The 57,671-nt window shown below is 48.7% G+C and carries 47 protein-coding genes (1 of these 47 running past the window's edge); 40 read left to right on the top strand and 7 right to left on the bottom strand.

Annotation, left to right across the window (positions count from 1 at the left end; all coding sequences use genetic code 11):
• The 3 genes from sprA to pta form a co-directional block, all read left to right on the top strand.
• Positions 1-5,825, top strand: the 3' portion of a protein-coding gene (gene sprA, locus LAT75_RS03020) for a cell surface protein SprA (protein ID WP_291481146.1). Its footprint begins 1,693 nt before the window's first position; 5,825 of the gene's 7,518 nt are visible here — the last part of the coding sequence; the start codon falls outside the window, past its left edge; it ends in the stop codon at positions 5,823-5,825.
• A gap of 6 nt (positions 5,826-5,831) precedes the next feature.
• A complete protein-coding gene (locus LAT75_RS03015) occupies positions 5,832-6,695 on the top strand; it encodes a DMT family transporter (RefSeq protein WP_291481145.1) in 864 nt (287 codons plus the stop codon).
• 86 nt (positions 6,696-6,781) lie between these two features.
• The gene (gene pta / locus LAT75_RS03010) at positions 6,782-7,780 is read left to right on the top strand and encodes a phosphate acetyltransferase (RefSeq protein ID WP_291481144.1); all 999 of its coding nucleotides are present in this window, start codon (positions 6,782-6,784) and stop codon (positions 7,778-7,780) included.
• A gap of 117 nt (positions 7,781-7,897) precedes the next feature.
• Here pta and LAT75_RS03005 read toward each other — a convergent pair whose 3' ends face one another.
• Positions 7,898-9,265 carry an alpha-amylase family glycosyl hydrolase gene (locus LAT75_RS03005; RefSeq protein WP_291481143.1) on the bottom strand — a complete coding sequence of 456 codons (1,368 nt, stop codon included), beginning with the start codon at positions 9,263-9,265 and terminating at the stop codon, positions 7,898-7,900.
• Between the two features lie 491 nt (positions 9,266-9,756).
• On the opposite strand from LAT75_RS03005, the gene LAT75_RS03000 reads away from it, so the two are divergent.
• The 13 genes from LAT75_RS03000 (at position 9,757) to nadD (ending at position 22,450) form a co-directional block, all read left to right on the top strand.
• On the top strand, positions 9,757-11,550 hold the full coding sequence (locus LAT75_RS03000; protein ID WP_291481142.1) for a PAS domain-containing sensor histidine kinase: 1,794 nt from the start codon (positions 9,757-9,759) through the stop codon (positions 11,548-11,550).
• 243 nt (positions 11,551-11,793) lie between these two features.
• Positions 11,794-13,245 carry a Fe-S cluster assembly protein SufB gene (sufB, locus tag LAT75_RS02995; RefSeq protein ID WP_291481141.1) on the top strand — a complete coding sequence of 484 codons (1,452 nt, stop codon included), beginning with the start codon at positions 11,794-11,796 and terminating at the stop codon, positions 13,243-13,245.
• A gap of 94 nt (positions 13,246-13,339) precedes the next feature.
• The gene (gene sufC, locus LAT75_RS02990) at positions 13,340-14,113 is read left to right on the top strand and encodes a Fe-S cluster assembly ATPase SufC (protein WP_291481140.1); all 774 of its coding nucleotides are present in this window, start codon (positions 13,340-13,342) and stop codon (positions 14,111-14,113) included.
• The gene (gene sufD / locus LAT75_RS02985) at positions 14,110-15,441 is read left to right on the top strand and encodes a Fe-S cluster assembly protein SufD (RefSeq protein WP_291481139.1); all 1,332 of its coding nucleotides are present in this window, start codon (positions 14,110-14,112) and stop codon (positions 15,439-15,441) included. The genes sufC and sufD overlap by 4 nt, the downstream gene beginning before the upstream one ends.
• 33 nt (positions 15,442-15,474) lie before the next feature.
• Positions 15,475-16,737, top strand: a complete 1,263-nt coding sequence (locus tag LAT75_RS02980; RefSeq protein ID WP_291481138.1) for a cysteine desulfurase — start codon at positions 15,475-15,477, stop codon at positions 16,735-16,737.
• Positions 16,724-17,182: a Fe-S cluster assembly sulfur transfer protein SufU gene (sufU, locus tag LAT75_RS02975; protein WP_291481137.1), complete on the top strand. Its 459-nt coding sequence runs from the start codon at positions 16,724-16,726 to the stop codon at positions 17,180-17,182. The genes LAT75_RS02980 and sufU overlap by 14 nt, the downstream gene beginning before the upstream one ends.
• Before the next feature lie 34 nt (positions 17,183-17,216).
• Positions 17,217-17,765 carry a NifU family protein gene (locus LAT75_RS02970; protein ID WP_291481136.1) on the top strand — a complete coding sequence of 183 codons (549 nt, stop codon included), beginning with the start codon at positions 17,217-17,219 and terminating at the stop codon, positions 17,763-17,765.
• 49 nt (positions 17,766-17,814) lie between these two features.
• Positions 17,815-18,153, top strand: a complete 339-nt coding sequence (locus LAT75_RS02965; protein WP_291481135.1) for an iron-sulfur cluster assembly accessory protein — start codon at positions 17,815-17,817, stop codon at positions 18,151-18,153.
• Positions 18,154-18,165: 12 nt separating this feature from the next.
• Positions 18,166-18,693, top strand: a complete 528-nt coding sequence (locus tag LAT75_RS02960; protein ID WP_291481134.1) for a DUF2480 family protein — start codon at positions 18,166-18,168, stop codon at positions 18,691-18,693.
• Between the two features lie 92 nt (positions 18,694-18,785).
• Positions 18,786-19,793 carry a type 2 isopentenyl-diphosphate Delta-isomerase gene (fni, locus tag LAT75_RS02955; RefSeq protein WP_291481133.1) on the top strand — a complete coding sequence of 336 codons (1,008 nt, stop codon included), beginning with the start codon at positions 18,786-18,788 and terminating at the stop codon, positions 19,791-19,793.
• 98 nt (positions 19,794-19,891) lie between these two features.
• Positions 19,892-20,878, top strand: a complete 987-nt coding sequence (locus LAT75_RS02950; protein ID WP_291481132.1) for a polyprenyl synthetase family protein — start codon at positions 19,892-19,894, stop codon at positions 20,876-20,878.
• A gap of 47 nt (positions 20,879-20,925) precedes the next feature.
• Positions 20,926-21,765, top strand: a complete 840-nt coding sequence (gene bamD / locus LAT75_RS02945; RefSeq protein ID WP_291481131.1) for an outer membrane protein assembly factor BamD — start codon at positions 20,926-20,928, stop codon at positions 21,763-21,765.
• 79 nt (positions 21,766-21,844) lie between these two features.
• Positions 21,845-22,450, top strand: a complete 606-nt coding sequence (gene nadD / locus LAT75_RS02940) for a nicotinate (nicotinamide) nucleotide adenylyltransferase (RefSeq protein WP_291481130.1) — start codon at positions 21,845-21,847, stop codon at positions 22,448-22,450.
• On the opposite strand, the gene tadA is transcribed toward nadD, so the two are convergent.
• Positions 22,445-22,939, bottom strand: a complete 495-nt coding sequence (gene tadA, locus LAT75_RS02935) for a tRNA adenosine(34) deaminase TadA (RefSeq protein ID WP_291481129.1) — start codon at positions 22,937-22,939, stop codon at positions 22,445-22,447. The genes nadD and tadA overlap by 6 nt on opposite strands.
• Before the next feature lie 110 nt (positions 22,940-23,049).
• On the opposite strand from tadA, the gene LAT75_RS02930 reads away from it, so the two are divergent.
• The 7 genes from LAT75_RS02930 to LAT75_RS02900 all read left to right on the top strand — a co-directional run bounded on the left by LAT75_RS02930 (position 23,050) and on the right by LAT75_RS02900 (position 28,594).
• The gene (locus LAT75_RS02930; protein WP_291481128.1) at positions 23,050-23,592 is read left to right on the top strand and encodes an adenine phosphoribosyltransferase; all 543 of its coding nucleotides are present in this window, start codon (positions 23,050-23,052) and stop codon (positions 23,590-23,592) included.
• Between the two features lie 98 nt (positions 23,593-23,690).
• Positions 23,691-24,146 (top strand): hypothetical protein, encoded by a 456-nt coding sequence (locus tag LAT75_RS02925; RefSeq protein ID WP_291481127.1) that lies wholly within the window; start codon positions 23,691-23,693, stop codon positions 24,144-24,146.
• 68 nt (positions 24,147-24,214) lie between these two features.
• The gene (locus LAT75_RS02920) at positions 24,215-25,465 is read left to right on the top strand and encodes a hypothetical protein (protein WP_291481126.1); all 1,251 of its coding nucleotides are present in this window, start codon (positions 24,215-24,217) and stop codon (positions 25,463-25,465) included.
• A gap of 237 nt (positions 25,466-25,702) precedes the next feature.
• Entirely contained in the window at positions 25,703-26,212 is a 510-nt protein-coding gene (locus LAT75_RS02915; protein WP_291481125.1) for a hypothetical protein, read from the top strand.
• A 225-nt stretch (positions 26,213-26,437) separates the two neighbouring features.
• On the top strand, positions 26,438-27,166 hold the full coding sequence (locus LAT75_RS02910) for a hypothetical protein (protein ID WP_291481124.1): 729 nt from the start codon (positions 26,438-26,440) through the stop codon (positions 27,164-27,166).
• Between the two features lie 33 nt (positions 27,167-27,199).
• On the top strand, positions 27,200-27,886 hold the full coding sequence (locus LAT75_RS02905; RefSeq protein ID WP_291481123.1) for a response regulator transcription factor: 687 nt from the start codon (positions 27,200-27,202) through the stop codon (positions 27,884-27,886).
• 12 nt (positions 27,887-27,898) lie between these two features.
• Positions 27,899-28,594 (top strand): RNA methyltransferase, encoded by a 696-nt coding sequence (locus LAT75_RS02900; RefSeq protein ID WP_291481122.1) that lies wholly within the window; start codon positions 27,899-27,901, stop codon positions 28,592-28,594.
• 112 nt (positions 28,595-28,706) lie between these two features.
• Here LAT75_RS02900 and LAT75_RS02895 read toward each other — a convergent pair whose 3' ends face one another.
• Together LAT75_RS02895 and LAT75_RS02890 are read right to left on the bottom strand one after the other, a co-directional pair.
• A complete protein-coding gene (locus LAT75_RS02895; RefSeq protein ID WP_291481121.1) occupies positions 28,707-29,681 on the bottom strand; it encodes a M23 family metallopeptidase in 975 nt (324 codons plus the stop codon).
• 129 nt (positions 29,682-29,810) lie between these two features.
• Positions 29,811-31,193, bottom strand: a complete 1,383-nt coding sequence (locus tag LAT75_RS02890; protein WP_291481120.1) for a TlpA disulfide reductase family protein — start codon at positions 31,191-31,193, stop codon at positions 29,811-29,813.
• A gap of 366 nt (positions 31,194-31,559) precedes the next feature.
• Here LAT75_RS02890 and tsaB point away from each other — a divergent pair, with 366 nt between their 5' ends.
• From tsaB to dprA, 4 genes are all read left to right on the top strand, one after another.
• Positions 31,560-32,240, top strand: coding sequence for a tRNA (adenosine(37)-N6)-threonylcarbamoyltransferase complex dimerization subunit type 1 TsaB (gene tsaB / locus LAT75_RS02885; protein WP_291481119.1), 681 nt, complete (start codon positions 31,560-31,562; stop codon positions 32,238-32,240).
• Positions 32,241-32,364: 124 nt separating this feature from the next.
• Complete coding sequence (gene accD, locus LAT75_RS02880; RefSeq protein ID WP_291481118.1) at positions 32,365-33,228, top strand: acetyl-CoA carboxylase, carboxyltransferase subunit beta; 864 nt, start codon at positions 32,365-32,367, stop codon at positions 33,226-33,228.
• Positions 33,229-33,344: 116 nt separating this feature from the next.
• Positions 33,345-34,331: a GTPase ObgE gene (gene obgE, locus LAT75_RS02875; protein WP_291481117.1), complete on the top strand. Its 987-nt coding sequence runs from the start codon at positions 33,345-33,347 to the stop codon at positions 34,329-34,331.
• Positions 34,324-35,514 (top strand): DNA-processing protein DprA, encoded by a 1,191-nt coding sequence (gene dprA, locus LAT75_RS02870; protein ID WP_291481116.1) that lies wholly within the window; start codon positions 34,324-34,326, stop codon positions 35,512-35,514. The genes obgE and dprA overlap by 8 nt, the downstream gene beginning before the upstream one ends.
• Positions 35,515-35,552: 38 nt before the next feature.
• Here dprA and LAT75_RS02865 read toward each other — a convergent pair whose 3' ends face one another.
• Together LAT75_RS02865 and LAT75_RS02860 are read right to left on the bottom strand one after the other, a co-directional pair.
• The gene (locus LAT75_RS02865) at positions 35,553-36,077 is read right to left on the bottom strand and encodes an ATP-binding protein (RefSeq protein ID WP_291481115.1); all 525 of its coding nucleotides are present in this window, start codon (positions 36,075-36,077) and stop codon (positions 35,553-35,555) included.
• A 20-nt stretch (positions 36,078-36,097) separates the two neighbouring features.
• Positions 36,098-37,405, bottom strand: coding sequence for a Glu/Leu/Phe/Val dehydrogenase (locus LAT75_RS02860; RefSeq protein ID WP_291481114.1), 1,308 nt, complete (start codon positions 37,403-37,405; stop codon positions 36,098-36,100).
• 468 nt (positions 37,406-37,873) lie between these two features.
• On the opposite strand from LAT75_RS02860, the gene LAT75_RS02855 reads away from it, so the two are divergent.
• The 7 genes from LAT75_RS02855 to LAT75_RS02825 all read left to right on the top strand — a co-directional run bounded on the left by LAT75_RS02855 (position 37,874) and on the right by LAT75_RS02825 (position 48,113).
• Complete coding sequence (locus tag LAT75_RS02855) at positions 37,874-38,680, top strand: NlpC/P60 family protein (protein ID WP_291481113.1); 807 nt, start codon at positions 37,874-37,876, stop codon at positions 38,678-38,680.
• A gap of 22 nt (positions 38,681-38,702) precedes the next feature.
• Complete coding sequence (locus LAT75_RS02850) at positions 38,703-39,203, top strand: HNH endonuclease (protein WP_291481112.1); 501 nt, start codon at positions 38,703-38,705, stop codon at positions 39,201-39,203.
• A gap of 142 nt (positions 39,204-39,345) precedes the next feature.
• Positions 39,346-42,078: a DNA mismatch repair protein MutS gene (mutS, locus tag LAT75_RS02845; RefSeq protein ID WP_291481111.1), complete on the top strand. Its 2,733-nt coding sequence runs from the start codon at positions 39,346-39,348 to the stop codon at positions 42,076-42,078.
• 132 nt (positions 42,079-42,210) lie between these two features.
• On the top strand, positions 42,211-43,485 hold the full coding sequence (gene serS / locus LAT75_RS02840) for a serine--tRNA ligase (RefSeq protein ID WP_291481110.1): 1,275 nt from the start codon (positions 42,211-42,213) through the stop codon (positions 43,483-43,485).
• Between the two features lie 53 nt (positions 43,486-43,538).
• Positions 43,539-44,807, top strand: a complete 1,269-nt coding sequence (locus tag LAT75_RS02835) for an aspartate aminotransferase family protein (protein WP_291481109.1) — start codon at positions 43,539-43,541, stop codon at positions 44,805-44,807.
• 40 nt (positions 44,808-44,847) lie between these two features.
• The gene (locus LAT75_RS02830; protein ID WP_291481108.1) at positions 44,848-47,088 is read left to right on the top strand and encodes a S9 family peptidase; all 2,241 of its coding nucleotides are present in this window, start codon (positions 44,848-44,850) and stop codon (positions 47,086-47,088) included.
• Entirely contained in the window at positions 47,085-48,113 is a 1,029-nt protein-coding gene (locus LAT75_RS02825) for a Ppx/GppA family phosphatase (RefSeq protein ID WP_291481107.1), read from the top strand. The genes LAT75_RS02830 and LAT75_RS02825 overlap by 4 nt, the downstream gene beginning before the upstream one ends.
• A gap of 36 nt (positions 48,114-48,149) precedes the next feature.
• Here LAT75_RS02825 and LAT75_RS02820 read toward each other — a convergent pair whose 3' ends face one another.
• A complete protein-coding gene (locus tag LAT75_RS02820; protein WP_291481106.1) occupies positions 48,150-49,376 on the bottom strand; it encodes an MFS transporter in 1,227 nt (408 codons plus the stop codon).
• Between the two features lie 369 nt (positions 49,377-49,745).
• Between LAT75_RS02820 and LAT75_RS02815 the strand changes: the two genes are divergently transcribed.
• The 6 genes from LAT75_RS02815 (at position 49,746) to LAT75_RS02790 (ending at position 57,485) form a co-directional block, all read left to right on the top strand.
• A complete protein-coding gene (locus LAT75_RS02815) occupies positions 49,746-50,498 on the top strand; it encodes a hypothetical protein (protein ID WP_291481105.1) in 753 nt (250 codons plus the stop codon).
• Positions 50,498-51,568, top strand: coding sequence for a HAMP domain-containing sensor histidine kinase (locus tag LAT75_RS02810; RefSeq protein WP_291481104.1), 1,071 nt, complete (start codon positions 50,498-50,500; stop codon positions 51,566-51,568). The genes LAT75_RS02815 and LAT75_RS02810 overlap by 1 nt, the downstream gene beginning before the upstream one ends.
• A gap of 160 nt (positions 51,569-51,728) precedes the next feature.
• The gene (locus tag LAT75_RS02805) at positions 51,729-52,979 is read left to right on the top strand and encodes a hypothetical protein (protein ID WP_291481103.1); all 1,251 of its coding nucleotides are present in this window, start codon (positions 51,729-51,731) and stop codon (positions 52,977-52,979) included.
• Between the two features lie 294 nt (positions 52,980-53,273).
• Entirely contained in the window at positions 53,274-55,349 is a 2,076-nt protein-coding gene (locus tag LAT75_RS02800) for an N-6 DNA methylase (protein ID WP_291481102.1), read from the top strand.
• Positions 55,350-55,354: 5 nt separating this feature from the next.
• Entirely contained in the window at positions 55,355-56,233 is an 879-nt protein-coding gene (locus tag LAT75_RS02795; protein WP_291481101.1) for an ORF6N domain-containing protein, read from the top strand.
• Positions 56,234-56,324: 91 nt separating this feature from the next.
• Complete coding sequence (locus LAT75_RS02790) at positions 56,325-57,485, top strand: restriction endonuclease subunit S (protein ID WP_291481100.1); 1,161 nt, start codon at positions 56,325-56,327, stop codon at positions 57,483-57,485.
• Positions 57,486-57,671: the final 186 nt, after the last annotated feature.

Here is a 57,671-nt window from a genome sequence, read left to right as displayed (position 1 = left end):
CACGAGACAACCTCGAGCTCGATATTTTCTTCACCGGGGGCACCACCGATCAGGTAAACATTCCCGGCCTGAACACCGTGCTTCTGCAGGATCTGGGTCTCGACCGCGTAGATGCGCAGGGTAACCCGACCCCTGACAACCGGGTTGACTTCAACACCCTCACACTCGATCCGCGCGCCGGCCGCGTCATTTTCCCGTACCTTGAGCCTTTTGGGCAGCGCATTGTGGATATCATCAACGCCTCAAACCTCCCCCCCGATGAGAAGGAGCAGGCGATTCAGCGGTTTGCGTTTACCGAGCTTTACACAACCCGACCCAACAATGCGGGTCAAAATTCCCGAAATGCCATCTACCGTCTGAAAGGTCTGGCAAGAGGCGGCGTTTCTGACAGCTTTATGCTGGGCTTTGGTCTTATTCCCGGTTCGGTTCGGGTACGGGCCAACGGCATTGAACTCACCGAAGGCGTAGATTATGAGGTGGATTACATCCTCGGGAATATCGTAATTACGAACCGTACCTACCTGTCGGCCGGGCAAAATATTGAGGTTGAGTACGAAAGCAATCAGCTGCTGCAGATTCAGCAGACAACCTTTACCGGGGTGCGCGCGCAGTACAACTTCACCGACAACATCCGGCTTGGCGGTACCTTTTTCCGCCTGAATGAGCGCCCGATTCAGGATAAGATTCCGGTAGGGGATGAGCCCATCAACAACACCATTATCGGTTTTGACGCTAACGCCCGTTTCGACGCTCCCTGGCTCACCCGCGCGCTCAACGCGCTGCCGCTGCTGCAAACAAGAGCGCCATCATCTATAGATATCACCGGCGAATGGGCGCAGCTCCGGCCCGGCGTGGCGCAAACAAGTGCGGTACAGCGGGCAATCAACCGCGGTGAGCTTTTCCCGGATGAAGAAAACGGCCTTGCTTTTATCGACGACTTCGAGGGCTCCCGCTCGACCATCAGCTTTCTCAATCCCGGCCGCTGGTTTTTGGCTTCATCACCCTACGCGTTGCCGGCCCTCGACCCGGACATGACCAACGCCTCTCAGGCAACTTCCGTGAGAGCAATCCGGTCGGATTACCGCTCGCAGTTTTCCTGGTACATGATTCCCTCTACGATTTCAAGAGGCGGCCTTTCTTTCCCCGAAAGTGCAGAGGTTTTGGTGGAGGATGTTTTCCCGAACCGGCAGATCAGCACGCAGGATCAGCGCACGCTGCAAACGCTCGATATCTTTTTTAATCCACGTGACCGCGGTCCGTACAACTACAATCCGGAGCTGCGCGACCTGATTGATAACCGCCCGGAAGAAACCTGGGGCGGCTTTACCGCGGTGCTTCCCGGAGGCCTCGGTGACTTCACCCAGCAAAACATCGAATACCTTGAGTTTTGGGTGCAGCCGGTACTGCCCGACGGCCGGCCGCCTTCTTCCTTCAACCCCGACGATTACGACGGTACCCTTTTCTTCGATATCGGATCCGTGAGTGAAGACGTGATCCCTAACAACACCCTCAACACCGAAGACGGCCTGTATGAGCGGGAAAACAACCTTCGGATTGATTCCGAGGGTCGTTCGTACGTGCTGAATTCTCCGGTGGAATTTAACGGACAGTTTTCGGTTGCGAACATCAACCGTGAGGATGTTGGCCTCGACGGCATTCCGAGTTCAGGAAACAACGGGCTTAACGAGCAAAGCCTGTTTGCTGATTTTATCGCGGCTATGGAGCAGGCTTTCAGCGATCAGCCGGACCGCTTGCAGGCCATCCGCAACGACCCGAGCAACGACGAGTTTGTGTACTACGACAATGCCGATGTGCGCGGGCTTCCGCTGCATGAGCGTTTTTACCGCATGTACGGCTATCTTGAGGGCAACTCCATCAGCGAGGGCACGCAGCGGGCGGTAACCAACCGGCCTGATTCCGAGGGTCTTATCAATCCGGCGGTGGTGAATACCGAAAACTCCTTTTTTCAGTTTGAATTCCGGCTGAATCCGGCTGACTCAACCTCGCTCGCAGTTGGTCAGAACTACGTGGTTGATCGTCAGGACGGCCCGGGGCTCGTGGCGCCCTGGTATCAGGTTCGTATTCCGCTGCGCGATTTTGTGCGGGAAGTGGGCAACATTCAGGATTTGCAGCGGGTAACGCACATCCGCATGTGGATGAGCGGCTACCGCGAGCCCTTCACCCTGCGCTTCGCTACATTTGAATTTGTGGGTAACCTCTGGCGCAAAGCGAACATCGGAAATGTGGATGATGAGACTACCATTTTTGACATTTCGACCATCAACTTTGAGGAAAATGCCTCGCGCACGCCGGTGCCCTACCGCATTCCGCCGGGCGCTATCCGTTCTACCATACGTGGGCAGCAGGAAACCATTGTGGATAACGAGCAGTCGCTGGTACTGGAAGTACAGAACCTGAAGTCGCAGGATATCAGGATGATAAGCCGGGTGTACCCCGGTAACCTCAGCCTTGTGAACTACTCCAACATGCGGATGTTTGTGCACGGAGAAGGTTACGAAAACCGCAGTGATGTGGAGCTTGTACTGCGAATTGGCAGCAACCTGGAGAACAACTACTACGAGTACCGTCAGCCCGTAACGCCCACCGATACAACTTTTGCTTTCAATCCTGTTGGTGGAGGCTCAGGCCGGGAAGCGGCCCTGCTGGAAGACGCCCTTCGCGTGTGGATTCCCGAGGAAAACAGCATGAATATTGTGCTCGGTACCTTCAACGAACTCAAGCAGCTCCGGAATATTGACGGTATCGATCCCGATACGAAATATGAGCGCGGGGATATTCTGCGCGATGCGGTCCCCGGAGCGGTTGTGGCTATTGTAGGAAATCCCTCGCTCGACCGCATAACAGAAATCGGGATCGGAATCCGGAATCCGCACGAAAGCGGCATTGATACCGAAGGCCGCCCGCGTGTAAGGGGGGATGCTAATGTGGGAACGGCACAGCAACAGCAAAACCGCAGCAACGGTGCCGGGGTACCAAACCTGGATGCACAGATCTGGGTGAATGAGCTGCGCGTTTCGGGCTTCGACAACCGCAGAGCCTGGGCAGGAAACCTTTCCGCACGCATTCAGATGGCCGATTTTGCGACCTTCAATGCCACGATGAGTCACCGACAGGATGGCTTCGGTGCAATCGATTCACGTATGGTTGACCGCAGCAAGAGCGATGAAACAAGCTACAACCTCAGCACAACCGTGAACCTGCACCGCTTTATCCCTGAGGCCTACGGGTGGAACATCCCCGTAAACCTGAGTACCCGTAACACTGTCTCTACACCGCGCTTCCTGCCAAGAGAGGGCGACATCCGCTTCTCAGACTTCCGCCGGGCTATCGAAAATGATGTGGCTGATCCGGCAGAGCGCGACCGCATAATCAGTGACCGGCTTGCTGAAATTCAGACCCGCAGCGAAAGCTATTCCGTGAACGTAACCGGCCTCACCAAAAACAACTCGCGCTCATTTCTGCTGCGCAACCTCGTTGATCCCATCACGCTCAGCTATAACTACACAACCTCTGAAGCGAGCAACCCGAACAACGCTTTCGATAACCGCTGGAACTACAGCACAAGCCTCAACTATAACCTGCGTTTCCGCTCGGTTGAGACCCTGCGCCCGCTCTGGTTTCTGGAGGATGTGCCGGTAGCCAACCTGATTTCGGGCTTCCGCCTTGCTTACCTGCCGCGCAGCATATCAACCACCAACACGCTCGACCGCCGCTACTCCGAGCTGCAGCGGCGCTCCTTCGACGGGCAGGATCCCTTCTCACTTCAGCAGCAGCATCAGTTCACCTACGTGAATACGTTTGCTATCGATTACGACATCACTCCGCCCATTAGCCTGCGCATGAACACCCGTACGGAATTTAATTTTGATGACATCTCCCGGGTGTTTTCCGAGCAGGACTCCCTCATTTACAACATTCGGCCAAGCTTCGATGTTATCAGCGATGCCCTTTTCAATTCTGATGTTGATGTACGGCGGGAGTCGTACACTGAGAATTACACGGCAAGCTGGCGGCCGCGCTTTACACAGGTAAGATCGCTCAGCTGGATGACGTATCAGGCCAACTATCGCGGTGGCTTTCAGTGGCGGAACTCACCGCAGGGCTCAGGTCTGGGTTCAACGGTGGGCAACACCTACGGCTTTGATCAGACTTTCGGCATTCGTCTGCAGGATTTGCTGCGGCGCATCCCGTTTTATGATGCGGCCGTGCGGGCTAACGAAGCCGAGTTCAGGCAGCGGGAAACCGAAGCGCGGCAGCGGCGGGAACGGCGCGAGCGCGAACGTGATCTCCGGCGGCATGAGCGCGCAGTGGAGCGTGCTCTTGAGCGCGGCGAAGATCCCCCGGAAATGCCGGCTAACCTCCGCAGGGCCGCCGGCCGGCAGCAGCAGCAGCCACAACAGGCGCAGGGCCGCGATTTTTCCGAAAACCTGACCTACCGCATCCGGCAGATTCTGCTTGCAACCGTGAGCATGCAAAACCTGGATGTAACCTACAACACAACCCGGACGGCGAGTCAGTCGGGGTATGCCGGCGGTCCAACCATTCTGGGTGCTTTCCGTGAGCCCGGCGACGGCGACTTCTCGCCCGGTTTCGGGTACCGCCTGGGTTTCACCAATCAGCTTCCGCTGGCTCAGCTGGTACGCCCGGAGGATGAGACACAGGTGTTCAGTCTGTCAAGCAACCTGAATGAAAACAACGAACTGCGCGTGCGTACCCGTGTAACGCCCTTCCGTGATTTCAACATCGACCTCGACTGGAACATCCGCTGGCGGGAAAATCAGAGCAACTCCCTCACCGTGAGAATCGACTCGGTAGCCACGCAGTTTAACCTCAGCGGAGAGGTGGAAACCTCGGTCTGGACCTTTGGCGGCGGCTACGGATCGCTGTTCCGCCGTCAGCTACAGGTCGGTTTCGATAACCTGCCGGAAAGCGGCAACATCATCGCGCGCCCGGAAGACGGCGGGCCAACCCTGCTCAATCCGAACACGGTTGGGCGCGATTTCCGGGCAGCCTACCTCAGCGGGCTGGGCGGCACCGTCGATACCCGCGACTATATGCCCTTCCCGATGCCTACATGGCGCATCAACTGGGGCGGATGGGAGCGGCGCATCGGTTTCATGCGCACCTACATTAACCGCATGACCCTTACGCACAACTACAGCTCAACCTACCGGCTGCAGTGGCGCTTTCTGCCCGATGAGGGGAACCCGGTAAACCGTCCCGTTGGGGACTTTCAGGCCGCTGACTTCCGCGATGAGTTCGAGCCCAACTCCATCAACCTCACCCGTGCCTTCCAGCCGCTGATCGGGGTGAACCTGACCTTCACCAGTGGTATCCGGAGTACGATTAACTACAACCGCTCGCGCAATACCAGCCTCAGCCTCACCAACTACAACGTGGTTGAAAACGAATCGCAGGGGCTTTCGGTCTCCATGGGCTACAGCGCGCGCGGCTTCCGATTGCCGTTTATGCGGCGGTTCCAAAACACGCTCGACCTCAACCTGAACGTGAGCTACAATGAGGACATCCGCAAAACCTACGTGCTCAACAGCGACCTTTCGGATGTATTCCGCGGGCCTGCCGGGGAGATCGTCCGGGATGTAAACTTCTATGAGCCGGCAGAGCCGACCGAGCGAGGTGATGCCCGCCTCACCATAACCCCGAGTATTGGCTACACCTTCTCACAGACCATCCGTGCGAACTTTGAATACCGCTATAACCAGCTGATTCCCCGCTCGAGTGGTGTTTTCCCGCGTACCGATCAGGACATTATGTTCAACATCGTGGTCACCATCCGCTCCTGATCAACTATGGGAATTCTGCTGATTCTGATGAGCGTGAGCTGCTCCGTGCTGCTGGCCAACCTGCTCAAGTACGGCGAAGCCAACCGCCTTGCCATCCTGAACGTGCTTACGATCAACTACGTGGTTGCCTTTGGCAGCGCGCTGCTGCTCAACTTCCGCAGCGGGCTCCCGCTGCTGCCGGATTTCCCCCTGTGGTTCTGGCTGTTCTGCGCGTTCATCGGCTTCATCTTCATCGCAAACTTCTTCCTGTTCAGCCGCTCGGTGCATCAGAACGGCTTAGGCGTGAGCATAGCCGCCATGCGGATGTCGCTGCTCGTACCCGTTCTGCTCTCCGTGGGTTTTTACGGGGAAGACCTCACACCGGCCAAAGCGGCCGGTATCCTGCTCGTTTTCGCGGCGCTGTACCTGCTCATTTCCGGCCGGGTGAAGCTCTCCTTCACACAAATCGGCAGCGCGGGACTGCTGCTGCTCATCTTCCTGTTTTCAGGTACAGCGGATGCTTCCCTCAAAATCTTCGAAGAAGAAATGAGCGCCGTGGCGAGTGAGGCCCACCTGATGAGCGCCATCTTCTTTTTCTCCCTGATGATCGGTATTGGCGTCTCCCTTCAGAAAGGCGACCTGCAGCGGCTCAGCCGCCGGGAAGTGATGCTTGGTGCAGGTGTGGGTATCCCCAACCTGTTTTCATCGGTTTTCCTGATTCAGGCCTTCGCATATTTCGATGCAAGCGTGGTGTATGCCGTTGTGAACATGCTCGTAGTTGCGGGCGGGGCCCTTGCGGGATACTTTTACTGGAAAGACGACATCAGCCGGAAAGAACTCACGGGCATTGCCCTCGCCATAGTAGCTATTCTGCTGCTGGTTGTATTTTGAGGGATGTGTTTTTTTCGGGGGATGACCTTCTGCGCCTGATCTTATTTTTTAATTAGCAAAAAGTTCAACTGATAATATTCGAAACTATGACTGACCTACAGCAAAAACCGCTCACCGATATTCTTGAAAAAGCCTCGGCTCTTAAAAAAAGGATTGCTTTGCCGGAAGCCACCGATCCGCGCGTGCTCAAAGCCGCGGCTGAGCTTCACGGCCGGCAGATCTGTGTGCCGGTGCTCACCGGCGATGCTGATGAAATCTCAAAGGCGGCCAAAGCGCACGGCATAACCCTCAGCTCCGGCATCGAAATCGCTGAGCCTGGCAGTAGCGACCACACAGCGGCATTTGCCTCGAAACTTTATGAAGCCCGCAAACACAAGGGCCTCACCGAAGAAGCCGCGGCAGAACTCGCGGGTCAGCCGCTTTGGTTTGCAAACTTTATGCTTGATGCGGGCCTCACCAACGGCACCCTTGCCGGCTCGGTTCACACAACGGGCGACGTAATTCGCTCGGCCCTGCAAACCGTGGGCGTGCGCGAAAAAGGAGGGATGCTCTCCAGCTGTTTTCTGATGATTTTGCAGGACGGCAGCCGCGTGACCTACGCCGACTGCGGCGTGATTCCCTACCCCGATGAGCCGACCCTCGCCGGCATTGCGGTTGATGCCGCCCTTTCCCACCAAAAACTTACCGGCGAAGAGCCGAAGGTGGCGATGCTTTCTTTTTCAACCAAAGGCAGTGCGCGGCATGAGCGTGTGGCGCTTGTAACCGAAGCAACCCGGCTCGCCAAAGACCGCCGGCCGGACCTGCTAATCGACGGCGAGCTGCAGTTCGATGCCGCCTTCGTGGCTGATATCGGCCTGCGCAAGGCCCCCGAATCCCCGCTGAAAGGCGCGGCCAACGTTTTCATCTTCCCCAACCTTGATGCCGGGAACATTGCCTACAAAATCACCGAGCGGGTGGGCGGTGCGGTCGCGCTGGGTCCCATTCTTCAGGGCCTTGCCAAGCCGGTAAACGACCTCTCCCGTGGCTGTTCGGTAAACGATATCGTGCTGATGTCGGCCGTTACAGCTCTGCTCTCCGAAGCCTGAGTTTTCAGACTTACAAACTGTCCGGAACTGATTGAGGGCACAGGTCGCATCACCTGAAAGAAAACAAAAAAAGCCCGCAGTTACGCACTGCGGGCTTTTTTGCTAAAGGGGGCGCTTTTAGTTGGTACTCACAAAAACGCGGTAGCCCCAGGCCGGCAGGCTGAAGAAGGTGGCAAAAGTTTCTTCCTGCCCAAACAGCTCAACATAATTACCAAAAGGGATCTTTCCTGTAATCTCAAAAACCTGCTCCTGATCAGAGAAGTTTATGACAGCAAGAACGTGATTGTCATCGCGGCTTCTTGAGAAGGCGTAAATTGCTTCATCAGCAGAAGTGCTCATACGAAGCATCGGTCCGCCGGCTGTGCCGTTCTGCAGGGCGGGATGCTCACGCTTCAGGTGGAAGAGCGTGGAGTAGAAATCCACAAAAGGGCTGTCGAAATCCCAGTCGATGGGGTCTTTTTCGAAAAACTCGAGCATACGGTTAAAGCCGGTTTCCTGACCGTTGTAGATCAGCGGCATGCCTTCCATCAGGCTCATCATTACAGCAAAGGCCTCAACCCCATCACCCATTCGGTCGAACTCAGTGCCTGCCCATGAGTTTTCATCGTGGTTGGTAATGAAGTTCATCATAAAAGTATCTTCCGGGAAATCGCGGCGGAAATCTGCAATCAGCTGATCTATTTCACTCAGCTCGCCCTCGCCGCGCGCGATGCGGTTCCACAGGTGGTGCATTTCCCACCAGTAGCCCATATCGAAGGCGGGGTGCAGCTCAGGGGTGTGGGCTTCGGCCAGCATAAAAACCGGCTTAATGCTGTCGAGCTCGCGGCGGGCGCGAACCCAGAACTCAGTTGGTACGAGATAAGCAACATCTGCCCGGTAGCCGTCGATGTTGAATTCTTCAACCCAGTAGCGCAGGGCGGAGATCATGTAATCGTGTACATCCGGGTTGTTGAAATTGAGCTGAATCACGTCGCTCCAGTCGGTTCCGTAAGGCGGCATGAAATTGCCTTCTTCATCGCGCTCGAAGAACTCCGGGTTGGTTTCGGTGAGCGGGTTGTCCCAGGCGGTGTGGTTGGCTACCCAATCGAGGATCACGCGCATTTCGAGTTCATGTGCGGTTTCTACCAGCGAGCGGAAATCTTCTTTGGTCCCGAATTCGGGATTCACATCGAAATAGTCCTTCACAGAGTAATAACTGCCGAGCGTACCTTTGCGCTCCACTTCTCCGATGGGATGTACGGGCATCAGCCATAAAATATCGATGCCAAGCTCCTTGAGCCGCGGCAGCTGTTCTTCCACTTTTGCGAAGGTGCCTTCTTCGGAAAACTGCCTCACGTTCACTTCATAAATGGTAGCACTGCGGCTCCACTCAACGGGTGTGAATGCGGGATCCTGGTAGGATTGCCGTTCTTCAGTGCTGCAGGCAAAGCTGAACAGAAAAAGGCCTGTAAATAAAAATAAGGGTAAAAACTTTGAGTAAGACATATTGAAGGTTTCTTAATTTAGTATATCATTTTAAGTAAAGCTCAGTAGCTGCTGATTGCGGCTTGCTGAAATATACTGATCCGGAATACCGCTTAAAATGGGGTATAATTGTGAAAATTTGATTTATAAAACAGTATATTGAGATTCGAAATAAATGTTAGCAATATACCCTTATATATATTCAACTTGCACCTTTGAATAAAGTTTCGGCATGGAAGTGCGGTCTAACCTGTAATAGCTAAAACTTTTCCTTGATTTCTTTACTACAAATTCAACTTCCGGCCTGTATCGGCTCGTTCAATCAGATCGCAGCAGAAAGTAACTGCCAATTTGATGAGTTGAGGTATGCTCTTTGCGCAGAAGAACTGCAGCAGCTGGAAATCGGGCTTAAGTTTTGTTTGCTTACCAGGGTAACGCAGTTCATTGAATTACAGAAAAGCAGGTATGAAATCAGCGGAATACCCTTAATCTCTGGAGCTGAGGCACAAATTTTGTTTGTCGTAAAGGAGCTTGAGGAAAGCGAATTAGGTGTTAAGGGGAATTATTCAGGCCTAAACGCCTTATGGTGCATTGATGAAAACGCCAGGATTCTCTTTAGAAACGGCATCGCTGCCGGTATTGAGCATGAACTTCCCGGTGGTCCGGATTATATCTCAGAGGTTTTCAGAAATACAGCGGATGCGGCAGCTCCAGGCTGTGATTCCGGTGCCCCGGCTTTAGTTGCAGGTTTTGAAATACGACCGACAGAACAGCCGGGAATTTTTGTCGCTCAGCTTGATGTAAAGGAAAAACCTCCGGCGAAACCGGAATTCGTTAATGATGAGCTGCTCAGAATACTAACTGAAATCGATGTGGGGATTTTTGTTACAGGTCAGGATGGAGATATTATTTTCGTGAATAAGGCCTTTGCCCGGTTCTTTGGTTATGAGGGCTTTACGGAATTGAGTGAGGAAGTCGCGAGTATTACGCAGCTTTATAAAAAGCCGAATGAGCGCGGTACCCTCCTAAAATTAATTAAAGACAAAGGCCAGGTTGATTCAGTTGACGGGCTGTTTAAACATCGTGACGGCAGCACCATTCGTCTGACCGGTATTGTTAAACGCGAGCTCAGAGAATCAGACGGACGTATATTTCTGCATGGTGCGGTACTTGCATCTGCGCCTCAGGCAGCAACTGATCGGATTATTACCCCATATATATCTTTATTTGAGAGCTTGCCCGACGGAGTTGCGGTTGCTGATCTGAGCGGCAAAATTGTTTATGTGAACCGTTCTTTTTCGAAAATGTTCGGGCCTGATATAAAGCCGTCGGGCATAAAATTATCAGACTCACTACTTGCGTATAACCAAAGCAGCGAAAACCAGCTTAAGGCGTTTAGCGATGATATTTTCAGGATAACCAGAGAGAAGGGAAGTCACAGCGGCAGGTACTATCATATTACCAAAACAGTGCGCAGGGTAGTGGTAGCTGTGAGCTGCTCACAGGTTAAATCAATTATTGGCATTTCCAGTGGTTTCGTAATGCTTGCCCGCGACATCACGAAAAAAGCAGAGGAACAGCGGCATTTGATGCTTGCTAAACAGCGCGCTGATGATGCTAACAAGCTGAAAGAATCTGTGCTCTCCAATCTGAGCCACGAAACCCGGACACCGCTAACCAGCATCATCGGGTTTTCATCAATCTTATGTGAATATCTTGGGGAAGCCGACCAGGAGATCAGTGATTTTGCCCAAAACATTATGCGATCGGCAGAGCAGTTGCTTAAAGTGATCAATAATATGTTGCTGCTCGCAGAGCAGGAACTGAATAAATCTAAATATCCCTTGTCGAAAGTGAATGTTTCAACGCTTATGCATGAGGTTTTGCCTGAAATAGAACAGGATACGATGAATTCAGGCCTTGAATTCCGGCACAATATTATGGATGACCTTTATGCTGAAACAAACCATACGGCTGTTGTTCAGATTTTGCAGATGCTTGGCGCAAATGCAGTTAAGTTTACGGAAAAAGGCTATGTGGCTGTTAGGGCAGGAAGGGTAAACGGCGCCTTCATCTACATTGAAATAGAAGATACCGGAGTTGGGATTGCAAGCGGAATGCTGGAGCAGATTTTTGACCCCTTCATTCAGGAAAGTTTCGGAACTACGCGGCATTTTCCGGGTGCAGGCCTTGGGCTGTCGGTTTGCAAAAAACTATCTGCTATCATAAATGCAGATATACTGGTGCAGAGCAAAAAAGGAATCGGCTCCGTGTTTCGGCTACTGATACCGGTAAAAGCACAATAAAAGGGTAAATTGTTGGAACGGAACGGCTTTGCTATGCCGTTATGGTGCGCTGAAATGTCTTAATCTTATTTAGACCGATTAGACATAATGACGTTATTTTTGTATATTTAAACCTATTAAAAATAATCGAGCGTACTAAACTATTGTTTTTCAAGGTCAGATGAAGCTGTTTTTTTTGAACGGCATGTTGAGCACTGACGTTTTGGAACATCACTACCTACTATCATTAAAACTTAAGTCACTATGTCGAGACTCACAGAAGCAGAAGCAGTAGAAACTGCTGCCTCCAGAAAGTATAAGTATGGCTTTACGACAAATATTGAATACGAAGAATTCCCAAGGGGCCTTAATGAAGATATTGTTAGGGAGATATCCCGTCGTAAGGATGAGCCTGAGTGGTTGCTTGAATTCCGCCTGAAGGCATACCGTCAGTGGTGTGAAATGGAAGAGCCGGAATGGCCAAACCTGCACTACACCAAGCCTGATTATAATAACATCGTTTATTATTCCAGCCCCAAAGAAAAGCCTAAACTGAACAGCCTTGATGAAGTAGATCCTGATATTCTGGATACCTACAATAAGCTGGGTATTCCGCTTGAAGAGCAGAAGATGCTTACAAATGTTGCCGTTGATGCTGTTTTCGACAGTGTTTCTGTAGCAACTACGTTTAAGGCAAAGCTCGCAGAGGCTGGTGTTATTTTCTGCAGCATCAGTGAAGCAGTGAAAGAATACCCTGAGCTGGTTAAGCAATATATGGGAAGTGTAATTCCTGCTAACGATAATTATTTCGCAGCGCTGAACTCAGCCGTTTTTTCTGACGGTTCTTTCTGTTTTGTGCCGAAAGGCGTGAAATGCCCGATGGAACTTTCCACGTATTTCCGCATTAACAACCCTGATTCGGGTCAGTTTGAGCGTACCCTCATCATAGCAGAGGAAGGTGCCGAAGTAAGCTATCTGGAAGGCTGTACAGCACCGATGTTCGATACCAATCAGCTTCACGCGGCCGTTGTTGAGCTTGTAGCCCTTGATGATGCCAACATCAAATACTCTACCGTTCAAAACTGGTACCCCGGTGATGAAAATGGTAAAGGCGGTATTTACAATTTTGTTACCAAGCGCGGTATCTGCAAAGGCGAACGTTCGAAAATTTCATGGACGCAGGTTGAAACCGGTTCTGCCATTACCTGGAAATACCCAAGTGTGATTCTTAAGGGTGATTACTCAACGGGTGAATTTTACTCTGTAGCCCTCACCAACGATTTTCAGCAGGCCGATACCGGCACCAAAATGATACATCTGGGCAAGAATACCCGCAGTACTATTATCTCAAAAGGAATCTCTGCCGGAAAGTCTCAGAACAGCTATCGCGGACTCGTAAAGATTGGCAAGAAGGCCCACGGGTCGAGAAACTACTCCGTGTGTGACTCCATGCTGATTGGCAGCGAGTGCGGCGCGCATACTTTTCCGTTTATTGAGTCAGGCAACAGCACCTCCTCAGTTGAGCATGAGGCAACAACCAGCAAAATTGGTGAAGACCAGATTTTCTACCTGCAGCAGCGCGGTCTCGATGAGGAAGAGGCCATTTCACTCATCATTAACGGCTTTTGTAAAGAAGTATTCAAAGAGCTACCGCTGGAATTTGCAGTTGAAGCTACCAAGCTGCTGAGCATCAAGCTTGAAGGCAGTGTGGGCTGATACACAACATAATCATTCCTGATTTTGAGGCCGGTAAAGTTGAGAGACCGGCCCCGATTTTCATCAAAATAACCATCATTAAATCATTATTACCGTGTTAAAAATTATTGACTTACACGCTAAAGTAGAGGGTGAGGATATTGAAATCCTCAAAGGTATCAATCTTGAAATTGGTAAGGGCGAAGTCCATGCTGTTATGGGGCCCAACGGGAGCGGAAAAAGTACGCTTGCAAAAGTTGTAGCCGGACATCCCGCCTACGAAGTTACATCCGGGCAGATCCTGTTCGACGGCGAGGATGTTCTCGAAATGGAACCCGAAGAGCGCGCTCTTGCCGGTCTGTTTCTGGCCTTTCAGTACCCTGTTGAAGTTCCCGGCGTAAGCAACGCAATGCTTATTCGTCAATCAGTTAACAATGTGCGCAAAGCCCGCGGTCAGGAAGAGTTCGACCCGCTGGAGTTCGAAGATTACATTGCTGACAAACTGAAGCTGGTTGAAATGGATAACAAATTCCTCGACAGAAGTGTTAACGCAGGTTTTTCAGGCGGTGAGAAAAAGCGTAATGAAATTCTTCAGCTCGCCGCAATGGAGCCCCGCCTTTCGCTTCTCGACGAAACGGATTCCGGTCTTGATATCGATGCTCTGCGTATTGTTTCAGAAGGTATTAATTCTCTGCGCGGTACAGAAAACTCCTTTATGGTTGTAACTCACTATCAGCGTATCCTGAACTACATCAAGCCCGATTTTGTACATGTTCTCATGGGCGGCCGGATCGTTAAATCAGGTGGCAGCGAGCTGGCGCTTGAGCTTGAAAATCAGGGCTACGACTGGCTCGTAAAAGAAACCTTCGTAAACGGAGAAGCCAAATGAGTACTGCCGTTCAGTTTGCACAAACAACCTATTTGAACGAGCTGCACTCTGGTTTTTCTGTTGAACCCACCGGTGTTGCACCTGTGGAAAGCGCCCGGGAGCAGGCTGCTCTCGATGTTAAGGAGTGGTCGTTTCCGACTCCGCGCGACGAAGACTGGCGTCAGCTATCCCTGAAACCCCTGTACCGGAATTCATTCTTACAGGCGGATTCAGCTGAAATTAGCCGTGATGAAATCTCGGAATACTTCCTGCCCGAAGCTGCACAATCTACAATTGTTGTGGTTAACGGCCGCATTAACACGGCTCTTTCAGATACAAGCGCATTACCGGAAGGCTGTTTTGCCGGATCGGTTAAAGATGCCCCTGGTTTTGTGATTAAAGCTCTCGAAGCCCATTTTGGCAAAGTTGCCCGTTATGCCAAAGATGCCTTCACTGCTTTCAACACAGCTGTACTTGCGGATATTTCGGTAGTATTTACGGCTAAAGATGTCAAAATCGAAGCCCCGGTTCACATCCTGCACATTACCGATGCCCGTACACAGGCAGTGGCTACAGCACCGCGCGTGTTTATATACGGTGAGCGTTTCAGTGATGCTACTGTAGTGGAAGATTTTATCGGTGTCGGATCGCAGATTTATTTCAATACGGCCGTTTCGGAAACGGTGCTTGAGGATGAGGCACATGTTAACCACATCAAAGTTCAGCGTGAGCAAAAAAATGCGTTCCACATCAGCCGTGTAGCTTCCCTGCTTGGCCGGGGCAGTAATTATAATTCCTACACCGTTTCAAGCGGTGCGCAGCTGTTCCGCAACGAACCGCTTTCACTCGTAGATGCCGAAAACGCGCATGCCACGCTTGACGGACTTGTAATGGTTGATGGTAATCAGGTTTCTGATACGCACAGTACGCTTGATCACCTCAAGCCCAACTGTACGAGCCATCAGCTTCACAAAGTGATTGCCCTGGGAGAAGGAAAATCTGTTTTTAACGGGAAAATCTTTGTCCGTAAGGATTCGCAGCAGATTGATGCCTATCAGGAAAACCGCAACCTGCTGCTGTCAGAAAATGCAGATGTCTTCACCAAACCTCAGCTTGAAATTTTTGCTGATGATGTGAAGTGCAGTCACGGTGCAACCATTGGTCAGCTTAGCGATGAAGAGCTGTTTTACCTGCAAAGCCGCGGGTTGAGCAAAAAAACGGCCATGCAGATGCTCACCTACGGTTATGCTCTGGATGTAATCGAAAACATCCCGGTTGAAAGTTTGCGGGCACAGCTCACGCAACTCGTAGCCGATTTTACGGGCAATGAAGCAGTAGCGCAGGTATAATCCTGCAATTAACATCAGAAACAACATTCTTTCGTGAACGACTCCATCACAAAAAGCAAGGTAACTCCCGCCCGGATTCTCGAAATCCGGCGGGATTTCCCTGTTCTTGAACGAACCATTCAGGATAAACCTCTGGCTTACCTCGATAACGCCGCTTCAACACAAATGCCGCGGCAGGTAATCGAAACGGTTTCGACTTATCACAGCTTCCACCATTCAAACGTGCACCGCGGTGTGCATCAGCTGAGTCAGGAAGCTACCGATTTGTATGAGGGAGCAAGAGAAAAACTCCGGTGTTTTGTTGGAGCTTCCTCACTGAAAGAAATCATTTTTACCAGCGGCACTACAGATGCAATTAATCTGATTGCCCACAGCTGGGGCGGTATGAATGTCGCTAAAGACGACGTCATCCTGATCTCAAACATGGAACATCACGCGAACATTGTTCCCTGGTATATGCTTGCAAAGAGAACCGGCGCACAGATTCAGGTTATTCCGATTCTGGATGACGGTTCGCTGGATATGAATCGTTTTTCTGAATTGATTCAGCAGCCTAATGTTAAAGCTGTTTGCGTGAACCATGTTTCGAATGCACTTGGCTCGGTTAACCCGGTTGAGGAAGTCTGCCGTATGAGCCGGGAAAAGGGTATTCGTACCGTAATTGACGGTGCTCAGGCTATAGGTCATTTTCCGGTTGACGTTCGCAGTATCGGCGCTGATTTCTACGCATTTTCCGGACACAAAATGCACGGCCCTACGGGCATTGGTGTGTTGTACGGCCGGCAGGAGCTGCTCGAAGAAATGGGCCCGTACAAGGGCGGCGGTGATATGATTCTGAGCGTATCTTTCGATAACATTTCCTGGAATGAGCTGCCCTATAAATTTGAGGCAGGCACACCGCCCATCTCACAGGCAGTTGGTCTTGGCGCAGCGGTTGATTATCTGAATGGTCTCGACCGGCAGCTGCTCTCCTCCTATGAAGATGAGCTGCTCGCATACACAACAAGGCGGCTGATGGAAATACCGGGTATGCAGCTCGTTGGAACAGCAGCAAAAAAAGTGTCACTCAATTCGTTTGTGATTAAGGGCGTGCATCCGCACGACATTGGCACTATTCTCGACGGGGAAGGCGTAGCGGTGCGTACCGGACAGCATTGTGCTGAGCCTGTAATGGACCGGTTCTGCATTCCCGCCACAACCCGTGCATCTATGGCCTTCTACAACACATTTGAAGAAATTGATCAGCTAACAGACGCCCTTTTAAAAGTAACGGAGTTATTTGATGTTACTGACTAACCGGTCAAAAAATCTGTATCAGGAAGTAATCCTGGATCATAACAAAAGCCCGCGGAATTACCGTGCAATTGATTTTCCGACCCATTTTGCCAAGGGCCATAACCCCCTTTGCGGCGACAAGCTGGACGTTTACCTGATTGTTGACGGTGAGGATGTAGTGCAGGATGTGAGTTTTGTCGGAGACGGCTGTGCTATTTCAAAAGCATCTGCCTCTATTATGACAACTATTGTGAAAGGTAAATCTGTGGATGAAGCCAAAGAACTGTTCACTGGGTTTCATGAGATGGCAACCGGAAAAATTGAACCTAGTGAAGATCCGAAACTGCGCCGGCTTCAGGTTTTTGCCGGCGTGAAAGACCTTCCCGCCCGTGTAAAGTGCGCAACCCTCGCATGGCACACGCTTGATGCCGCTCTGCGTAACAAACAAGAGATTTCAACTGAATAAATATTTTATCCGAAAACCTTTTTGGAGGTTCATTATGCCTAAAATTGCTGAAATTGAACGTACACCAAACCCAAATGCGATCCGGTTTGTATTGAAAGATCCCATCTCGCAAGGCGTTACAAGATCTTATGAGTCAGCTGAACTCGCCGGGAAAGACCCGCTTGCAAGTGAGCTCTTCAAAATAGAAAACGTCATAAATGTCTATTATGTAGATAAATACGTGACCGTTACTCAGGATGGCAAGGCCGACTGGAACGACCTGCTGCGCAAGCTTGCACCACCTATCCGTGAAGCTGAAGCCATTGGTGAGCTTGAAAGCGACGATGAAGAAGTGCACGTAAGCAAGGAAGCCATGAACGACCCGCGACTTGCCGAAATCAATCAGATGCTCGATGATCAGGTGCGGCCGTATCTGCTCGCAGACGGGGGCGGACTGAAAGTTCTTGGCCTTGAAGGTAACATTCTCAAGGTTCATTATCAGGGCGCCTGCGGAACCTGTCCTACCGCTACTACCGGAACCTTGTATGCGATTGAGAGTATGGTTCGTCGTATCCATCCTGAAATTGAAGTGAAAACGATCTGACACATTACTTCAGCTTAAGGCAGTATTATTTCATAAAACGAGAAAAATAATGGCGATAACCATCACTGAAAGAGCCGCACAACGCATTCTTGAAATCAAAGAGCAGGAAAAGCGCCCGGCAACTTCTGTTCTTAGAATCGGGGTTGCAGGTGGCGGATGTTCCGGGCTGAGCTATAAGATTGATTTTGACGATAACGGAGCTGCGGAAGGGTCAAAAGATCAGGTGTTTCAGAGCAAGGGCATTCCCATTGTGGTTGATATGCGCAGCTTCCTTTATCTGGCAGGTACCGAACTCGATTATACCGACGGCCTGAAAGGTCAGGGTTTCCATTTTGTAAACCCCAATGCCAGCCGAACCTGCTCCTGCGGTGAATCTTTCGCGGTTTAGAAAATTCTTTTTATGATGATTGAAAATAAGGTAGCAAAATCAGGCCTCATAACGCTCGACCTGGAAATGTTCAGGGAAAAGAGAGCTGTTCACAGCTTCGACCTAAAAGAATTTCTCTATATGGAGCTGATTCTCAGGGAGAAGGATTTTCGGGATGCGCTGCAAAACCTCGACTGGAGCCGTTTTTCCGGCAGTATCCTGGCGGTGCATTGCTCAACTGATGCCATAATTGCACACTGGGCTTACATGCTGGTTTGCAGCCACGCTGCTGAAGTAGGCGCAATTGTTGCCTATGGCAGCCCTGAGCAGGTAAAACTGGCTTCCATGCAGCAAAATGTGAGAATACACAACTGGCAGCAGTACGCGGGTAAAAAAGTGCTTCTTAAAGGCTGCAGCCACGAAGCACTGGATCCTTCGGTTTATACCCTTGCGACACAATGCCTGCTTCCTTTTGCTGATCGCCTGATGTACGGTGAAGCCTGCTCATTTGTGCCCGTTTACAGGAAACCAAAGGTTAAGCAGGCAGCTGAAGCGGAGTGAGCGTTTATCAGCGCTTCCCGGCCTGTTAAAGATTTAGGGCAAAGCTATTCTGCTTTGCCTTTTTTTATTCATTCAGTGATTAGAATTCTCCGATGTCGATACAAAACCGGAAAAAAGACCACGTGTCGCTTTGTGTAACCGGCGATGTAAACTATGCAAAGACAAACGGGTTCGGGCAGTATGACTTCATACACAATGCACTCCCTGAGCTCGCTCTTAATCAAATCGATGTTTCGGCTGAACTGTTTGGCCGGTCTTTTGCCTTCCCGTTGTTTATTTCATCCATGACCGGCGGTTACAGCGGTGCGGTTTCTGTAAATGAGATTATTGCTGAATTTTGTGAAGCACATCAGCTTCCCTTCGGGGTCGGGAGTCAGCGTGCGATGCTGGAACGGCCAGATGAACGGGCATCTTTCAGCATCGCCCGAAAAAAAGCGCCTACAGCTTTCATTGCGGCAAATATTGGCGGATGTCAGCTTCCGCAGCTTAGCCGCACAGATATCGACCTCATGTTGGATGTGATTGAGGCCGATGCCCTCATCATTCATCTTAACCCTCTGCAGGAACTGATGCAGCCGGAAGGTGACAGGGATTTTCGGGGAATTTTGGGAAGCATTGGCGAACTTTGTGCAAATCTGACTGTGCCTGTAATTGTGAAGGAAACAGGTGCAGGCATTTCCGCAACGGTTGCAGCAAAACTGCATCAGGCCGGCGTTCGTGTGATTGATATTGCAGGTGCCGGCGGCACAAGCTGGAGTAAAGTAGAAAACGCCCGCTCAGAAAAGCCGAACTCCCTTTTTGATGACTGGGGGATCCCAACGGCCGACGCCCTGCAAATGATACAGGCTTCCAAACCGGAAGGTCTCGAACTGATTGCGTCAGGCGGTATCAAAAACAGCCTCGACATGGCAAAAGCCATTTGCCTGGGCGCCGATTTTACAGCTGCCGCACAGCCGGTAATTCGCGCCGTTATTGAAGAAGGCCGTGATGGTCTGCAACGGTGGTTTCGCGAATGGGAGCGGGATTTCAGGTTTGTGCTCTGTCTGCTGGGGGTACAGAATATCCGGCAGCTTTCACAACAGTACCTGCGGAAAAAATGAAAGTTTGTTTATGCCGATTCAACTTAAGTTCGATTAACGCTTACCAAAGCCTTACCTTAAGAATAATTATTAACTGAACCACACCGAAATCTTTTCAAGTGAACCACGAATTATCTCCGGCTGAACTGATAAAAAGGGCTTTAAACCGGCTTGAAATTCCGGAACGTCCAAAAAGCCTGTATGATCCTGTTAAATATACGCTTGCGCTTGGTGGTAAACGGATCAGACCGCAGCTTGTGTTGCTGGGTTGCGGCATGTGTGGCGGAAACCCAGAAGATGCCGTGAAGGCAGCACTCGCCGTCGAGCTGCTTCACAATTTCACCCTCATTCATGATGATATCATGGATCAGGCAAATTCACGCCGGGGTAAGCCGGCTGTACACGTACGCTGGGATACAAGCACGGCTATTTTAAGCGGAGATGTTATGTTTAATCTTGCGTACCAGCAGCTCGAACACTACATCCCGGAAAACGGCTTCCCACCTGAGCTTTTCGCGCAGCTACACCGGGAATTTTCTGAAGCAACCCGGATCGTGTGCGAAGGTCAGGCCCTCGATATGGAATTTGAAACCGCGATAGAGGTTGAGCTGGATGCTTATATCCACATGATTACCTGCAAAACAGCGGCACTGTTGGACGCTTCACTAAAAATGGGTGCCCTCATTGCAGGAGCGGATTCAAAAACGGTTGAAACAATCGGTCGCCTCGGCCTTGAAGCAGGTATTGCCTTTCAGATTCAGGATGATCTGCTTGATGCTGTAGCTGATCCGGATAAATTCGGTAAGCGGGTAGGGGGTGATATTTATGAAGGCAAGAAAACATGGCTCAGCTTAGAGGCCTTAAAGCGGACAAGCGGTGATGAACGGAACAAAATTTCAGCCATCCTTCAGAACGCATTATGTACCGAAACAGATGTTCAGTACGTTATCGATGCTTATCAAAAACATGGTATTATTCGGGATTCTGAAGAAGCCATAAAAAATCATTATATTTCGTGCCTTTCAGCACTTGGTCAGTTTAAGGAGTCTCCTTATAAGGAGGCTGTTCTGAATCTGATCGAAACACTGAGCAAGCGCGATAATTAAGAAAGTAAGTCCGGGATTCATTTTTTTTCACAAACAAACTGTAAGCTTTGAAGTTATCCTCTTTACCTGTTTTTTTTCTGCTCATTTTAAGCAGTCTCATTTTATTCAGCTGTGCCAACCAAAATCAGATTCGTCCGGGAGATTCGCTCGAAGTTGCTTTTGACAAAGCAATGGCCTTCTACGACCGCGGTCGTTTTGGGGATGCTGCACAGGCCTTTGAAACGGTCATAACTGTTGGCCGTGGTACAGAAATTGGCCAGGAAGCGCAGTTTTTCCTTGCTGAGAGCTATTACAAAAACCGTCAGTACCTGCTTGCAGCTTCTGAATATCAACGCTATCACGTGTTTTTTAACCGCTCTGACCGCTCGCCCGATGCTCAGTTTATGGAAGCTTATTGCTACTATTTGCTGAGTCCGCGCTATGAACTCGATCAGACCGACACCTTTCGCTCAATCGAGCTCTTTCAGCTTTTTATAAGCCGCAACCGTTCGTCTGCACGCGTGGAAGAAGCCGTTACGTACATTGATGAAATGAGAGAAAAACTTGCAAGGAAAAACTTCTCAGCAGCCGAACAGTACATGCGGCTCGGCCGCCGGACAGCTGTGAATTTTCGTGCTGCAGCAATTTATTTTGGCCTTACCATTGATATGTATCCCGAAACAAGCTTTGCCGAAAAAGCACAGGCCAATCAGATTCGTGCCTGGGTTTACTTTGCTGATAACAGTACTGTCAGCCGGCAGGAAGAGCGTTACAACAAGGCAATTGAAGCTTACGAAACCTATGTTCAGCTTTTTCCGCGGGGTGCAAACCGGTCTGTTGCAGAAAACTACTTTGACCGCGCAGTCGCAGGTCGTGATAGTGCAATCCGGCAGCTTGCAGGAAACTAAGGTAATCTGATTATAAAAAGCCGGATGTCTGAATCTTCAGATATCCGGCTTTTTCATTTAATGAAACCCTCTTCTTTACATGAAACCCAAAGCTATCGGTCTTTATGGCGGCACATTTGATCCGGTTCATTCCGGTCATCTTGCAGTGATTAAATCCTTTTTGAACAGTTCCGATTTCGCTGAACTTTGGGTTTTACCCTCACCGCTTTCACCCTTTAAACAGGGGGAAGCCGGTACACCCTACTGGCATCGTGCTGAAATGACACGGATTGCGATTAGAGGAATTCCAAAAGTTAAGGTTTGCACCATAGAAGAAACACTGCCCAAACCGAGCTACACCATTCACACCCTTGAAGCCTTATGTAAGCAGCACCCCGGGTATGCTTTTACAGTATGCATCGGAGCAGATAACCTCAGCGCTTTCTCCCGGTGGCATCGGTACCGGGATATTCTTGAAATGGCTGATTTACTCGTGGCCGCGCGCCCGGAATTCAGTACGGAAGCCGTAGCGCCAGTGGTAATGCGGAAAGTCCGGTTTGCGGAACACGAACCCCTGAGCTGCTCCTCAACCAAGCTCAGAGAACGGCTTACGCAGGGTGAGATACCAGCTGAAATTCCGGCAGATGTGTATTCTTACATCAGAGAACATAACCTCTATAGCCTCAACAATACATCGAAATCATAAACGCTGCCGCTTGTTTCTGAAAAACCGCTGCAGTAACTCCCTGCATTCCTCTTCCAGAATGCTGTGAATGATCTCAACCTGATGATTGAGTTTCTGATTAGCTGCTACATTCAGAAGTGTGCCACAAGCCCCGGTTTTTGCGTCGAGTGTACCGATGCAGATGCGTTCAAGGCGGGCAAGAACAGCTGCACCCGCGCACATGGGGCAGGGTTCGAGGGTTACATAAAGGGTGCATTCCTGCAGAAACTTATCATCAAGGGTGCTGCATGCCGCAGTTATGGCCTGCATTTCGGCGTGAGCAGTAGGGTCTTTAAGTGTTTCTACGAGATTGTGGCCCCGCCCAACAACTTTATTCTGGTGCACAACTACTGCACCGACAGGGATTTCATCTTTCTGACGGGCAAGTAATGCTTCTTCAAGCGCAAGCCGCATAAAGCGCTGGTGCGTATGCCAACCGCTGTATGCTGCAAAAGGGATATCAGGGTTCAATTTTTTAAGTGATAATTAATTCAGTATTTTGTGTTACTCAGAAAACAACCAAATTAGTAAAATAAGCACATAAAATTCATCATCAACCTATCTATACATCGGTTTTAACTATGAGTGCTGCTACGAGTGACGAGCTTGAACTCCTAATGCTACACATACGCGATATAAAAGATTACCCTAAGCAGGGCATCGTTTTTAAGGATATCACGCCTCTGCTGCAAAATGCAGACGCTCTTAAGCTTGCTGCTGATGTACTTACGAGGCCTTACAACGGTCAAAATATTGATGTTGTAGTTGGTCTTGAATCAAGGGGGTTTTTATTCGGGCCAAGTATTGCGCAAAATCTAAATGCGGGTTTTGTACCGGTGAGAAAACCAAATAAGTTACCCTACAAAAAAATTGCTGCAAGTTATGAACTCGAGTACGGTAAAGATACGGTAGAAATGCACAACGATGCCATCAAAGCCGGCGACAGGGTACTTATTCACGACGATCTGATCGCAACAGGCGGAACGGCAGCTGCGGCTACCCGACTGGTTACGCAGCTGGGGGGCATTGTAATCGGATATTCTTTTTTGATTGATCTTACTTTTTTGAACGGCCGTCAGAAACTCATAAATGATACGTTGTACAATGCAGTAATTTCCGTCTGAGCCGGGAATTGCCTTTCAGGATGAATGCCTGTGAACAATCAGTATGTACAATTGCTTGTAATTATTAATCAAATACACCCTAAATAAACAGGAAAAGTATGATGACCAAGAACCTAATAAATTTCTCGCTGCTGTTGTTGTTGCTGATTTCAGTTTCAGCATGTGGCAGCAAGCTTGTAATCCAGAATGTGGATTTCGCTAACCCGATTGAAATGGTTATGCCGGCAGATGCTCAGGCTAATGTAAGCGACACCCGTACCGGTTTAAGTTTTAATCTTAATGCCATTCTCGAAAAAGAGGGAATAACTCCGGCTGATTTTGAAAGTACAGCTGTACGAATGATCAGAAACACAGACGGATTGTTTTTCCTGACGGCTCCCGGATTTCGCCACGTATTTATTCTCGAAAGCGGGCAGCGCGAGCTTAAGGAATCGCAGGTAGTTAGCATACCGGGCGAAAGACTCCAAAATCCGGCTTTTAATCAGCGGTCACCGCTCATTCAGCTTGTTGACGGCGACAGAAGCTTCAACCTGAGCAGCAGTGGACTGAATTAACAATAATTGTGGTGTGCAGCCATTTCGCATTTCAAAAAACCGGAAACTAATTTTATAGAGTAATTATCATGAATGAATATTATAGAAGCTTTGTGATGGCTGTTATGCTGTTATTCTTTTCAGGCCTGAGCCTGACTGTAACAGCCCAGCAGTCAGATTTTGAACGGGTTCGTTCTTATCAGAACGAGTATAACGTCATTCTCGGACAGGTTAAAGCCATTGAAAGCATAAACGATGCCGAGGAAATAATCCTGCGCATTAATCAGCTTGAGCGTGAATTTGAAGAGTATGCAGGTCTGATTAACCGGTTTATTTTTCCGGATGAGTTTACGGTTCAGCTTACCAATTTGCGTGAAATTTCACGTGCAGCCCGTGAATACCTGATCCGAATTGGCGAACAGGATCAGACCATACAGGAGCTTACCGACCAAATCTCTGAGCTTACTTCTGAGCTTGAACGCTTCAGCGATGAAACCGAATCGCTTCGTTCACAGCTTCAGAACATGACACGCGACCGGAATGCAAACAGGGCTATGGCTCAAAACCTGCGCCGGGAACTTGATTCACGGGATGATTTTATTCTGAACCTGGTTGATTCTCTTTTTGTTGCCTACGACAATATGGATATTGGGAGTCTGAGTGCTGCTGAGCGTCAGGAAATGACGCTGCGCGCCGATCGTGAAAACGTAGTTGGCCACATTAAAGCCATCGTTGAAAGCAATATCAGCTTTGTTGACACCCACAGCGACCTCTCAAGTGAAGATTTTTTGCGGCTGAGAACGGTTCAGCAGCGTTTTGCCGATTCATGGAATAACCTCGGTACGAGACTTGCCGGAATGTATGAATCTTCTGCTACGCAGCAGCAACAGTTAAGTGATGTTAACGATCTGATGACGACCTGGAACAACCGCATTGAGCAAAGCGTATGGCGTTCACTGGAAACGACATTCGCTAATGCGGGTATAAACCTTTCATCATTTAACAGTTCGTCTTCTTTTTATGCTGCTTTAAACACCTATATAGACGGCGCCCTTCAGCGAACTGCCGTTGATGGTGGCAGTGATGAAGAACTTGCCCGTTACAATACATTTGCCGGTGTTTGGTTCAACGATGTGAAGCAGAGATGGAACCCATTCCTGACGGAAGGCCGCATTCTTACTTTTGAGAATATTGCCACTATTGACCGGAAGCTCAGCGACTGGAATGTGAGTGCACAACCTCCGGGACCGAACTACCTTCTTTTTGTGATTTTGCTCGGTCTTGTAGTGCTTGCTTTACTTGTAGTAGTACTTACACGGGCTTCCAGGACAGAAAAATAAGTAATAGTTTAAAGTTCATCTGCATGTGAACATTCAGTCATCTAAAAAAGCCGCAATCAGTTCAATAGTGCTGTTGCGGCTTTTTTCGTTTTGAAAAGCTATGCTTACTTTACGAAATTAAAGCTGCTGAATCGGTGTTTCGCAATAGCGCAACCCAAACGGATAAACGCCAGAAAACCATTACTATTAGTTTGGAAATTCTGAATTAACTGCAAAACACAATAAACTCACTACACTATGCTAACTACACCAAACCTGACGCTAATCGATACGTTACGTGAAACTGCAAAGCGTCTTGAAGCCGGAGCAGATTATAACTGGTGCCACATGGGGCGCTGTAATTGCGGCCATTTGGCACAGACCATTACCCGGCTTTCACCAGCTGAAATCCATGAAATGGCACTGCTCAAAGCGGGTGACTGGAGCACACAATCTGTTGAACATTGTACATCAACGGGATATACTATCGATCATATAATTGAAACAATGCTTGAGCTTGGGTTAACCCGGCAGGATATTGTGCATATCGAGCGTCTGTCGGATCAGCGTGTGCTTGTTCGGATTCCTCTGGAACGCAGGAAAGTTATGAATCATAAAAACCGTGAAGATGTCGTTCTGTATATGCGCAGCTTCGCGGATATGCTTGAAGATGAGCTTTTAAGCACGGTGCCGAATGCAGAAACACTCCTTGGTAATATTGAATACCGGAAACATGAAGAAAAAGCCGGTCCCGTTCTGGCTTTATGAGATTCTGATTTAAAATAAACTATTGATATTACAGAGAATAAGCCTGGATTAAAATGCCGGGCTTTCTTTTTAGGTTCAATTAAGCGTGCTTTTTAAGTTCAATCAGCATCATACAAGGCATTTATTCGCTTTAAGCAGTATATTATACCTTATAAGTATGATGAAGGAAAAGCAGAAGTGTTTTAATTCAAAAGCCACTAAAAGCCTGAAAAATTTAATTTTTGTATGGAAGTTCTTAGCTCCGGGAAAACCTCGTTTAAGGTTGAAGTGCCTTATAAACTGTTTCATACAGGAGAAAACCGCCCAAAGCCACTAATTGTGTATCTGCATGGTTCAGGGCAAAATATTGAGTCTTTTGAGAAAAAAATGAAAGCCCTGCAGGCTGTAGAAGCCTATCATTTGTTTATTCAGGGTCCGTATCCGGATTTTCGGAAAATACAGCATCGCGGAAAGTGGGGATTTGGCTGGTATCTGTATAACGGAAAACAGGGTTCGTTTATAAAATCCCTTGAGTACACTTCAGAATTTATTCAGTCGATAATTGATACTGTTACGCTTCGGCTGCATGTGAACAGACTTTGCATCATCGGGTACTCAATGGGTGCTTATCAGGCGGGATACTTTGCCTTAAGCAGGTGGAAGCATACCAACGATCTGATCATGATAGGCGGCCGCGTGAAGGCAGAATCCTTTTCCGAGAAAAGACTGCGGAAATGTATGCATATGAACGTTATTGCGCTTCACGGGAAAGATGATAAAACCGTACCGGTTGATTCACAGCGTGAATCCTTGAAAATTTTAGAAGAGCAGGGGGTACCTACCCGGTTCCTTGAACTGGAAGGTGATCATAAGATGAATGATGACATAAACGATGTCATTATCAGCATTCTTTCCGAAATAGGATATGATATTATTTCTGAGTTCAAAGCTGATGACCCGGCTTCTGTGCAGTGAGTACAAACCTTAACCATTTGGAATTAAACAAAAATGAAAATCTTAGTCGTTGAAGATGACAGAGATATCGCAAAGTTGGTTCGGCTTGTATTGCAAAAGCAAAATTTTGAGACTGATTTTGCTGAAACCGGAACACAGGGGCTTCAGCTCGCTCTGTCTAAAGAATATGATTGCATAATTCTTGATATAGGCCTGCCTGAAATTGATGGGCTTGAGGTATGTCGCAGTGTCAGAAACCACAGAAATAACACTCCAATTCTTATTTTATCAGCATTTGGGGAGCTTGACACAAAAGTTTCAGGCCTGAATTACGGTGCTGATGACTATATCGAAAAACCATTTCAGGTACAGGAGCTGCTTGCCAGAGTTAACGCTCTCATCCGCAGAAGCAAGCAGCAAAGCCCTGATCAAAGCTTCTCATGCGGTGATCTCAGGCTCGATCTTGTTGCCAGAACATTCAGGGTGAAGGGGCAGGATGTTAGCCTTACCAACAACGAATTCGATATCATGGCATTCTTGTTCAAAAACTGTAATCGAATCGTGAGCTTTGATGAGTTGTCTGATTATGTATGGCCTGATGGCGACCGAAAAGAAACCAATCATGTTAATGTATATATCAGCTATATACGAAAAAAAATAAGTGCCATTGATCAGACGCCCTACATTGTAACGGTCCGAAATCAAGGATTTAAGCTCATGGAACCCGACAGTTCCCAGTAAAACTTGCGGATAATGGCGGGTATTTCCAACTTGCAGAAGCAGTTAAGTGAGCATTTAGAGCAGTTTGTCACCCCCGAAAGGGCTAAACGAATGCATGAAGTTCTTGACAAACGAACACGCTTTCTTACCGTTATTCTTGAGGATATCTATCAGCCGCAGAACGCATCTGCAGTTTTGCGCAGCTGCGATTGTTTTGGCGTACAGGACGTCTTTTATATTGAAGACCGCTATCAGTTTCAGATCAGAGCGGGGGTAACACGTAAGGCACATCAGTGGCTTACGATCAGCAATTATAACAGCGAGAATGGAGGTACAGATGCCTGTCTTGCTGAAGTAAAGCGAAGAGGGTATAAAATTGCTGTAATGACTCCGGACGCTGATACCTTGCTGTCAGAGTTACCCCTTCGGGAGCCCGTTGCTTTTTTGTTCGGAACGGAAAAAGAAGGCGTTTCTGAAAAAGCATCGGCAATGGCCGACTACAAGCTCAAAATTCCAATGTTTGGGTTTTCTGAAAGCCTGAACGTATCTGTATCAGTAGCCTTAACGCTTTACCATACTACATTAAGGCTGCATTCAGAAAAAACAATGCAGCAATTTGGCCTGAGTCCGTGTGAGAAAGAAGAGTTGTGGAATAACTGGCTGAAATTGACGGTAAAAAATGCTGACGTAATTGAAAAAAAGTTTCTGGAGTCTCGACTGTCTAAGTGAAAAGGGGAAGAGGGAATGCCCTGTTTTGACGGAAAAATTAAAAAGGCGCTGTTTCTTTTAGAAACAGCGCCTTTTTAATTTTATCCTATCGATATAAATCGGTACAGAGACCTTATTCGAGTAAACCGCGTTGTTGTGCACGGTGTATTCGGGTAAACAGCTGATATTCCTGAGGTGTGAGATCAGCAAACAGGTAATTTAAAGGATCAACGGGGCGGCCGTTTTTATGGATTTCATAATGAAGATGAGGGCCTGAAACGACGCCTGATCTGCCTGTGTATCCGATTCTTTCACCGCGCTGAACGCGGCGGCCTACACGGATTCCGTCTGCAATGGCAGATAAATGTGCGTATCTCGTTAAATATCCGTGCCCGTGATCAATATCTATCGTAAGGCCGTAGCCACCTGCGCGGTTTGCAGCGTATCTTATTACACCATCACCCGGGGCATAAATCGGTGTGCCGATACTCGCTCTGAAATCCAGACCCTCGTGCATACGCCGAACGCCCAAAACAGGATGGGTCCGCATACCGTATCCGCTGAGTATGATGCTGTCAATCGGCCGCAAAATGGGAAGATGACGCATTTTTTGACTGTTCCGATTATAGAACTCACGAACTTCGTCGAAGCTGTACTGCTGAATTTGCAGACGCTGTTCAATATTTTCAAGTTCAGACGATGTTTGCCTGAGAAGGGCAGTTGTTGAGGGAGCAAGGCCTTCAAAAGAAACAAACAAATCAGCACCACCGGCCCCGGCTCTGCGTTGCTGCTCATCTATGGGTTCCATACCCAAAACGGTGCGATAAACTTCATTATCACGGCGTGAGATGTCGTGGAGGCTTTCAGAAAGCTGTGAAATAAGGTTCTGATGCTGAAGATGCTGATTCAGTAATACCCGATTTTCAGCTTTTAAGGCAAGCTCCGCAGGCGATCCGGAAAGATATACCAGTGAGGTTATAAAAAAACCCGCAACAACAATACCGATAAGCAGGCTTGTTGTTAAGGTGTGCAGGATTTTGTCTTTCTTTGAATACTCCACAACAACGAATTCACATTGTTGCGGGTCGTAATAATAAAGATTTTTCAAGGTGAATCAATCAGTTTATATACCCGCAGTCTAAAGCAGGTTTATGTCCACGGTTTTTTATTTAACCCCAAGCAATATAAGCCGGTACCTTTTAATTAACAAATGAAGGTACGGCATCTGAAAGTGTGATTATCGTTGCCCGGCATAGGTATGGTCAAGATCGGAATAGACCAACTCCTCAAGAATAGTAAACAAATCAACAGAAGGTCGGAAATCATTGTTGCGAAGGATCGTTCCGTCACGGCTGATGAGTACATAGAACGGGATTCCGCCTGCTCTGTAGCTGCGGAAAGTAGCCTGATTAAAACCGGTTCCGTCAAAGCTATGAATCCATGGCTTCTCAAAACGGTTAAGCATGTTTTGCCAGGCCTGAAAGTTTTCATCAAGCGATACGGAAACAATTTCAAAATCAGAGGCATCATAGGCCTCGTAAATTTCAGTCATGTATGGAATTTCCTGAATACACGGCTGACACCAGCTCGCCCAAAAGTCAAGCAGTACGTATCTGCCCTGCAGGTCTTCAAGTGTTACTGTTTTACCGTCTGCTGTTTGAAGCGTGAAGGGTATAGCGGGCATACCGGGCTGCGTTTTACTGATTTCATTTTTTAGTTCTGATAAAAACTCAAAATAAGCCGGTTCTTTTTTGAGTTCATATTCAAAGGTGCTGAGTAATGCTGCACCAGCTTCATAATCAAAATCACCCATCTCTTCAGCAATGAGGTACATGATTGCATGTCGCATTGCACGTTCGTCAGTTGTGTACTCCAGCAGCTGCCAGCGTGTGCGCCGCACTTCTTCAGCAACCGTCAGTACCTGATTTTGTGCGTTTTCCGAACGTGTTTCCGGATTATCTCTGAAATCAAAAGTCTGTATCCATTCATTCGCAAAATCACGGATGCCCGCTCTTTGGGCGAGCTGACTTTCATAGCTAAAAAAACGCTGTATTCTGGCTTCTCTGATTACCGAAAGCCGCGCGAGCTCAAGGTTTATGCCGGGTTCATTTTTGCGAAGCCTTATTTCCTGAAGCCTTCCTACAAGGTATTCACCTGTATATCTGTGAATCAGATAGCTAAAAGGTGTTTCACCAAGAAATTCTTTTGCACTTGAAATTTTATTCCGGTGCGTATTCAGGTACTCGTTAGGCTGATTTCGCAGGAACTTTTGCCGCTCCCGCACTTTATGCCTTGATAGTGCTTCCGTTTCCGACAAAAAAGTGAGCAGAGACTGATAATGCTGCCTCGCGTAGCCGCTTACGCGAATGCTTCCCGGAAAATGAGCATGGTTGAAGGTCAGCTGCGTATGTTCGCCCGGTGCAAGATATACCGGAAATGTACCGTTGTTATATATGAGAAGGAAGTTTGCGGGTTCACTCAGCTGAACTTCAAAACGGAAAGAACCATTTTCATGGACCGGAGTTTCAACAATTACAGGATCACTGAATTTATAATGAAGCCGCTCAATTTCAAGTGAAATAGTATCAGACCCCGGGTTGCTCACAGTTCCACTGAGCACAGCGGTATGCTCGTTTCCCGTACAGGAAAGTAAAAATACTGATAATAATAGCTTTATGGAAAATGCCGTGTGCATGGATAAGAGATGTTTGCGTTCAGCCTTAAATAACTCATTTTCAGATGATTATTCATCATGTATAAGGCCGAGTTAACTGCATTTAACGTCTGATTACACAAGCTGCAGGCGGATGTATTCTTTGAAGGCAGTGGTTCACAATAAAAGCTTTGTAATGATAAAAATAGCACAAAGGTGCTTGTTTTCATACATTTTAAGAGGTTCAGGGAACAGCGTTAAACAGACGTATTCCTATTTTTGAGGTTCCGGATTACGACACAGGATTGTATTTTAAGCTAAAAATTTAAATTCATGCACGCTGTTTTAGCTTTAGAAACCTCCACGCCGGTTTGCTCTGTTGCCCTGAAGACGGGCGACAAAATAACCAGCCGCTCTGCAGTTGGCACAGGCATTCATTCCGAACACACTTTTTTGTTTGTACAGGAACTGCTTGAGCATGCCGGACTGCAAGTTCATCAGCTTGATGCAATTGTTGTTTCGGGCGGGCCTGGCTCTTATACCGGGCTCCGAATTGCTTCAAGTGCAGTTAAGGGGATGCTTTTTTCAGGAAATACGCCGCTTTTCGCAGCTGATACACTGGCATCAATTGCAGTGAGCCGGCTGATGAGCCTCAAAGACGGAAGAAGCAAGCGGCTGCACGCAGTTCTTAATGCAAGGAGAACGCACTTATACCATCAGACCTTCCTGCTAAATCCTCAGACCGGGCTGCAGCCGATATGCAATGCATCGGTGCGCGGGCTTGCTTCTATTGAAGGTATGTTTGAGCAAGGAGATATCGTAGCAGGTACCGGCATCGGGCGCCTTTCAGCTGACGCACTTGCCGGGTATAAAATTATACAGCTTGAGAATGAGGATGCGCTCCGGGCTGAGAGTTTAATCGAAATGGTGCTCAATCCTGTATATTCAGCCTGGGTTAAAACCGAAGACCCGCAGTTTTTTGAACCTCTTTACGGCCTGGAAGAGGAAGCCTGATCTGCAGTTGCTTAAATTGTGGAAACCTGATTTCTTCTTTGTATTTTGGCAGGCTGATATTTATTCTGAATTCCGTGCCATTCCAAATATTTATTTTTATAACAGATCATTAAACTGAATACCTATGAGTTGGTTTAAGCGTAAGGGATCCAATATTGTAACTGAAACTCCCAAGGATATGCCCGAAGGAGTTTGGGTTAAAGTGCCCGTTACCGGTGAAACGGTTCACCGAAGGGAGCTTGAGGAAAATGCCTGGGTATGCCCCGTAAGCGGTTATCATTTTTCGATGGATAGCAAAGGTTATTTCGACCTGCTTTTCGACAGTCAGGAGTACACAGAGTTGTTCCCGGGTATTGTTTCGGCTGATCCTTTGTCTTTTACCGACCGGAAACCGTACGCAGACCGCCTCAAAGAAATGCAGAAAAAAACAGGCCTTGAAGACGCTGCCAGGGTAGCTGTCGGAAAGTCGCGCCGTAACGATATGGTTGTTGCCTGTATGGATTTCCGCTTTATAGGTGGAAGTATGGGTTCGGTAGTAGGCGAAAAAATTGCCCGCGCCATTGATTATGCCCGCGAACACAAAATTCCGCTGCTTATTATTTCGCAGTCAGGCGGGGCACGTATGATGGAGGGCGTTCTCTCTCTGATGCAGCTTGCTAAAACCTCTGCTAAACTCGCTCAACTTTCAGAAGCCGGTGTTCCGTTTATCAGCCTGATGACCAACCCTACGACCGGCGGCGTAACCGCAAGCTATGCTATGCTTGGAGATTTTAACCTTGGTGAGCCCGGAGCCCTCATTGGGTTTGCCGGCCCGAGGGTAATTCGCCAAACCATTGGCCGCGACCTTCCAGAAGGCTTTCAGACTGCTGAATATCTGCTCGAGCACGGCTTTCTGGATTTTATTGTACCCCGCACTCAGCTCAAAAGCAGGCTTGCCAAACTGCTGAATGTACTAAATAAGAAATACGAGCAGCCATTGCAGGATTAATTACTCGTTTTTTGGTTTTTATCAGCCAATGTACCTGCTGCATTGGCTTTTCTTTTTCAAATAACCGGCGGCACGCTTTTTCTTATTAAGTGTACGTCAGTTCAATCCGGATTACTATGCGATTTGCGGACTACGCAAAAATTTACCTGAAGGCCGGAAACGGCGGTGCAGGATCGGCTCACTTCAGAAGAGAAAAATACATTCCCAAAGGCGGTCCTGACGGGGGAGACGGAGGCCGTGGCGCCCACATAATTCTCAAAGGCAATGCCAACATGAATACCCTGCTTGACCTGCGGTATAAAAAATTTATCAGAGCACCGCACGGAAACCCCGGTAGTAAGCAGCAAATGACTGGCAAAAGCGGGGAAGACCTCATTTTACCTGTTCCGCTTGGTACTATTGCCTATGAATCTGAAACCCGCCGGCTGCTCGGTGAGGTAACTGAAGACGGGCAGGAACTGCTTGTCGCGCAGGGTGGCAAAGGCGGGCTCGGTAACACACATTTCAAAAGCTCTACCAACCAAAGTCCGCGGTATTCTCAGCCGGGTGAGCCTGGTGAAGAAATTGTAGTGGAAATTGAATTAAAACTTATTGCCGATGTAGGCCTTGTGGGTTTCCCAAATGCGGGTAAAAGCACGCTGCTTTCTGTTGTCTCAGCAGCACGGCCCAAGATTGCTGATTACCCTTTTACAACGCTCGAACCCAATTTGGGCGTGGTTCAGCTGCCGGATTATCGCAGTTTTGTGATGGCTGATATTCCCGGGATTATTGAGGAAGCCCATCAGGGTAAGGGCCTGGGGCTTCGTTTCCTGCGGCATATAGAGCGTAACCGTGCACTGCTTTTTGTAGTAGCTGCCAACACTGATATTGAAGCCGAATACAACATTCTGCTCGAAGAACTACGGCAGTACCGGGCCGACCTGCTTGAGAAACCGCGGCTGCTGGCCATCACCAAAATGGATCTCCATCCCGGGTTTGAACTGCCTGAAGAGCCGGATCTTGATATCCCCTACGTTTGTATTTCCGGTGCCGCAGGCCACAATCTTGATGTGCTCAAAGAGATGATCTGGAAACTCATGCCAAATGATTCAGGTGATGAATGAGAAGCAGATTCGAAATCTGATTGGCCTGAGCCTGGTTCCGGGGCTGGGCGCTTCACGAATTATGAGGCTGATGCAGGCCTTTCCGGATCTGGATGAGGTGTTCCGGGCCGATGCCGCTTCGCTGATGCAGATTCCCGGTCTGGGCAAGGCTACAGCCGCAGCTATCGGCCGTTTTAAGGCCTGGCAGGAAGTGGACCGCATCCTGAAAGTGACCGACAACACGGATGTTTGGCTGCTCTCCCTCGATGATGAGCGCTACCCGCACAGGCTGCGCCATATTTTCGACCCGCCGTTGCTGCTTTGGGGCAGGGGTGATGCAGCAGCTTTGTCTGTGCCTGGCATTGCGGTAATCGGCACGCGTAAGCCCGGCCCCTATGGCAGGGCGCGGGCACAGCAGTTCTCAGGAGATATTGCCCGTTCGGGTCTGAGTGTTATCAGCGGGCTCGCTTATGGAATCGACACCCTGGCTCATGCTGCGGCCGTTGAGGCCGGCGGGCTTACGGTAGCCGTACTTGGCTCCGGTATCGACCGGATTTACCCCTCAGCAAACCGCGCACTCACTGAAAAGATTGTGGCCTCCGGCGGCGCTGTAATTTCGGAATTTGCCCCCGGCACCAAACCGGACCGGGAAAACTTTCCGGTGCGCAACCGCGTGGTGAGCGGGCTCAGTACCGGTGTGCTTGTGGTAGAGTCTGCAACAACCGGTGGCAGCATGATCACTGCCTATGCGGCCCTCGATCAGGGGCGTGAAGTATTTGCGATTCCGCACGATATTACCAATGAAGCCGGCTCCGGCGGCAATACCCTCATCAAAAAAGGGCATGCCAAGCTCACCATGTGCCTCACTGATATTGTTGAAGAAATAAATCTTCCGGCAGGAATCATAAAAGCAAATACGGCACCACAAAATCAGCCGGGTCTGTTTCCGGTTGAAGAACCCAAACCGGCAGCAATCCTGCCCCAAAAATCTCCGGCAACACCAAAATGGAGGACCCTAAAGGAAGTATCACAGCGGGATGACCTGAAAGCGGTTTGTGAGGTTCTTGAAACAGGCGAGCATCAGATTGATGACCTTGCCGAAAAGCTCGAAAAGCCCGGGCACATCCTGCTTGTTGCGCTGCTTGAGCTTGAAATGCTTGGCTGCGTGAAAGCCAAAAGCGGAAAACGGTTCGCCCTCAGCTGAAAAATTTATCTTTATAAATTACCGGCTTACTCAGCAGCCTACAGAGGCGATTTGCTTATGTCTAAGGTCAGTATCAGAATATTCCCCTTATCGTTGTAGCTAACATTTGCAGCCTGATTCATTAAATAAACGCCCCGCCCGCTGGGCTTAAGCAGGTTCTCCTCAGCAAGCGGGTCAGGAATGGTGTCAGGATTAAAACCGCTGCCTTCATCTTCAATTTTGATAATCAGTGTTCGGTTTTCCGTAATCTCACAGTGCATGTATGCTTTTTTGTTTCTGTCAAACTTGTTGCCGTGTTTGATAGCATTGGTAACCCCTTCAGAAACAGCAAGCATTAGAATTGCTTCAAAGTCCTCATTCACAGTAAAATGATTTATGATAGCATTAATTACTTCCGGAAGGCGGTCAAGCTCTGCGAAATCAGATTCAAAGGTAAATGATAAACTGGAAGGGGCCATTGGAGACAGATAAATTATTTGGCTGTTGTCTGTAAGCAGGTACTTGAAGCAGTTTAAAGCTAAAAAAAAGGGATGAATAAATTCATCCCTTTTTTTAATAAACAAAACCTGATCAGAAAATATTATCAGGCGTAAATTCCGCGCAGCTTTAGGGTATCGGCTACCTTCTTGATCGCATACACATAGGCCGCCTGACGCAGGGTGATGTTGTACTCTTCCTTCACATCAAAAATGAGCTGGAATGCGTTGCGCATCATGCGGTTAAGGCGGCGGTTAACGCGCTCTTCCGTCCAGAAATAGCCCTGACGGTCCTGTACCCACTCGAAGTACGATACGGTTACACCGCCCGCATTTGCAAGAATATCAGGAATTACCAGAACGCCTTTCTCCTCGAGTATGTCATCTGCGCTGGCAGTAATCGGCCCGTTTGCACCCTCAGCAATAATTTTTGCCTTGATGTTCGGAGCGTTCACCTTGCTGATCTGATCTTCCTTGGCAGCCGGAATGAGCACGTCGCACTCAAGTTCGAGCAGGGCTTCATTGCTGATGGGCTCAGCGCCGGCAAAACCTTCCAGGGAAAATTTGTTCGCAGCCGAATATTCGATGGCAGCCGGGATGTCGATGCCTTCCGGATTGAAGTAGCCGCCGCTTACGTCGGATATCCCGACCACACGAGCGCCCTGTTCGTACATCAGCTTGGCTGAAATGGAGCCCACGTTCCCGAAGCCCTGAACCACAACTTTGGAGTTTACGGGCGAGATGCCGAGCTTGCTCATGGCAGCGAGTGTTACGGTAACAACGCCGCGGCCGGTCGCTTCCCGGCGGCCAAGTGAACCGCCGATAATCGGTGGCTTACCGGTAACGACCGCGGTTACGGTTTTGCGGGCGTGCATGGAGTAGGTATCCATGATCCAGGCCATGGTGTGCTCGTTGGTACCCATGTCAGGTGCGGGGATGTCTTCATCCGGGCCGAAAACTTCCAGCATACTCGCGGTGAAACGGCGTGTAAGCCGCTCAAGCTCGCGGGCGCTCATCTCACGGGGGTTGCAGCGTACGCCGCCTTTGGCCCCGCCAAAAGGAACGTTCACAACCGCGCACTTCCAGGTCATCCAGGATGCAAGCGCCTTCACTTCATCAATGTTAACATCAGGCGCAAAACGCAGGCCGCCTTTGCTTGGGCCGAGTACGTTGTCGTGAATAACGCGGTAGCCTTCAAACACTTCAAGCTTACCGTTATCCATTTCCACAGGAATAGAGACAGTAACCTGCTTTACCGGGTTAGACAAATATTTGAAGGTACCTTCGTCAAGGTCGAGAAGCTCCGCTGCAAAGCGAAACCGCTCCATCATCGACTCAAAGGGACTTTCTTTATCCAGTTTGGGACCTGGTTCTTTGTAATACAGCGTGCTGTATGTGTCTTTTTTATATGGCATTTTTGTAAAGATAAATTGAGGAAGGAAAAAAAACGGGCCTCCAGAGGTTCGGAACAGGGGTTCGGCAGTCTCAAATAAAAGGAGAGTGCCGTATTTCCGAACGGTCTTAATTTTTGATCGGACCTCCCGGAAACTCATAAATGAAGCCCGATTGAAATATTCCGAATGGCCTTTTAACAGTTGAATCAGTCAAATATTGAATAAGAGCTGGTCTCAGAAATTTTTGTTTGGATACATTGCTGAACAGCATATAAAAATAAGAATTTTATCAGCCCAAATGATAGTCCGAAACGGCATAAATTTATCAGAATCAGTTGTTCCCCTTTCCACTATAGTAACATGTTAGATGTATGGTTTAGTCGTGATCAGCATCCTAAGGAAAGAGGCGTTTTATCCGTATTTGGTTTTAAGGCTGTGGTTTGTTTAATTCAGTCAACCCGGAAAAGGAACTCATCACATATAAAAAAAATGATAAACAGCCCGAACCTCCAAAACCTTGTAATCATATCCGCTGCAACGGCGCCTCAGCGGGCGGCAGCATCAGACGCTGCTGAAATGGTGAACGAGCTGCTGCTCGGGGAATGGGCCGTTTTGCTGGAGCGTGACAGCAGCGGGCGCTGGCTTAAGGTGAGGGCCCTGCACGACGGCTACGAAGGCTGGGTGAGCGTGGCGCAGGCATACGTTTATCAGGATGATGAAGCCGGATTCAGCGGCTGGAAAAGAAGCCGCAGAGCCGGGATGCTGCTTGAGCAGGCAAACGGAAATCAGCTGCGCGTGCCCGTCGGGGCCTTGCTGCCGGCCGAAGAAAACGGGCGTCTCTGCTTTCCGTTTGGCAGCTATGAAATTATAAGGCAGGGGGCGGATTTGCCGCCGGACCTTTTGGGAGCAGCGAAGGGGTTTCTCGGCATCCCGTACCTGTGGGGCGGGCGGTCCGATTTCGGTATCGACTGCAGCGGACTCGTACAACAGCTCGGTTTCCTCTTCGGCATTCCGTTTCCCAGGGATGCTTCACAGCAGATTAAAGCGTACCCGGTTTTGAGCCGGAATCTTAAAGATGCCTTAACGGGCGACCTTATATATTTCAGCTTCGACGGAACCCGGATTGTGCACGTAGGCCTGTACCTCGGCGGCGGCGTTCTGCTGCATGCCTCGGGGGATGTGCGCATGGAGCTGATTGATCCCGATAAACGAAAAACGTCCGGCTTCGTGTTTAATGAGCGCCTGTCAGGCGCTGTTGCCGGTATTCAGCGCCCGGGCTTTACCGGAAGTACATAATTGCCAACTAACTCAGCACAAAATGTTTGACGTTAATGTGTTAATCCTGAATCAGGACTATCAGCCCCTGAATGTGGTTGATGTGCGGAAATCGCTCATGCTCCTTTTTTTGGATAAGGCTGAGCTGATCCATGACTACCCCGACCGCTCCATCCGCACGGTGATGTCCGATTATCAGTACCCTTCGGTAATCAGGCTCAAAAAATACGCGCGGGTGCCGTTTCGCTTTATCGTGCTTTCCCGGAAAAACGTGCTCAAGCGCGACGGCAACAAGTGTCAGTATTGCGGCAGTACCCGCGACCTCACCATCGATCACATCATCCCGCGCAGCAGGGGAGGCGATGACTCCTGGGAAAACCTCGTAACCGCCTGCAACCGCTGCAACAACAAAAAAGGCAACCGTACCCCGCGCGAAGCGCAGATGCCGCTGCTCAGCAAACCCTACCGGCCAAGCCACATCGTTTTTCTCCGCGATTATGGCGGGCGGATTGAAGATAGCTGGAAGCCGTATCTTTACATGTAGTACACGGCAGGATTGCCCTATTTGTGCTGCATTTTGCCCGAAACACAGCTTCCCCAAGCGAATGTGTGTTTTGAAGCCTCTCAGGCAATTGTTATACTTGAAGGCTAACGAATTCTCAATTTAATGCAGCACTTGTTTCCGAATGAAGCCATCCAAAGGTGAGACGCCGCTCATGCGGCAGTACAATGACATTAAGGCCAAATATCCGGGTACGGTGCTTCTGTTTCGGGTAGGTGATTTCTACGAAACGTTTGCAGAGGATGCGGTTACCATCAGCAAAGAACTCGGCATCACCCTCACCAAGCGCAACAACGGCGGTGATCAGACCCCGCTTGCCGGTTTCCCGCATCACTCCCTCGACACCTATCTGCCGCGCCTTGTGAAGCGTGGACACCGCGTTGCCGTGTGCGATCAGACCGAGGACCCCGCAGAAGCCAAAGCGGCCAAAAGAAAGATCGTTGACCGCGAAGTAACCGAAGTCGTGACTCCCGGCGTAACCCTGAACGAAAAGCTGCTGGAACACAAGCAAAACAACTACGCCTTCGCCGTGCACTGGAGCGGCAGCACCGCCGGCGTAGCTTTTTCGGATGTATCGACCGGGGAGTTTGCCCTCACACAGCTTGATGCCCGCGAGCTTAAAAGCTTCCTCACCTTGTTCGCACCCGCTGAAATTCTGGTCAGCAAAAAATTAAAGGGTGATGTGCCTCCGGCCCTCGACGGCTACATGCTCACGTTTCAGGAGGACTGGATTTTTGAACTCGATTACTGCTATCAGCTGCTGCTCGATCATTTTAAGACGCATTCCCTGAAGGGGTTCGGCGTAGAAGAGCTGAACATTGCGCAGGTAGCGGCAGGGGCGCTGCTGCACTACATTAAGGAAAATCAGAAGGCCTCGCTCGGACACATCAGGCGGATTTACGCCTTTGAGAACACGCATTTTATGATGCTTGATGCATCAACCAAGCGCAACCTCGAGCTTACGGCTTCGCTTCAGCAGGGGGGCACGGAAGGCACCCTGATTTCCATACTCGATGAAACGCAGACGGCCATGGGCGCCCGCGAGCTGCGCAAGTGGATCATGCGTCCGCTCAAAAACCTGCGCGACATCCGCCGCCGTCTCGATGCCGTTGAGGCTCTGTACACGGCGCACGAAATCCGCAGCAGCCTGCGGGACGAGCTGGAGCAGATTGGCGACCTCGAACGCCTCATCTCGCGCATTTCGGCAGGCCGGGCCAATGCCCGCGACCTCACGCAGCTGCGTTTGTCGCTTGAGCGCATCATTCCGGTTAAAATGCTGCTTCAGAATCAGGAATCGGCGCTTGTGGTGGCCCTGCGGGACGGTCTCTCGGGGCTGATTGAGCTGCAGGAGCGCATCAGGGAAGCCATTGTGGACGACCCGCCGGCGGGGCTGCGCGACGGCGGCATCATCCGCGAAAGCTACTCGCCCGAGCTGCAGGAAATCCGCGACATCGCCCGAAACGGCAAGCGCTACATCGCCGATATTCAGAAAAAGCTGGTGCAGGAAACCGGCATCAACTCGCTTAAACTGGGCTACAACAAGGTTTTCGGGTATTATATTGAAGTGACGAAAGTCCATCAGAGCAAGGTGCCGAACACTTTCATCCGGAAACAGACGCTCGTTAACGCCGAGCGCTACATCACACCGGAGCTCAAGGAAATTGAGGAAAAGGTGCTCAGCGCCGAAGAGCGCATCTCAACCCTGGAGTTTGAGCTGTTTAACGAGCTGCGGATGCACGTGGCCGAGTATGCCGGGCAGATTCAGCAGAACGCCGCCTCCGTTGCGGCCATCGACTGCCTGCAAAGCCTGGCCGAAACGGCCTTCCTGTTCAACTATGTGAAGCCGCAGGTGGATGACTCTTCGGTGATTGACATCAAAGCCGGGCGGCATCCGGTTGTGGAGCGCTCCCTGCCGCTTGGCGAGCCCTTCATCCCGAACGATATTTTTCTGGACACCGAAACCGAGCAGCTGATGATCATCACCGGGCCCAACATGGCCGGTAAGAGCATCATTTTGCGGCAGACCGGCCTCATTGTGCTGATGGCGCAGGTGGGCTGCTACGTGCCTGCCCGCGAAGCCCGGATCGGCCTTGTTGATAAAATCTTCACCCGTGTTGGGGCTTCCGACAATCTCGCAGCAGGGGAGAGTACCTTCCTCGTGGAGATGAACGAGGCTGCAAACATCCTCAATAATGCGACCGATAAATCCTTGATTTTACTGGATGAAGTCGGGCGTGGAACAAGCACCTTCGACGGACTCAGCATTGCGTGGTCGCTGGCCGAGTACCTGCACAATCAGCCGAAGGTTGCGGCCCGAACCCTGTTTGCGACGCACTATCACGAGCTGAACGAGCTGGAAAGCATGTACGACCGCATCGTGAATTTCAACGTGCAGGTGAAGGAGCACGAAGGCAAAGTGATTTTTATGCGGAAGCTGATCCGCGGCGGGGCCGATCACAGCTACGGGATACAGGTCGCCGGCATGGCGGGTCTGCCAAAAGTTGTCATCGAGCGGGCGCGGGAAATCCTGCATAACCTGGAGCAGCACAGCCTCGACATCACCAACAAAAACGGTCAGCTTACTGAAGTTGAGGATGGTGACGAGTCGGTGTCATCAAACGGAGTACTGCCATCCGGCACCTCAGCTGCCGGGGCGAAGAAAAAGGCTGCCGAATCCCTCTCTAAAAAAATCCCGAAACAGCCAGCGCTGCCGCAGTACGATTTATTCGCCGGGGCTCCCGACCCTCTTGCCGAAAAACTGAAGGAGAAAATTGCGCAGGCCGACCTCAACAGCATGACCCCGATCCATGCCATGATGTTTCTGATTGAGCTCAAAAAGGAGCTGGGTCAGCTTTGAGCCGCCTCAGGCATCTGAAGCCATCCATCGAAACACCCAAAATCCATACACCCGTGTGGCAGCAGGATTCCGTATTTTTACAGCTGAAATTCAATCCCAAAATTATTAGAACCCGATTATAATTCTTTCCAAATGTTAGATATTTCTGTGATTAAGGAGCAGCCGGAACTTGTGAAAACGGCCATGCTCAACAAGGGCGAAACCGATACCAGCCTTGTGGATACCCTGCTGGAAACCGATAAAAACTGGCGCGATGCGGTGAAGGAGCTTGACAGCCTCCGTGGTGAGAGCAACACCAAAGCAAAGCTGATTGGTCAGCTGATGGGCAAAGGGCAGAAAGCCGAAGCGCAGGCCCTCATTCAGGAAACCGGCGAGATGAAGGGCGCCATTAAAGGACTCGAGGATAAGGAAAAAATGCTGCGCGAACAGCGTTTCGGGCTGATGCTGCGCATCCCCAACATCCCGCATGAAAGTGTGCCCGTCGGGAAAACCGAGAACGACAATGTGGAAGCGTTCCGGCACGGTGAGCTGCGTACCGATGAATGGGTGAAACCGCACTGGGAACTCACCGCCGAGCACGGCTGGATCGATTTTGAGCGCGGGGTGAAGGTTACCGGAGCCGGATTTCCGTTCTATAAGGGTCCCGCAGCCCGGCTGCAACGTGCCCTCATCAACTATTTTATCGACACCGCTACGGAGCGCGGCTACACAGAGCTGATGGCGCCCTTTATGGTGAATGAAGATTCGGCACGCGGTACGGGGCAGATTCCGGACAAGGAAGACATGATGTACACCGTGCCCCGCGATGGTTTTTTCATGATTCCGACCGCTGAGGTGCCGGTCAGTAATTTCCACCGGGATGAAATTTTCGAGCTCAAATCCCTGCCGGTGAAGTACGTTTGCTACACGCCCTGCTGGCGCCGCGAGGCCGGTTCTTACGGCAAAGACGTGCGCGGACTCAACCGCCTGCATCAGTTCGATAAGGTAGAGCTGGTGAAGTTTGTGAAGCCTGAAACTTCTTATGATGAGCTCGAAAGCTTGCGCGAAGACGCCGAATTTCTGCTTCAGCAGCTGGGCCTGAGCTACCGCCGCCTGCTGATGTGTACCGGCGATATGGGCTTCACGCAGAGCAAGAAGTACGATCTCGAAGTGTGGAGCCCGGGTCAGCAGCGCTGGCTTGAGGTGAGCTCCTGCTCCAATTTTGAGGGCTTTCAGGCCCGCAGGATGATGGTGCGGTACCGCGACGAGAAAGGCAGTATCGAGACCCTGCACACCCTGAACGGCTCCGGACTCGCGCTGCCCCGCGTGATGGCCGCTATCCTCGAGGAATATCAGCTGCCGAGCGGCAAGCTTCGGGTGCCTGAGGTGCTGAAGCCGTACCTGGGCGGCGCCGAAGAGCTCGGCTGAACGTTCCGCTTACCATAATGTATAGCCCGTCATGCTGTCACTAAAATGACAGCATGACGTTTTTTCGACACCACTACTCCGTAGCATTTTCAATGCATCAACCCAACCAAACCCTTTCCGCGAGAGACGCCTTTTACCGGCATGTTGCCCTTACAAGCGACGCGCCCATGGGCATCGAAATTGACCTCGCTGAGGGACCTTTTTTCTACGATACTACCGGCCGCAGATACACCGATTTCATTTCCGGCATTGCGGTCAGCACCCTGGGTCACCGGCATCCCGCCGTCGTGAGCGCCCTTCGCGCGCAGCTCGACCGGCACCTGCACGTGATGGTGTACGGGGAGTTTATTCAGCGGCCGCAGTCTGATTTCGCACGGCTGCTGACCTCGGTACTGCCGGAAAGCCTGGACCGCATCTATTTTGTGAACAGCGGTACCGAAGCCAACGAGGGCGCCCTCAAGCTGGCCAAGAAACACACCGGCCGTACCAAACTCATCGCCTTCCGGAACAGCTATCACGGCGATACGCACGGCGCGCTGAGCGTTACCGGCCGCGATGTGTACCGCGACCCCTACCTGCCGTTGCTGCCCGATGTGTACTTTTTCGACTTCAACGATGATGCCGTTCTTGAAGCCGTTGATTCCCAAACGGCCGCCGTTATCCTTGAGCCGATTCAGGGCGAGGGCGGCATCATCCCGTCCCAAAAACCCTGGCTGCAAAAGCTGCGGGCGCGCTGCACCGAAACCGGCGCCTGCCTCATTTTTGATGAAATTCAGAGCGGCTTTGGCCGAACCGGAAAGCTGTTTGCTTTTGAGCATTACGGGGTCGTGCCCGATATCCTGTGTATGGCCAAGGCTATGGGAGGCGGTATGCCCGTAGGCGGATTTGCTGCATCAAGCCGGCTTTTTGAAGCTTTTATGTACGATCCGCCGCTGAATCACGTCACGACTTTCGGCGGACACCCCATGAGTTGCGCGGCGGGACACGCGGCCCTGTCGTTTACCCTCGAACACCGGCTATGGGAACGGGCCCCATCCATCGAAAAACAAATCCGCGAAGGTCTTGATGTGCCCGGCGTTGTGGAAATCAGGGGGATGGGCGCTATGCTCGGCCTCGTACTGCCTGATTTTGACACCACCCGCGCAGTCGTTGAGCGCTGCCTCGAACACGGACTGCTGCTCGGCTGGACCCTTCATTCCAACACCCTCGTGAGGCTTGCGCCCCCGCTCATTATTGAGGATGAGGTCCTTCAGGAAGCCATCGGCATCACTCGGGAAAGCATTGCCTTTGTTGAGGCCGCTAAGTCCTCAGCAGTAAAGTGACATTAATTCGTCAGTATCCTCATCACAAAAAAATAATCTTATGCATCACCTCGTCCGGCTTTCAGTTATAATGTTCGTGCTGGCGGTTTGGGTACCGCAGCACACGCAGGCGCAGGAACTTCAGCGCTACGAATCGCTACAGCAGGCGCTGTTCAGTGCCGGAAACCTGTCAGGGGGTAACGGTCCGGGTTCGGTAAACTGGATCGCCAACGGCGACCGGCTTTCGTACATGACCCGCAATGCTGAAACCGGCCTGAGTGAGATTTACACCTTCGATCCGGCAAGCGGGGAGGACGTGCTCGTTTTCGACGGTGCCTCCGTCACTTTTCCCGGCAGCGAGGTGCCGTTTTCATTCCGCTCGTTTCAGTGGTCTGATGATGCCCGCTACATCATTTTTCAGACCAACTTTGAGCCGATCTACCGGTACTCCGGCACGGCTGACTATTTTTATTACGCGCTCGAAGATCAGTCGCTCGAACTCGTCGCCTCCCGCGCCTTTACAGCTGAGCTCTCGCCCGACGGCACCCTGCTTGCCTACCACAAAGACGGCAACATGTTTGTGTACGATCTGGAAACCAAAACAGAGCGTCAGCTGACCTTCGGCGATGAGGAAAACGTGTTTTACGGCCGGTTTGGCTGGGTTTATGAGGAAGAGTTCGGGCTGGTGCAGGCCTGGAAGTGGTCGCACGACAGCCGCCACATTGCCTTCTGGAAATCCGACGAGCGGGAGGTGCCGATGTTCCGCACGACCGACTTTGAGGGTACGCATCCCGAGTGGTTCGAAATTCCGTTTCCCAAAGTGGGCGACACCAACCCGACCGTCGAAATCGGGGTAATTGATGTGAACAGCGCCGAAACGGTCTGGATGGAACTTGACTTGGGCGACGGCTACGTGCCGCGCATTTACTGGACCGCCGATCCCGGCAGGCTGGCGGTTACGACCATGAACCGCGCACAGACCGAACTCGGTCTTCATTTATATGATATCAAAAGCGGCGCGGGTGAGCGGGTGATGCATGAAGAAAGCGAGGTCTGGATTGATGTGTTCGATTTCTTTGCCGGAATTGACGACTATTTTTTCTTCCCGCAGGAAACCGAATCCTTCTTCTGGATTTCTGACCGCGACGGCTGGAAGCACATTTACCATTTCAGCTACGAGGGCGAACTCATCCGGCAGGTAACCTCCGGGGACTGGCAGGTCACCTTCGTACACGCGGTTGATGCCGAAAACGAACTCATTTATTACACCTCTACCGAGGTGTCGCCGCTGGAGCGGCATCTGTACCGCATCGCATTCGACGGAAGCGGCAAGGAGCGCATCACTCAGGTGCCCGGCCGGCACCGCGTGGATATGGGCCCCAACGGACGCTTCTTCATCGACCGCTACTCCAACACTGAAACGCCCCGGCAGGTCGAGCTGTGGGGCACGCAGCCGGTCCGCATGATTCAGAAGCTCGAGGACAATGCCGCGGTGCTCGATTTTATAACCGAATTCGCCTATTCCCCGCGTCAGCTGTTCAGCTTTGTGACTTCTGAAGGCGTACCGCTCGACGGCTCGCTTGTACTTCCGCCGGATTTTGATGAAACCAAAAGCTATCCGCTGGTGCTCAGCATCTACGGCGGACCCAGCGCGCAGGGCGTGTACAACGAATTTGAGGCCAACGGCTTCATTCAGTTTCTGGCGCAGCAGGGCTATGTGGTGGCCAACGTGAACAACCGCGGCAGCGGCGGCTACGGCCGCGATTTCGAAAAGAGTGTTTACCTGCGGCTCGGCCATCTTGAGGCCCGCGACTTCGCCGAAACCGTGAACTGGCTGGCAGCAGAGCACCCGTGGATCGACGGCGACCGCATGATGATTTACGGTCACAGCTACGGCGGCTACATGAGCGCCCTCACCATGGGCCTCGAGCCGGGCGTGTTCCAAAGCGCCATTGTGGCGGCACCGGTCACCGACTGGCGCCTCTACGACACCATCTACACCGAGCGCTACATGGGGCTTCTGGATGAAAACCTCGAAGGCTACATCCAAAGCTCGGTGATGACGCACGTAGGCAATATCGAAGGCCGGCTGCTGCTCGTGCACTCCGCCATGGATGAAAACGTGCACCTCCAAAACACCATGCAGCTGGTAACGGCCCTCACCAATGCCGGCAAAGATGCCGAGCTCCGCATTTATCCGCCCGGCGATCACCGCGTGTGGTACAACCTGCCGAGCTACCTGCTGCTGCACGAAACCTATTTCGATTTTATTGAACGCACCATCGGGAGCCGTTCGAGATGACCAATGCTGACAGCACCTTCAAAGCCGCCATCGATATCGGCACCAACACCGTGCTGCTGCTCATTGCCGAGGAGCAGCCCGACGGCCGGCTGCGCATCATTCGGGAGGAACAGCGCATCCCGCGGCTTGGCCGGGGCGTTGACCGCGACCGCACGCTTCACCCCGACAGCATGGAGCGCGTGCTCAAAGTGCTGCGCGAATACAGCGAGCTCATCGGCGTAGCCCTCGACCGCTACGGTCTGGGTGAGGTCCCGCTCACGCCCGTTGTTACGGCAACTTCAGCCGTGCGCGATGCCGCCAACCGGCAGGAATTCCTGGAGCGGGTGAAAGCACAAACCGGCTGGGAAATCCGCCTGCTTTCAGGCGATGAAGAAGCGGCCGCAACCTTCCGCGGTGCCCTGCGCGTGCTGCCTGCGGCGGCTTCCAAAAAAGCGGACCGCGCCCTCGTTTTGGATATCGGTGGAGGCAGCACCGAAGCGGCATTCGGCAGCTTCGACTTTACCGGAAAGCCGCAGGCTTTTGTCTCGGTCGATGCGGGCTGTGTCCGCTTTACCGAGCGTTTTTTGCAGCCTCCCGCTGAGGATCATGCCGCTGCTTTTCCGTATGCCGATTTCCGGCCCGAAGTCCCGCAGATTGAGGCCTGCCGTAAGGCTGTTGCCGGGGCGCTTCAGCAGATGGAGCCGGTGAGGCAGCTGCTCAGGGCCGAAAAAGAAGCGGGGCACTTGCCCGTAATGGCGGGCGTAGCCGGCACGGTAACGACCCTCGCCTTCATGGAGCTCGGCATGCACGAGTACAGCGCCTCCGCCCTGAACGGCACCCGCATTTCCCGCGACCGCCTCACCTACTGGATTGAGTGGGCCGCCGCGAGAACGCCACGGGAGATGGAGCACGCCTTCCCCCTCGTGATGGAAGGCCGCGCCGATATCGTGCTCAGCGGCCTGCTCATTTTGGATGAAGCCATGGCCTTTTTCGGCTTTGATGAGCTGCTTGTCTCCACCGGCGGCATCAGGCACGGGGCATTTTAGGGGCGTTTGTTTTTTTAGGGTGATGGCCTCCCAAACCTAATCCAGCGCATCCTGATCGTAGGTGCGCATCGCGGCAAGAAAGCTGAAAACGGCAATGATGGCACAAACCACGATGATGGAAAAAACCGCGTAGGACGCCGCGTACGGACCCTCGAAAACCTGATCCATCAGATAGCCCGCAATCGGCGGACCCAGACCAAAGCCGGCAATGCTGATCACAAAGAGGTAAAGTCCGCCGGCGAGGGCCCGCTGATTGGGCTTCACCATAAACTGAATCAGCGCGGCAGCGACCCCGTTGAAGGACGATGAAAACAGCACCGCCCCGCCCAGCAGCAGCAGGGCCGTGAAGCCGTCGCCCGCGAAAAGCCCGAGTCCGTAGAGCGGCACCGCTCCGACCGCCGGAATGATGCCCGCCCAGAAGCGCCAGGCTTTCTTTTTGAGAGCCAGATAATCGGCCAGCTGACCCATCAGGATCACCGTGCCCGCAACGCCAAACTGAAACCAGCCGTAATGGCGGATCAGATCGGGGCGCTCAAACACATCCACAAAAATGGTGCTCACAAACGCGAGCACGGTGTAGCCGATGGCGGCAAGCATGGCGAAGCCGAGCAGGTGCAGCTGAATGGTGCGCTTGGCCAGCATCTCCCGCAGGTGCGAAAACGTATCCCCAACGAAGGTGCCCGAAACGACTTTGTTGACCCGCGCATCCCGGATAAAAAACCAGGCAACCGGCGCCAGCAGCAGTCCGGGCAGACCAACAACTTTCATGGCCGTTTGCCAGTCGGCCGACTGCGCAACGGTACCCCCAACAAGGAAGGAGAGTCCGATGCCGATAAAAATGCCGGCTGCATAAACGGAAAACACGCTTGCCCGTTTTTCCGGTCTGAAGGTTTCAGCCAGCAGGGCATAGGCGGCGGGCCCCAGCATGGCTTGGCTCACGCCCAGAATCAGGCGGTAAAAAATCAGCAGGGCAAAGGAAGCGGCAAAGCCGCTGAGCACGGTAACCAGGCTCCAGGTAAACACCGCAATGGCAATCATTTTACGCCGCGACCACTGATCGGCCAGCCGCCCCATCGGGATACCGGCGAAGGCATATATAAAGGAGAAGGCGGTACCGTACAGCAGACCGATCTGCACATTGGTGAGGCCCAGATCCATCCTGATTTGCGGAGCCAGCACCGCCACGATCTGCCGGTCCACAAAGCTCAGCACGTAAATGGCAAACAGAATAAACAGCAGCCAGAATGAATAGCGTTTAAACATCAGAAATTTAGAAAGTTGACGGCTTCAGGAAGGCGGAAAAGATACTGATTTTGCAGCACTGTTTCGCCTGGTAAAGACAGATATTCTGATTAGTGGGGGAATTTGAAGGGATGGGGGGGCAGTTGTAAAATTAGCAGCCGGGGAATTCAGAAACAAAAAGGGGGAAGGAGTTGAAGTCCTATACAATGTTTTTATAGTATTTCTAACTTTTGATGTTTTAAGCTGCTGTTTGGGTACTTAATTGCAATTAGGAAGTGGTTTAGGTTGATTTTTCTTTGCTTATATTGCTTGGGAGGGTATATTGGGGTTGTTCAATAATATGTAATAAAACAAATAGAACTCAAATAAATTCGACATTAAAATCATTTTATGGATGAAATTCTAATCAGTATAATTACTCTGTTAATTGCTTCTTTTATTAACTTTTTAGCAAAGTCAATATATAACAGGATTACAGGTGCAAATAAGTCATTTCTTTGGAAAAATAAGTTTCCCTCACTAGAGGAAATGAAAAGTTCAATAGAGTTTGAAGATTTAAAAAAGCGGGTAAGGATACTCGTTATCGATGATGAAGATGGATTCCCAGTAAATATATTCCAATCAGAAGGCTATAACATTGAAAAATGGTCTAAGGTTAATGATTATGGAAAACTTGAAAGAGGATATTACGACCTAATCGTACTGGATATAAAAGGTGTAGCATCTCATATTTCATCTGACGATGGCTTAGGTGTTTTAGATAACTTGAAGAAGTCGAATCCAAGTCAAATAATTATCGCACACTCACAACATAGTTTTGACTTAGGTAAAAGCCGTTTTTGGGAATTAGCAGACGAAAATATTCCTAAACCTTGTGATTTTTTAAAAATGAAAAGTATAATTGATAATTTAATTTTATCTAAGTACACACCAAGCAGATACTTTGGATATTTAGAACAGATTTTAAAAAATAATAAATATTCAACTAAACAGATAAATAAAATTAATAATAAAATTGCAGAAGTAATTAGAAATAATACCCAACCTAATTGGCCAAAAATAATTGAATCTGACAACCCTACGTCATTTTTAGTCAAACAAGTATCTTCAATTGGCAATACTCTTATCAGAATATTTAAGTAATGAACCTTGCACTATTCAAAGCTCTAAGTAAATATCCATTTATATATAATAATGAATTTTATGATTCTAATGAATTAACCCAAAATCGAACTTGTACATTGAAATGTAAAGAAAAAGATTGCCTTACATTTAATCGATCTACAGAAGTTTATAGTTCTTATGTTTGCTCAAAAGGATATGACAATTACTATTTCAGTATAAATGACTTTAGTATCATACTAAATGGTCTAATTAGCGAAAAAAACAGGTCTGTTCCTAAAGGTCGAAAGGATGTTAGAACTGAATACTTAATTCGAGTATCTGACATAGATGTATTCATTAATAAAATTGAAGTAATTGTTGCTCATTTAGAACGGACAGTAAATGAAACAATTGAAATGAATTTCTCTATGTTTCATGATTTCAAAACATCCATGTCAATATTTTTTAGCTGCACACAGGATTTAATCAACAGACAACCAGGGTCTAGTTTTGAAGAAAAGTTGCTTAATAGTGATCCGATTTATCAAGATCTTTTTAATTCACTTGAATTAATTACTTCACAGTTAGGCATGATTGATATTATTGTAAATCCTAAAAGCATTTCGTTTGGAACTAAAAGACCAATAAATCCCTATAAATTATTTGAGAAAATAAAAATTTTATTTGATCATTTAGCTAATAAGAAAAAAGGCATCACAATTAATATTACAGCTGATTCAAAAATAAGGGATTGCTATTGCTATGAATCAATTGAATTTATCCCATTGATATTGATTCATAATGCCTTAAAGTATTCATCCCCACATTCAACTATCGAAATAAAACTAGAGCAACGAAGTTCCATTGTCAGAATAATCGTAAAAAATATTGGGCCGTATGTTTCTGATGATAATACCTTAAAAATATTTGAAAAGTTTTTCAGAGATCCATCAGCTGCTGATTTTTCTAAGGAAGGTATTGGAATTGGGTTATGGATAGCCAAATCTATATTGACAGCACACTCTTCAGATATAAGATATTTCAAAGATAAATATGGAGTAAATGGTGTTGGGTTAAATATATTTGAAATTGAACTCGAATCAACGTAATTGTTCTGTAACAAGCGTTTCGTACAGACGGGTTGGCGTTTTTTGCTTAAATTCAGAATTGGTCGGCCCGCTGCACAAACGCAGAGTCTTTGTGTGTTTAAAACATCCACCTTCATAAATCAAAATAATATTTAAACAGATGGGAAAACAACTTTATAATTTGGATGAACTCATTCTTGAATGTCGTGATCAAAAAGCAAGAAACTATATTAAAGAAGCTGTGGCCTGTTACAACTCTGGTGCATTTCGAGCGTCTATAGTTGCGACTTGGATTGCGGTTGCGTACGATTTATTGGAGAAAATCCGTGAATTAAGTTTAACTGGCGATCAAGAAGCAGAAAAGCAAGCGGAGTTTTTTGAAAAAGCTTGCCAATCTGGAGATATTTCTGCGGCATTACGAATTGAAAAAGAATTGCTTACACTTGCACGAGATAAATTTGAATTGATCTCTATAATTGAGTTTACAGATTTAAAGAGGCTACAAGATGATAGAAATAGATGTGCTCATCCATCAATGGTATCGACAGAAGAATCCTATAGCCCGTCCGCTGAATTAGCGAGATATCATATTTGTAATGCTGTTGAATGTTTACTCAAACATCAACCTGTGCAAGGCAAGTCAGCACTTGCCAGATTGCTAAAGGAAGTTGATTCCGAGTATTTCCCTAATAATACTGTGGACGCCATCTCTCATTTTAATCATGGCCCTCTGTCTAAACCAAGAAAATCACTTGTTAGAAATTTTATAATAGTCTTACTTAAGAAAATGATTTTTAATGATCTCAATTATAAAGAGATGGTTCGCTATGGTTCAGCATTAAACGCTATACGTAACTTACATAGAGAAATTACAGAAGCAACATGCCAAGAAAAAGTATCAGAATTAATTAGAGCCTTAGATGATGGGAACTTAAATAGAGCAGTTGCATTTCTCAAAAATGTTCATGACATATGGCCACTCATCGATAAAAATATTCAAGATACTATAAAAAGATATGTCAGAAATATGCCAAGTAAGGATTTATACGGTTTAACTGATCTTATAAAAATAGCAGAACTCAAAAAAATGGTATTTGAGAGAATAAACAAACTTACTAAACATGAAGCTTTTAATGATTTATTATTTGATAATCATCCATCAATCAATAGTAGGCGTATTCAGATTTATATCAAATCTGCAAATTATGAATTTGCAAACAATGTTGCGGAAGATTTTAGGATGTATGTTTCTGATCTAACAAAAGAGCAGACCCAAAAACTGATTGAAGGTTCTTCTACCAATAGCCAGGTAATAGATAGCTACGAATTCCCGTCGATTGTCTCAAGTTTGAGAAATAATAAAAACATAGACAAAACCGAACTCAATAATTTACTATCAGACCATAATCTAGATAAATATGTAATTGACTAAATACATTACAAACTATTTCAACACGGGCTTTGTCACGTAACGCATGATTTCGCAACCCCTGCCCTTGTTTTAGTTGTTATTTTTCTCCACTTATTCGCTGTAAAGGCAAAGCCGGTTAAACCGCCAAACCACCTTGTAGCAGAAAAACCACTACCCAAATTAAGCATTCCAATCATCAAAACAACGCAACAAATATTCGACTTAACTCCAATTTTGGATTGTAAAGCATATATTTATTGCGTTTACGAATAAGAATGATAAATTTGACATTTAAACAACCCACAGAAAAAATAGATGCAAGGAAAACAACTTAGAAAATTAGAAGCCGAACTGTGGAGAGCCGCAGATCAACTCAGAGCTAACAGTAAACTGACTGCTTCGGAGTACTCCATGCCTGTATTGGGTCTGATATTTTTACGACACGCATACAACCGCTTTCAGAAAGTCAAAATTGAAGTAGAAAAAACCTTGCCCTCGCATCCGCAACGGGGTAAGCGACCGTTGACTAAAAAAGATTTTGAGGAACAAAATTCAATGTTCCTTCCCGAAAAGGCACAGTTTGATTATTTGGTTTCATTGCCCGAAAGTGCCGACATAGGCGAAGCGATTGATAACGCTATGAAACTGATTGAGGACGAATACGACAACCTCAAAGGGGTTTTGCCCAAAAACTTTTCGATTTTCAGCAAAGACCTGCTGCGGGAACTGCTCCGCATTTTCAATAAAGAAGTGCTGCAGAAAGCCGAAGGCGATTTGTTTGGGAAGATTTATGAGTACTTCCTCAACAAATTTGCCATGACCGGTGCACAGGAGGGCGGAGAGTTTTTTACGCCTATGAGTTTGGTGCAAACCATAGTAAATGTCATCGAACCAGAAAGTGGAATTATTTTTGATCCGGCTACAGGTAGTGCGGGTATGTTTGTGCAAACCGGCTATTTCCTTGAAAAAGAAGGCGGCAATGTCGCCGAAAAAGTCACTTTCTACGGTCAGGAAAAAGCTGAACTGAACACCAAGCTTGCGAAAATGAATATGGCCGTACACGGCCTCGAGGCTTTTATTGTTGAGGGAAATACTTTCTATGAAGACAAGCACAATCTTGTCGGCAAATGCGACAGAGTAATGGCAAATCCTCCGTTTAATGTGGACGGTGTGGACAAAGCCAAAGATGCCGTAAAGAAAGACCCCCGTTTACTATTGGACGGCAAAGTAAATCTGCCCAAAAATGACAACGCCAATTACCTGTGGATTCAGTATTTCTATAATTACCTCAAACCAACAGGCAGAGCCGGTTTTGTGATGGCTTCGTCTGCCAGCGATGCCGGACACAGCGAAAAAGACATTCGGGAGAAGTTGGTAAAAACAGGTGCAGTAGATGTGATGATGGCCATAGGCAATAACTTTTTCTATACCCGTTCATTGCCTTGCACCCTTTGGTTTTTTGACCGGGCCAAAGAACAAGACGATGCGAAAAAAGACAAAGTGCTGATGCTTGACGCAAGAAAGATTTACCGCAAAGTAACGAGCAAGGTAAATGACTTTAGCCCGGAGCAACTGCAAAACCTGATTTGCATTGTGAACTTGTATAGAGGCAATACCCAAAAGTTTGAAAGCACGGTAAAAAGCTATTTGCAAACTGCTGCCGACTTGGCCAAAGAAACAGCCCGGGCAACCACCGAATTGCAAAAGCAATTGCAGAAAGTATTAAAAACACTCAGCTCATTTAGTCTGAAACAGGATTCTCAGGATGTAGGGATTGACAAGATTATCGTGGAGTGGAAAGAACTGCAAAATGAAGCGAAATCAATCTTTGAATTACAGACCCAATTGACAGACACCGTCAGGAAAAATAAAGGCAATCAATTCATCACAGAAATCACAGTTCAGACAAAGGCACTCCGCAAACCACAAGACAAACTCATCAAACAATTACTGGATGCCATAAGCTCAGCCGCCAAAGAACACCAACTGAGTAAAACGGCAGCCTGGAGAGAGCTGAATCTGAAAGAAGAGCTCGACCAACTGAAAGCCGTGCAACAACAACTCAGCGGTAACCCCGATGAAGAAGAACCAGGACTGCTGCACGAAACCGAATATTTCTACAAACAAGCCCATTGGCTCACAAGCCGTTTTCCCGATGGCGTTTATACCGATGTGGAAGGACTTTGCAAAGTAGTAAGTCAGGCAGAAATTGAAGCCAAAGACTGGAGCCTTAGCCCCGGAAGATATGTAGGGGTGGAGACCGCCACCGATGATGACTTTGACTACGAAGAACGCCTGAACGAAATACATATCGAGCTGGAAGGATTGAACGAAGAGGCTAATGTGCTGGCAAAAACCATTGCTGAAAATTACCGAAGTATTTCAATCTGATCGTTATGGAGTTGAGCATAAGAAATATTGAAGACGGAATTTTCACGGTGAGAGGCATTCAAGTGATGTTGGACAGTGACTTGGCTGTACTTTATCAAACCGAAACCAAAGTCATTAACAGGGCAGTAAAAAGGAATCCACTCAGATTTCCGGAAGCCTTTATGTTTCAGCTCACTGAAAAAGAATGGACAGACTTGAAGTTCCAATTTGGAACCTCAAGTGAACATGGAGGAAGACGAACGCTTCCCTATGTGTTCACGGAGCAAGGTGTAGCGATGTTATCTGCCGTGTTAAACACCGAAAGAGCAATATCTGCAAGTGTTCAAATCATGCAGGCATTTGTTGCCATGCGAAAATTTTTGCTGAACAATGCTTCGGTTTTTCAGCGGTTAGATCAGGTCGAATTAAAGCAACTTAAAACCGATGTGAAGTTAGAGCAAATTTTTAAAGCATTGGAAGCGGGTAAAATTAAACCCAGTCAAGGTATTTTCTTCGATGGACAAATTTTTGACGCGTACGTATTTGCTTCTGATCTCATCAAAAAAGCCAAAAATGAACTTATTCTGATTGATAATTACATTGATGAAACCACTATTACTCATTTAGCTAAAAAAGCCAAAAAAGTGAAGGTGCTGTTATACACCAAAACCACAAGCAAGCAACTTTTGCTCGATATAAAGAAAGCCAACGAACAATATGATAACAGCTTTGAACTCAAAGAACTTAAGAACAGCCACGACCGCTTTTTGATATTAGACGGAAAAGAACTCTATCATATAGGCGCATCTTTGAAAGACTTGGGTAAAAAGTGGTTTGCTTTTTCGAAAATGGAAGACAGTATGCTCCATTTGATTTTGGAACAATTAAAAAAGGAGAAATTATGATAACAAGAATACACATTGAGCTGGAAGGATTGAATGGAGAGGCTGTTGCCTTGGCAAAAGCGATTTCTGAAAACTTTAAAGAGTTGGCTATATGAAGTGGGAGAAAAGTACTTTAGGGGAATTGATTAAAAGCTATGGCGGTAAAATTCAAACTGGACCTTTCGGCTCGCAATTACACCAGCACGATTACAAATCTGAAGGAATCCCAGTTGTAATGCCAAAGGATATTATTAATGATAGAATTGAAACTGGTTCTATTGCACGGATAAACGATGATGATGCAGATAGATTAAGAAAACATAAATTGAATATTGGAGATTTGGTTTTACCAAGAAGAGGCGACATAAATAAAAGAGCAATATGCAAGCCCGAAAATGAAGGATGGTTATGTGGAACAGGGTGCTTGAAAATTAGGTTAAATGATGAAATTGTTGATCCAAACTATCTATACTACTATTTTACGCTTTCGCAAGTTGTCAAAAGCATTTTGAATAAAGCGATCGGCTCTACAATGTTGAATTTAAGTGGAGCTATTCTATCTTCAACGGAGTTAGTATATCCCCCCCTCCCCACCCAACGCAATATCGCCAGCATTTTATCGGCTTATGATGATTTGATAGAGAATAATATGAAGCGGATAAAGTTGTTGGAGGAGAAGGCGTTTTTGAGGTATAAGCAGATTGTGAGGGAGGAGAAATTTCAATTAAAAGCATTTAACAAAGTTGCCGATTATATTAATGGTTATCCATTTAAACCTAAAGATTGGAAAGAAGAAGGTTTGCCCATCATTAAAATAAAGGAATTAAAGGGAGGGGTTCAAAATAATACACCAAGAAACGATGGAGAAAATGTGCCTGAAAAATATCTAATTGAAAATAAGGACATTCTTTTCGCCTGGTCAGCTTCAATAGGTGCTTATTTATGGGCTTCTGGGAAAGCTATTTTAAATCAACATATTTTCAACGTGAAACCGTTTGATAAAGAATTACATAATTGGCTTTACTTCTCTTTGCTTGAAAGAATTCCTGACTTTATAAATTTATCTAATGGAGCAACAATGCAACACATAAAAAAATCAGCTTTAGGAATGGTCTTTTTACCAATTCCGCCAAAAAAAGTCTGTGAAGAATTCCAAAAAGAGACAGAGCCAATATTGAATTTAATTGTGAATCTTAACCAACAAAACACCAAGCTTCGCGAAGCAAGAGATATATTATTACCTAAACTAATGAACGGCCAAATAGAAGTATGAGTAAAATAGTGATATATAAAACACCTGATAAAAAGACCGAAGTGGAGGTTCAATTTGATGGTGGATATTCCGGTCCATACTGACCCCCTCTGGCGGTAGCTTTTAGCCGCGAGTTTCAGCCTGCCATTCCGGCGGATGCTGACCCCTGTGTGTGATTTATGTGCGCCATGAATGCGTGCCCCTTTT

Source organism: Cyclonatronum sp. (assembly GCF_022565315.1).
In the GTDB taxonomy this organism is placed as follows: Bacteria; Bacteroidota; Rhodothermia; order Balneolales; family Cyclonatronaceae; genus Cyclonatronum.
The sequence above is the reverse complement of the archived record's forward strand: the minus strand, read 5'-3'. Positions and strand labels throughout refer to the sequence as shown.

Coding starts and splice junctions, on each gene's coding strand:
- LAT75_RS03015 (WP_291481145.1), top strand. CDS start 5,832: ATGGGAATTCTGCTGATTCTGATGAGCGTGAGCTGCTCCGTGCTGCTG.
- pta (WP_291481144.1), top strand. CDS start 6,782: ATGACTGACCTACAGCAAAAACCGCTCACCGATATTCTTGAAAAAGCC.
- LAT75_RS03005 (WP_291481143.1), bottom strand. CDS start 9,265: ATGTCTTACTCAAAGTTTTTACCCTTATTTTTATTTACAGGCCTTTTT.
- sufB (WP_291481141.1), top strand. CDS start 11,794: ATGTCGAGACTCACAGAAGCAGAAGCAGTAGAAACTGCTGCCTCCAGA.
- sufD (WP_291481139.1), top strand. CDS start 14,110: ATGAGTACTGCCGTTCAGTTTGCACAAACAACCTATTTGAACGAGCTG.
- sufU (WP_291481137.1), top strand. CDS start 16,724: ATGTTACTGACTAACCGGTCAAAAAATCTGTATCAGGAAGTAATCCTG.
- LAT75_RS02970 (WP_291481136.1), top strand. CDS start 17,217: ATGCCTAAAATTGCTGAAATTGAACGTACACCAAACCCAAATGCGATC.
- LAT75_RS02965 (WP_291481135.1), top strand. CDS start 17,815: ATGGCGATAACCATCACTGAAAGAGCCGCACAACGCATTCTTGAAATC.
- LAT75_RS02960 (WP_291481134.1), top strand. CDS start 18,166: ATGATGATTGAAAATAAGGTAGCAAAATCAGGCCTCATAACGCTCGAC.
- fni (WP_291481133.1), top strand. CDS start 18,786: ATGTCGATACAAAACCGGAAAAAAGACCACGTGTCGCTTTGTGTAACC.
- nadD (WP_291481130.1), top strand. CDS start 21,845: ATGAAACCCAAAGCTATCGGTCTTTATGGCGGCACATTTGATCCGGTT.
- LAT75_RS02930 (WP_291481128.1), top strand. CDS start 23,050: ATGAGTGCTGCTACGAGTGACGAGCTTGAACTCCTAATGCTACACATA.
- LAT75_RS02925 (WP_291481127.1), top strand. CDS start 23,691: ATGATGACCAAGAACCTAATAAATTTCTCGCTGCTGTTGTTGTTGCTG.
- LAT75_RS02920 (WP_291481126.1), top strand. CDS start 24,215: ATGAATGAATATTATAGAAGCTTTGTGATGGCTGTTATGCTGTTATTC.
- LAT75_RS02915 (WP_291481125.1), top strand. CDS start 25,703: ATGCTAACTACACCAAACCTGACGCTAATCGATACGTTACGTGAAACT.
- LAT75_RS02910 (WP_291481124.1), top strand. CDS start 26,438: ATGGAAGTTCTTAGCTCCGGGAAAACCTCGTTTAAGGTTGAAGTGCCT.
- LAT75_RS02905 (WP_291481123.1), top strand. CDS start 27,200: ATGAAAATCTTAGTCGTTGAAGATGACAGAGATATCGCAAAGTTGGTT.
- LAT75_RS02900 (WP_291481122.1), top strand. CDS start 27,899: ATGGCGGGTATTTCCAACTTGCAGAAGCAGTTAAGTGAGCATTTAGAG.
- tsaB (WP_291481119.1), top strand. CDS start 31,560: ATGCACGCTGTTTTAGCTTTAGAAACCTCCACGCCGGTTTGCTCTGTT.
- accD (WP_291481118.1), top strand. CDS start 32,365: ATGAGTTGGTTTAAGCGTAAGGGATCCAATATTGTAACTGAAACTCCC.
- obgE (WP_291481117.1), top strand. CDS start 33,345: ATGCGATTTGCGGACTACGCAAAAATTTACCTGAAGGCCGGAAACGGC.
- dprA (WP_291481116.1), top strand. CDS start 34,324: ATGAATGAGAAGCAGATTCGAAATCTGATTGGCCTGAGCCTGGTTCCG.
- LAT75_RS02860 (WP_291481114.1), bottom strand. CDS start 37,405: ATGCCATATAAAAAAGACACATACAGCACGCTGTATTACAAAGAACCA.
- LAT75_RS02855 (WP_291481113.1), top strand. CDS start 37,874: ATGATAAACAGCCCGAACCTCCAAAACCTTGTAATCATATCCGCTGCA.
- LAT75_RS02850 (WP_291481112.1), top strand. CDS start 38,703: ATGTTTGACGTTAATGTGTTAATCCTGAATCAGGACTATCAGCCCCTG.
- mutS (WP_291481111.1), top strand. CDS start 39,346: ATGAAGCCATCCAAAGGTGAGACGCCGCTCATGCGGCAGTACAATGAC.
- serS (WP_291481110.1), top strand. CDS start 42,211: ATGTTAGATATTTCTGTGATTAAGGAGCAGCCGGAACTTGTGAAAACG.
- LAT75_RS02835 (WP_291481109.1), top strand. CDS start 43,539: ATGACGTTTTTTCGACACCACTACTCCGTAGCATTTTCAATGCATCAA.
- LAT75_RS02830 (WP_291481108.1), top strand. CDS start 44,848: ATGCATCACCTCGTCCGGCTTTCAGTTATAATGTTCGTGCTGGCGGTT.
- LAT75_RS02825 (WP_291481107.1), top strand. CDS start 47,085: ATGACCAATGCTGACAGCACCTTCAAAGCCGCCATCGATATCGGCACC.
- LAT75_RS02820 (WP_291481106.1), bottom strand. CDS start 49,376: ATGTTTAAACGCTATTCATTCTGGCTGCTGTTTATTCTGTTTGCCATT.
- LAT75_RS02815 (WP_291481105.1), top strand. CDS start 49,746: ATGGATGAAATTCTAATCAGTATAATTACTCTGTTAATTGCTTCTTTT.
- LAT75_RS02810 (WP_291481104.1), top strand. CDS start 50,498: ATGAACCTTGCACTATTCAAAGCTCTAAGTAAATATCCATTTATATAT.
- LAT75_RS02800 (WP_291481102.1), top strand. CDS start 53,274: ATGCAAGGAAAACAACTTAGAAAATTAGAAGCCGAACTGTGGAGAGCC.
- LAT75_RS02795 (WP_291481101.1), top strand. CDS start 55,355: ATGGAGTTGAGCATAAGAAATATTGAAGACGGAATTTTCACGGTGAGA.
- LAT75_RS02790 (WP_291481100.1), top strand. CDS start 56,325: ATGAAGTGGGAGAAAAGTACTTTAGGGGAATTGATTAAAAGCTATGGC.